At 71.9% G+C, this 51,735-nt stretch carries 54 protein-coding genes and 1 pseudogene; 19 read left to right on the forward strand and 36 right to left on the reverse strand.

The features are described 5' to 3' along the window. A pseudogene (locus ABD224_RS17635) lies at window positions 1–474 on the forward strand (DEAD/DEAH box helicase); the annotation flags it as partial. 163 nt (window positions 475–637) lie between these two features. Continuing rightward, window positions 638–1,564, forward strand: a complete 927-nt coding sequence (locus ABD224_RS17640) for an alpha/beta fold hydrolase (protein WP_344050845.1) — start codon at window positions 638–640, stop codon at window positions 1,562–1,564. A 237-nt stretch (window positions 1,565–1,801) separates the two neighbouring features. Here the strand turns inward: ABD224_RS17640 and ABD224_RS17645 are convergent, their stop codons facing one another. After that, window positions 1,802–2,698 (reverse strand): NYN domain-containing protein, encoded by an 897-nt coding sequence (locus tag ABD224_RS17645; RefSeq protein ID WP_344050847.1) that lies wholly within the window; start codon window positions 2,696–2,698, stop codon window positions 1,802–1,804. Window positions 2,699–2,895: 197 nt separating this feature from the next. Between ABD224_RS17645 and ABD224_RS17650 the strand changes: the two genes are divergently transcribed. Beyond that, a complete protein-coding gene (locus ABD224_RS17650; RefSeq protein ID WP_344050994.1) occupies window positions 2,896–3,072 on the forward strand; it encodes a hypothetical protein in 177 nt (58 codons plus the stop codon). Window positions 3,073–3,263: 191 nt separating this feature from the next. Here ABD224_RS17650 and ABD224_RS17655 read toward each other — a convergent pair whose 3' ends face one another. The 4 genes from ABD224_RS17655 to ABD224_RS17670 all read right to left on the reverse strand — a co-directional run bounded on the left by ABD224_RS17655 (window position 3,264) and on the right by ABD224_RS17670 (window position 6,571). Continuing rightward, on the reverse strand, window positions 3,264–3,869 hold the full coding sequence (locus tag ABD224_RS17655; RefSeq protein WP_344050849.1) for a MarC family protein: 606 nt from the start codon (window positions 3,867–3,869) through the stop codon (window positions 3,264–3,266). Between the two features lie 123 nt (window positions 3,870–3,992). After that, window positions 3,993–4,850 (reverse strand): PHP domain-containing protein, encoded by an 858-nt coding sequence (locus ABD224_RS17660; RefSeq protein ID WP_344050851.1) that lies wholly within the window; start codon window positions 4,848–4,850, stop codon window positions 3,993–3,995. A 190-nt stretch (window positions 4,851–5,040) separates the two neighbouring features. Beyond that, window positions 5,041–5,682, reverse strand: coding sequence for a DUF6758 family protein (locus ABD224_RS17665; protein ID WP_344050853.1), 642 nt, complete (start codon window positions 5,680–5,682; stop codon window positions 5,041–5,043). A gap of 304 nt (window positions 5,683–5,986) precedes the next feature. Then, on the reverse strand, window positions 5,987–6,571 hold the full coding sequence (locus tag ABD224_RS17670) for a suppressor of fused domain protein (protein ID WP_344050855.1): 585 nt from the start codon (window positions 6,569–6,571) through the stop codon (window positions 5,987–5,989). 496 nt (window positions 6,572–7,067) lie between these two features. Here ABD224_RS17670 and ABD224_RS17675 point away from each other — a divergent pair, with 496 nt between their 5' ends. Then, window positions 7,068–8,183 carry a magnesium and cobalt transport protein CorA gene (locus tag ABD224_RS17675; protein ID WP_344050857.1) on the forward strand — a complete coding sequence of 372 codons (1,116 nt, stop codon included), beginning with the start codon at window positions 7,068–7,070 and terminating at the stop codon, window positions 8,181–8,183. A gap of 23 nt (window positions 8,184–8,206) precedes the next feature. Continuing rightward, a complete protein-coding gene (locus tag ABD224_RS17680) occupies window positions 8,207–8,731 on the forward strand; it encodes a hypothetical protein (RefSeq protein ID WP_344050859.1) in 525 nt (174 codons plus the stop codon). 46 nt (window positions 8,732–8,777) lie between these two features. Here the strand turns inward: ABD224_RS17680 and ABD224_RS17685 are convergent, their stop codons facing one another. Beyond that, window positions 8,778–9,524 carry a hypothetical protein gene (locus ABD224_RS17685; RefSeq protein WP_344050862.1) on the reverse strand — a complete coding sequence of 249 codons (747 nt, stop codon included), beginning with the start codon at window positions 9,522–9,524 and terminating at the stop codon, window positions 8,778–8,780. Between the two features lie 248 nt (window positions 9,525–9,772). Here ABD224_RS17685 and ABD224_RS17690 point away from each other — a divergent pair, with 248 nt between their 5' ends. The 3 genes from ABD224_RS17690 to ABD224_RS17700 are packed head-to-tail and all read left to right on the forward strand — an operon-like array spanning window position 9,773 to window position 12,835. Further along, window positions 9,773–11,062, forward strand: a complete 1,290-nt coding sequence (locus ABD224_RS17690; protein ID WP_344050864.1) for a magnesium transporter MgtE N-terminal domain-containing protein — start codon at window positions 9,773–9,775, stop codon at window positions 11,060–11,062. Beyond that, window positions 11,052–11,660 (forward strand): DUF1003 domain-containing protein, encoded by a 609-nt coding sequence (locus ABD224_RS17695; protein ID WP_344050866.1) that lies wholly within the window; start codon window positions 11,052–11,054, stop codon window positions 11,658–11,660. The genes ABD224_RS17690 and ABD224_RS17695 overlap by 11 nt, the downstream gene beginning before the upstream one ends. Before the next feature lie 41 nt (window positions 11,661–11,701). After that, a complete protein-coding gene (locus ABD224_RS17700; RefSeq protein ID WP_344050868.1) occupies window positions 11,702–12,835 on the forward strand; it encodes an Mrp/NBP35 family ATP-binding protein in 1,134 nt (377 codons plus the stop codon). Between the two features lie 220 nt (window positions 12,836–13,055). Here the strand turns inward: ABD224_RS17700 and ABD224_RS17705 are convergent, their stop codons facing one another. The 5 genes from ABD224_RS17705 to sigE all read right to left on the reverse strand — a co-directional run bounded on the left by ABD224_RS17705 (window position 13,056) and on the right by sigE (window position 18,302). Then, the gene (locus ABD224_RS17705; RefSeq protein ID WP_344050870.1) at window positions 13,056–13,721 is read right to left on the reverse strand and encodes a hypothetical protein; all 666 of its coding nucleotides are present in this window, start codon (window positions 13,719–13,721) and stop codon (window positions 13,056–13,058) included. Between the two features lie 158 nt (window positions 13,722–13,879). Further along, on the reverse strand, window positions 13,880–14,308 hold the full coding sequence (locus ABD224_RS17710) for a sec-independent translocase (RefSeq protein WP_344050872.1): 429 nt from the start codon (window positions 14,306–14,308) through the stop codon (window positions 13,880–13,882). A 186-nt stretch (window positions 14,309–14,494) separates the two neighbouring features. Beyond that, window positions 14,495–16,456 carry a S1C family serine protease gene (locus tag ABD224_RS17715; protein ID WP_344050874.1) on the reverse strand — a complete coding sequence of 654 codons (1,962 nt, stop codon included), beginning with the start codon at window positions 16,454–16,456 and terminating at the stop codon, window positions 14,495–14,497. Between the two features lie 119 nt (window positions 16,457–16,575). Next, window positions 16,576–17,535 (reverse strand): anti-sigma factor family protein, encoded by a 960-nt coding sequence (locus ABD224_RS17720; RefSeq protein ID WP_425580998.1) that lies wholly within the window; start codon window positions 17,533–17,535, stop codon window positions 16,576–16,578. Between the two features lie 65 nt (window positions 17,536–17,600). Continuing rightward, the gene (gene sigE, locus ABD224_RS17725; RefSeq protein WP_344050986.1) at window positions 17,601–18,302 is read right to left on the reverse strand and encodes an RNA polymerase sigma factor SigE; all 702 of its coding nucleotides are present in this window, start codon (window positions 18,300–18,302) and stop codon (window positions 17,601–17,603) included. Window positions 18,303–18,632: 330 nt separating this feature from the next. Here sigE and ABD224_RS17730 point away from each other — a divergent pair, with 330 nt between their 5' ends. After that, a complete protein-coding gene (locus tag ABD224_RS17730; RefSeq protein WP_344050878.1) occupies window positions 18,633–19,283 on the forward strand; it encodes an O-methyltransferase in 651 nt (216 codons plus the stop codon). 144 nt (window positions 19,284–19,427) lie between these two features. Here the strand turns inward: ABD224_RS17730 and ABD224_RS17735 are convergent, their stop codons facing one another. Beyond that, a complete protein-coding gene (locus ABD224_RS17735) occupies window positions 19,428–19,595 on the reverse strand; it encodes a DUF3117 domain-containing protein (protein ID WP_018834979.1) in 168 nt (55 codons plus the stop codon). Window positions 19,596–20,052: 457 nt separating this feature from the next. On the opposite strand from ABD224_RS17735, the gene chcB reads away from it, so the two are divergent. After that, on the forward strand, window positions 20,053–20,856 hold the full coding sequence (gene chcB, locus ABD224_RS17740) for a 2-cyclohexenylcarbonyl CoA isomerase (protein ID WP_344050887.1): 804 nt from the start codon (window positions 20,053–20,055) through the stop codon (window positions 20,854–20,856). 32 nt (window positions 20,857–20,888) lie between these two features. On the opposite strand, the gene ABD224_RS17745 is transcribed toward chcB, so the two are convergent. Together ABD224_RS17745 and ABD224_RS17750 are read right to left on the reverse strand one after the other, a co-directional pair. After that, window positions 20,889–21,470 carry a DNA-3-methyladenine glycosylase I gene (locus ABD224_RS17745; RefSeq protein ID WP_344050988.1) on the reverse strand — a complete coding sequence of 194 codons (582 nt, stop codon included), beginning with the start codon at window positions 21,468–21,470 and terminating at the stop codon, window positions 20,889–20,891. A gap of 56 nt (window positions 21,471–21,526) precedes the next feature. Next, window positions 21,527–21,880 carry a DivIVA domain-containing protein gene (locus ABD224_RS17750; protein WP_344050889.1) on the reverse strand — a complete coding sequence of 118 codons (354 nt, stop codon included), beginning with the start codon at window positions 21,878–21,880 and terminating at the stop codon, window positions 21,527–21,529. A 126-nt stretch (window positions 21,881–22,006) separates the two neighbouring features. On the opposite strand from ABD224_RS17750, the gene folP reads away from it, so the two are divergent. Further along, window positions 22,007–22,867: a dihydropteroate synthase gene (gene folP / locus ABD224_RS17755; protein ID WP_067397612.1), complete on the forward strand. Its 861-nt coding sequence runs from the start codon at window positions 22,007–22,009 to the stop codon at window positions 22,865–22,867. Between the two features lie 148 nt (window positions 22,868–23,015). Here folP and ABD224_RS17760 read toward each other — a convergent pair whose 3' ends face one another. Together ABD224_RS17760 and dapE are read right to left on the reverse strand one after the other, a co-directional pair. Further along, window positions 23,016–23,774 carry an LOG family protein gene (locus ABD224_RS17760; RefSeq protein WP_344050892.1) on the reverse strand — a complete coding sequence of 253 codons (759 nt, stop codon included), beginning with the start codon at window positions 23,772–23,774 and terminating at the stop codon, window positions 23,016–23,018. Between the two features lie 117 nt (window positions 23,775–23,891). Next, window positions 23,892–24,971, reverse strand: a complete 1,080-nt coding sequence (dapE, locus tag ABD224_RS17765; protein ID WP_344050894.1) for a succinyl-diaminopimelate desuccinylase — start codon at window positions 24,969–24,971, stop codon at window positions 23,892–23,894. A gap of 107 nt (window positions 24,972–25,078) precedes the next feature. Here dapE and ABD224_RS17770 point away from each other — a divergent pair, with 107 nt between their 5' ends. Next, entirely contained in the window at window positions 25,079–26,053 is a 975-nt protein-coding gene (locus ABD224_RS17770; RefSeq protein ID WP_344050896.1) for a VldE C-terminal domain-containing protein, read from the forward strand. 173 nt (window positions 26,054–26,226) lie between these two features. On the opposite strand, the gene ABD224_RS17775 is transcribed toward ABD224_RS17770, so the two are convergent. Continuing rightward, window positions 26,227–27,321 (reverse strand): bifunctional succinyldiaminopimelate transaminase/glutamate-prephenate aminotransferase, encoded by a 1,095-nt coding sequence (locus ABD224_RS17775; protein ID WP_344050898.1) that lies wholly within the window; start codon window positions 27,319–27,321, stop codon window positions 26,227–26,229. Window positions 27,322–27,444: 123 nt separating this feature from the next. Beyond that, window positions 27,445–27,762 carry a ferredoxin gene (gene fdxA, locus ABD224_RS17780; protein ID WP_344050900.1) on the reverse strand — a complete coding sequence of 106 codons (318 nt, stop codon included), beginning with the start codon at window positions 27,760–27,762 and terminating at the stop codon, window positions 27,445–27,447. Between the two features lie 140 nt (window positions 27,763–27,902). On the opposite strand from fdxA, the gene ABD224_RS17785 reads away from it, so the two are divergent. Both ABD224_RS17785 and ABD224_RS17790 read left to right on the forward strand, forming a co-directional pair. After that, on the forward strand, window positions 27,903–28,994 hold the full coding sequence (locus ABD224_RS17785; RefSeq protein WP_425580996.1) for a GNAT family N-acetyltransferase: 1,092 nt from the start codon (window positions 27,903–27,905) through the stop codon (window positions 28,992–28,994). Between the two features lie 29 nt (window positions 28,995–29,023). Then, window positions 29,024–29,887: a transglutaminase family protein gene (locus ABD224_RS17790; protein WP_344050904.1), complete on the forward strand. Its 864-nt coding sequence runs from the start codon at window positions 29,024–29,026 to the stop codon at window positions 29,885–29,887. A 138-nt stretch (window positions 29,888–30,025) separates the two neighbouring features. Here ABD224_RS17790 and ABD224_RS17795 read toward each other — a convergent pair whose 3' ends face one another. The 8 genes from ABD224_RS17795 to ABD224_RS17830 all read right to left on the reverse strand — a co-directional run bounded on the left by ABD224_RS17795 (window position 30,026) and on the right by ABD224_RS17830 (window position 38,008). Further along, a complete protein-coding gene (locus tag ABD224_RS17795; protein ID WP_344050906.1) occupies window positions 30,026–30,640 on the reverse strand; it encodes a response regulator in 615 nt (204 codons plus the stop codon). Beyond that, window positions 30,637–31,875 (reverse strand): sensor histidine kinase, encoded by a 1,239-nt coding sequence (locus ABD224_RS17800; RefSeq protein WP_425580997.1) that lies wholly within the window; start codon window positions 31,873–31,875, stop codon window positions 30,637–30,639. Before ABD224_RS17800 ends, ABD224_RS17795 begins: the two co-directional genes overlap by 4 nt. After that, window positions 31,872–32,612: an ABC transporter permease gene (locus ABD224_RS17805; RefSeq protein WP_344050908.1), complete on the reverse strand. Its 741-nt coding sequence runs from the start codon at window positions 32,610–32,612 to the stop codon at window positions 31,872–31,874. Before ABD224_RS17805 ends, ABD224_RS17800 begins: the two co-directional genes overlap by 4 nt. Then, complete coding sequence (locus ABD224_RS17810; RefSeq protein WP_344050910.1) at window positions 32,609–33,538, reverse strand: ABC transporter ATP-binding protein; 930 nt, start codon at window positions 33,536–33,538, stop codon at window positions 32,609–32,611. Before ABD224_RS17810 ends, ABD224_RS17805 begins: the two co-directional genes overlap by 4 nt. Window positions 33,539–33,713: 175 nt before the next feature. Next, window positions 33,714–35,870 (reverse strand): peptidoglycan binding domain-containing protein, encoded by a 2,157-nt coding sequence (locus ABD224_RS17815; protein WP_344050912.1) that lies wholly within the window; start codon window positions 35,868–35,870, stop codon window positions 33,714–33,716. Window positions 35,871–36,026: 156 nt separating this feature from the next. Further along, a complete protein-coding gene (locus ABD224_RS17820) occupies window positions 36,027–36,443 on the reverse strand; it encodes a DUF6113 family protein (protein ID WP_344050914.1) in 417 nt (138 codons plus the stop codon). Beyond that, complete coding sequence (mshB, locus tag ABD224_RS17825; RefSeq protein ID WP_344050917.1) at window positions 36,440–37,342, reverse strand: N-acetyl-1-D-myo-inositol-2-amino-2-deoxy-alpha-D-glucopyranoside deacetylase; 903 nt, start codon at window positions 37,340–37,342, stop codon at window positions 36,440–36,442. Before mshB ends, ABD224_RS17820 begins: the two co-directional genes overlap by 4 nt. A gap of 159 nt (window positions 37,343–37,501) precedes the next feature. Further along, window positions 37,502–38,008, reverse strand: coding sequence for a MerR family transcriptional regulator (locus ABD224_RS17830; RefSeq protein WP_344050919.1), 507 nt, complete (start codon window positions 38,006–38,008; stop codon window positions 37,502–37,504). Window positions 38,009–38,053: 45 nt separating this feature from the next. Here ABD224_RS17830 and ABD224_RS17835 point away from each other — a divergent pair, with 45 nt between their 5' ends. Beyond that, window positions 38,054–38,665, forward strand: coding sequence for a class I SAM-dependent methyltransferase (locus ABD224_RS17835; protein WP_344050921.1), 612 nt, complete (start codon window positions 38,054–38,056; stop codon window positions 38,663–38,665). A 28-nt stretch (window positions 38,666–38,693) separates the two neighbouring features. On the opposite strand, the gene ABD224_RS17840 is transcribed toward ABD224_RS17835, so the two are convergent. Together ABD224_RS17840 and ABD224_RS17845 are read right to left on the reverse strand one after the other, a co-directional pair. Beyond that, on the reverse strand, window positions 38,694–39,659 hold the full coding sequence (locus tag ABD224_RS17840; RefSeq protein ID WP_344050923.1) for a helix-turn-helix domain-containing protein: 966 nt from the start codon (window positions 39,657–39,659) through the stop codon (window positions 38,694–38,696). A gap of 372 nt (window positions 39,660–40,031) precedes the next feature. After that, window positions 40,032–40,463 carry an ATP-binding protein gene (locus tag ABD224_RS17845; RefSeq protein ID WP_385882131.1) on the reverse strand — a complete coding sequence of 144 codons (432 nt, stop codon included), beginning with the start codon at window positions 40,461–40,463 and terminating at the stop codon, window positions 40,032–40,034. 141 nt (window positions 40,464–40,604) lie between these two features. Here ABD224_RS17845 and ABD224_RS17850 point away from each other — a divergent pair, with 141 nt between their 5' ends. Beyond that, a complete protein-coding gene (locus tag ABD224_RS17850; RefSeq protein WP_344050925.1) occupies window positions 40,605–41,489 on the forward strand; it encodes a helix-turn-helix domain-containing protein in 885 nt (294 codons plus the stop codon). Next, the gene (locus ABD224_RS17855) at window positions 41,486–41,821 is read left to right on the forward strand and encodes a DUF397 domain-containing protein (protein ID WP_344050927.1); all 336 of its coding nucleotides are present in this window, start codon (window positions 41,486–41,488) and stop codon (window positions 41,819–41,821) included. The genes ABD224_RS17850 and ABD224_RS17855 overlap by 4 nt, the downstream gene beginning before the upstream one ends. Window positions 41,822–41,836: 15 nt before the next feature. On the opposite strand, the gene ABD224_RS17860 is transcribed toward ABD224_RS17855, so the two are convergent. Beyond that, on the reverse strand, window positions 41,837–42,034 hold the full coding sequence (locus ABD224_RS17860) for a hypothetical protein (protein WP_344050930.1): 198 nt from the start codon (window positions 42,032–42,034) through the stop codon (window positions 41,837–41,839). Window positions 42,035–42,054: 20 nt separating this feature from the next. Between ABD224_RS17860 and ABD224_RS17865 the strand changes: the two genes are divergently transcribed. Next, on the forward strand, window positions 42,055–42,549 hold the full coding sequence (locus ABD224_RS17865) for a methyltransferase domain-containing protein (RefSeq protein WP_344050933.1): 495 nt from the start codon (window positions 42,055–42,057) through the stop codon (window positions 42,547–42,549). A gap of 169 nt (window positions 42,550–42,718) precedes the next feature. Here ABD224_RS17865 and ABD224_RS17870 read toward each other — a convergent pair whose 3' ends face one another. Beyond that, window positions 42,719–42,913, reverse strand: coding sequence for a hypothetical protein (locus ABD224_RS17870; protein WP_344050935.1), 195 nt, complete (start codon window positions 42,911–42,913; stop codon window positions 42,719–42,721). Between the two features lie 194 nt (window positions 42,914–43,107). On the opposite strand from ABD224_RS17870, the gene ABD224_RS17875 reads away from it, so the two are divergent. Continuing rightward, the gene (locus ABD224_RS17875; RefSeq protein WP_344050937.1) at window positions 43,108–45,225 is read left to right on the forward strand and encodes a S9 family peptidase; all 2,118 of its coding nucleotides are present in this window, start codon (window positions 43,108–43,110) and stop codon (window positions 45,223–45,225) included. Between the two features lie 8 nt (window positions 45,226–45,233). Here ABD224_RS17875 and ABD224_RS17880 read toward each other — a convergent pair whose 3' ends face one another. From ABD224_RS17880 to ABD224_RS17905, 6 genes are all read right to left on the reverse strand, one after another. Then, the gene (locus ABD224_RS17880) at window positions 45,234–46,301 is read right to left on the reverse strand and encodes an ABC transporter ATP-binding protein (protein ID WP_344050939.1); all 1,068 of its coding nucleotides are present in this window, start codon (window positions 46,299–46,301) and stop codon (window positions 45,234–45,236) included. Further along, window positions 46,282–47,268: an ABC transporter ATP-binding protein gene (locus tag ABD224_RS17885; protein WP_344050941.1), complete on the reverse strand. Its 987-nt coding sequence runs from the start codon at window positions 47,266–47,268 to the stop codon at window positions 46,282–46,284. Before ABD224_RS17885 ends, ABD224_RS17880 begins: the two co-directional genes overlap by 20 nt. Before the next feature lie 7 nt (window positions 47,269–47,275). Then, window positions 47,276–48,286, reverse strand: a complete 1,011-nt coding sequence (locus tag ABD224_RS17890) for an ABC transporter permease (protein WP_344050943.1) — start codon at window positions 48,284–48,286, stop codon at window positions 47,276–47,278. Further along, entirely contained in the window at window positions 48,279–49,202 is a 924-nt protein-coding gene (locus ABD224_RS17895; protein WP_344050945.1) for an ABC transporter permease, read from the reverse strand. Before ABD224_RS17895 ends, ABD224_RS17890 begins: the two co-directional genes overlap by 8 nt. A 6-nt stretch (window positions 49,203–49,208) precedes the next feature. Beyond that, window positions 49,209–50,828, reverse strand: a complete 1,620-nt coding sequence (locus tag ABD224_RS17900; RefSeq protein WP_344050947.1) for a peptide ABC transporter substrate-binding protein — start codon at window positions 50,826–50,828, stop codon at window positions 49,209–49,211. A 313-nt stretch (window positions 50,829–51,141) separates the two neighbouring features. Further along, window positions 51,142–51,735: oligopeptide/dipeptide ABC transporter ATP-binding protein (locus ABD224_RS17905; protein ID WP_344050949.1), on the reverse strand; the 594-nt coding region annotated here is incomplete at its 5' end.

Raw genomic sequence — 51,735 nt, forward strand, 5'->3', positions numbered from 1 at the left:
GCCACGGAGGCCACGGACTCCGTGGAGCCCGCGGCGCCCGCGAAGCCCGCGGACGCCGCGGTGACCACGGCCGAGGGCCCGGCCCCCGAGACCGCGGAGCCTCCCGCGAAGCCGCGCCGCCGCCGCACCCGCAGGACGTCCGGGACCGCCGGATCCACGGCTGCCCCGGACACGCCGGAGCCCGCCGGGGCGACCACGGAGACGGCCGTGACGACGGCACCGGACACGACGGCCGAGCCGGAGCCGAAGCCCCGCCGCCGCACCCGTACAGCGGCTGCCGCCGCCGAGGCTGGCGAGGAGGCCGGGGTCAGGCCCCGCCGCCGTACGCGCAAGGCCGCTGCCGACGCCGGGACCGGCGCCGCCGGGATTCCCGCACAGGCCGACGGTGAGGCACAGGCCGGCGAGCCCCGCCGCCGCACCCGCAAGACCGCCGCGGCGAAGACCGCTGCCGTGACGGAGTCCGCGGAGGCCTGACGGTCCGGCACCGCACACCCCGGTGCCCCGGTGAACCCGGCAGGCCGGACGGTCCAGTCCCACCCCGGTGGGGCCGGGCCGTCTCGTCCGCGTACGCCCGGCCGGTTCCCCCGACTGCCGGCTCCGTGTCCCTCGTGGGCCTTCTCCTCGGTAACCTCGGCGCATGAGCAGGCCCCCGACGTTCGTTCCGCCGCCCGGAGCGCGCGCGTACCGGTTGCGTACCGCGCGCGGTGAGTTCGCCGTGGTCGACGCGCCTGTCGCCGAGGGGGTCGAGCCGCGGGGCACCGCCCTGCTGCTGCCGGGGTTCACCGGGAGCAAGGAGGACTTCAACCCGCTGCACGAGCCGCTCGCGGCGCGCGGGTACCGGACGGTGGCCGTGGACGGGCGCGGGCAGTTCGAGACGGACGGGCCCGCAAACGACGAGTCCGCGTACGCCCAGAGGGAACTCGCCCTGGACGTCCTCGCGCAGGCGGAGGCGCTCGGCACCCCGCTGCATCTGCTCGGGCACTCCCTCGGCGGCCAGATCGCCCGCGCGGCCGTGCTGCTCGACCACTCCCCCTTTCTCTCGCTCACCCTGATGTCCTCCGGTCCGGCGCAGATCTCCCCCTCGCAGCAGCAGCGCGTGAAGCTGCTGCGGGACGCGCTCGGGGTGATGACGATGGCCGAGGTGTGGGAGGCCATGCGGGCCGTGGAGACGACCGCGCTGGAGACGCCCGAGGAGACCGACACCGGCGCCGAACTCGACGCGGGCCTCGACGACCGCGACGACCTGCGCCGCCGCTGGCTGGCCACCAAGCCCGCCCAGCTCCTCGCCACCGGCCGTCAGCTGTGCACCGAGCCGGACCGCGTCGCCGAACTCGCCGCCGTACCGCTGCCGTTCCATGTGCTGTCGGGCGCGGCGGACGACACCTGGCCGGTGACGCTCCTGGACGACATGGCCGTACGGCTCGGCGCCCGGCGCACGGTCGTCGAGGGCGCCGAGCACTCCCCCAACTGCGACCGGCCGCTCGCCACTGCCACCGCCCTCGCCGACTTCTGGGACTCCACCCTCACAAAGCGGGACACCCCCCGTACCGGGCGGGCCGGCTAGAACCAGCCGGGCCGGAACCTAGGGGGTGTCGTTTGGATCATGCCGCAGGTCGCGGGGTTCGGCACGCGCTCCCCCACTGCCCTGGACGGGCGTGGGGGCACCCCCAGCGGCGTTGTCGTCACTCGCCGACGCTCCGCGTCGGCTCCCTCCTCCGCCTTGCATCCGCACGCACCGAACCCCGCTCACCTCGGTCACAAGCACCGCCCATCGGAGCCGGCCTGATCCAAACGACACCCCCTAGAACTGCGCCTGCAGGTGCTCCCAGAAGCCGTCCCGCAGCGCACGCCGCAGATCCGCCTGGCCGCGCAGGGAGTACTGGAGGATGCACTCGGCCTCGACCAGCAGGTCCTGGTCCACCGAGCCCGGCAGATAGGGATGCCCCGGCAGCAGCTCCCCCACGGTTTCGCGGCCGCGCTCCACGAGCCACCTCGCGGCGATCTGGGCGCCCACGAAGCGCACGTTCTCGCGGTTCGGGCGCATCGTCGCGGTGGAGTCGTACGCGGGTGTGGTGCGCCGGGAGACGTACGGCTTGAAGAAGTCGAGGTCGAGCGTGCGCTGGCTGTCGACCTCCCAGAGCAGCGGCTCGGCCTGGTTGCGTCCCTCGGGGGCCTCGATGCCCCACAGATGGACCCGGGCGCCGTAGCCCTGGGCCGCCTCCACCGCCGACACCAGGTCCTCGTCGCCGCCGAGCAGTGCCGCGTCGCTGATGGCGCGATGCCGGGCCAGTGACTCCAGGTCCGAGCGGATGAGGGAGTCCACGCCCTTCTGCTGGTTGTTGGCGTTGAGGTTGCCCAGGCGGACCTTGACGTCCGGGAGCTCGGCGATCGACTGCTGCTCGGCGGTGTGGATACGGCGTCTGGCGCCGTCGTACCAGTAGACGCGCAGCAGCCGGCTGTCGGCGAAGACGGTGCGGGCCCGGTCGATGAGTGCCTCGATCAGTCCCTCGGCGTCCAGGTCGAAGGCCCGGCGGTCCTCCGTCCCGGCCACCAGCCGCCCCGCCGCCGCATAGAGATACCCGGCATCGACGAAGATCGCGTGGGTCGAGGGCCTTCTCGCCACCTCGGTGAGCACACGCTCCAGCAGCTCGTTCGTGCGGTCGATGCGGGCGGACAGCGCCTCGAGGTCGTCGTTCATCATTTCCATTGTTCCGGCGGTCACGCTACGAACACAACCGGTCCCGTTCAGTCGACTGACGCTCCTTTGCGCATCAGTGGTTAGTCACTCTAAAATTTTCTTTAGCATAGGGAATGTTTGCGGAGTACCGTTCGTTGTACCCGTCGGACCACGGAGCACCCCGCCCGTGCCCCCCACGAGCAATTCTCCTCAGGAGGATGACCGGACGAAGGGAGGAGCCCGTGCACTTCGAGATCGTGCGACTCGACGAGGTCGACGGCACCGCCGTGGACAGCATCGTCGTGGACGCCGCCTCCGTCGACGGGATCGTTCAGCAGGCCGCCGCGACCGGCCAGAGACTGTGGATCCGCCCGTCCGAGGCCCCGGTCCCGTGACGACGAGCCCGCTCCCGGACCGCACAGCCCCCGTACCGCGCCGCGACGCGTTCCGTACGGGGGCTGTGCCGTGGCGCACGCAGGAGCCGCGGCGCGGCACAGGGACCGTGCGCGGAAAGGCGGAAAGACCATGCGCGCGGGGGCCGCGCGCAGGAAGACCGGCGCGCACAGGGTCGTGCGTGCACGAAGCCTCAGGTGCCCTGGATCACCTGGGTGACGCCGTTGATGATCTGCTGTACGGCGATCGCGGAGAGCATCATGCCCGCCAGCCGCGTCACCAGCACCACCCCGCCGTCCTTGATGACCCGGATGATCAGCAGCGAGTAGCGCATGACCAGCCACAGCACGACGTGGATGGCGAGGATGGCCGACCACACCGAGACCTGGGCGGCCACGGTGTCTGCCTTCTGCACGGCGAGGATGACCGACACGATCGCACCGGGTCCGGCCAGCAGCGGCATGCCCAGCGGGACCAGCGCGACATTGACGTCCTTGGTCTGCTGGGGCTCGTCCGACTTGCCGGTGAGCAGGTCGAGGGCGATCAGCAGCAGAAGCAGCCCGCCCGCGATCATCAGCGCCGGGACGGACACATGCAGATAGTTCAGGATCTCGTGGCCGAGCAGGCCGAACACGGTGATGACCCCGCCCGCCACGCACACGGCCTGAAGGGCCATCCGCTTCTGCACCTTGCCGGGCCGGCCGGCGGTCAGCGCGAGGAAGATCGGAGTGATCCCGGGGGGATCCATGATGACAAAAAGGGTGAGGAAGAGAGAGCCGAAGAGGGCAGCGTCGAACATCGGTGAACAGGCCTTGCTGAAGACGTGCGAAGGACTCACGGAAGACCGCGGGAGAACCGCGGAGCACCGCGGGAGAACGGACTACGGGACTGCGGGAATCGGGAGCCGGGACACGGCCCGGTCTCAGGCGCCGCCGGTCCCCGGCACCGGGAACGCCCCGGTCGCCCGCCGTGTGATCTCCCCGTACACCTCGGGATCCGTCGTGTGCGCACCGAGCGCGACGGTCTTCCGGCTGCCGTGGTAGTCGCTGGAGCCGGTCACGAGCAGCCCCAGCTCCCGGGCCAGGCCGCGCAGCCGGGCACGGGTGCCGGGGTCGTGGTCCATGTGGTCGACCTCGATGCCGTCGAGCCCGGCGGCGGCCAGCTCGGCGATCATGGTCTCCGGCACCGTACGGCCCCGCTTGGCGGCGGCCGGATGGGCGAGGACGCAGACCCCGCCGGCGGCCTTGACCAGCCGGATCGCCTCGAACGGGTCCGTCTCGTGCTTCTCGACCCAGGCCCGGCCCCCGTCGGCCAGCCACTGTGCGGTGAAGGCGTCGCTCACGGTCGGTACGACGCCGAGTTCGACCAGCGCCGAGGCGATGTGCGGCCGTCCGACCGAACCGTTGCCCGCGATCCGCGCAACCTGCTCCCAGGTGACCGGCACGCCCAGCGCGTTCAGCTTGGCGATCATCGCCTTGGCCCGCGGCACCCGGTCGTCGCGCACCAGTTCCCGCTCGGCGAGCAGCGCGGGCTCCTCGGGGTCGAAGAGGTAGGCCAGCATGTGCATGCTGACGCCGTCGGCGCGGCAGGAAAGCTCGGCGCCGGTGACGAGGGTCAGCCCCTCGGGCAGCGCGGCGATCGCCTCGGCGTGTCCGCGGGTGGTGTCGTGATCGGTCAGCGCGACGACGTCCAGACCGGCCGCGGCGGCATGGCGCACCAGCTCGGCCGGGGTGTCCGTACCGTCGGACGCGGTGGAGTGGGTGTGCAGATCGATGCGCACGGCACGGACTCCAGGCGACGACGGGACGGAAGGGGACACCTCAGGATAACGGGAACCCGGAGGTGCCCTGTCACACCCGCACAGCCCCGGCGCCCCCTACGCCCCGGTGCCCTCTACGCCCCGGCGCCACCGCGTCCCTGAGCCCCGGTGTCCCCGCTCCCTGCGCCCCGGTGTCCCTCGCCGAGCGCTCCTACGGCTGCAGCAGCCGCGGCGACAGCGCCCCGCACGGCACCAGTTCCAGCTCGGCGCCCGCGTCCCGCAGATCGGCCAGCACCAGTTCGTCGTACATCAGCAGCCCCGACTTCTCGGGCCACACCACCGCCCACAGCCACAGCCCGCACGCCTCGCCCGCGAAGACGGCACGGTCGTCCGGGGCCCCGGAGACATGCCACAGCGGCGCGGCGTGGCCACCGGCCAGGACCTTGGCGTCGGGCGGCTTCTCGACATTCAGATGCGTACCGGGGTCCGGGCCGTCGATGCCGGCATAGCGCGCACCGAGGCCGACGCCGAGTTCCTCGGCCACCAGGATGAGTTCTCCCATGCCGCCGAGCGGGCCGGGCCCGGAGCAGGCCACGGCCGCGGCACGGCCGCCGCTGCGGTCGTCCCCGGCATAGGTCACGCCCGTGAACAGCCAGCCGACCGGCAAGGGCCACGGCATCCACACCGGTACCTGCGTGCGGCGCACCACGGCCTCGAGAGCCTCGACGCTGGGCGGTATCACGGGGTGCTGCGGATACACCGGCCCGTGGACATCGCACTGCCAGGAGTCGTTGAAGAGCCCGGGAGCCCTGACCCGGCCACCGCACTTCGGGCAACTGGGTTCGCCCCTCATAGAGCCCCACGGTCCTACCCCGACCGCGCCACGTCAAGGACGATCACCCGTCCGGCCGGAACACGCCCCGGCAAAAACGTATGCGTGCTCCCTCAACAAGCCGCTCCGGGCCGCCGCACGTGGAGGACCGCGAAAAAACGTGAAGGACCCCGAAGAGTCATGAAGGACCACAAAAGCCATGAAGAGCGGTGAAGGGCCGTGGAGAGCCGTGGAGCACTCGGCACGCCCGCCCCGGCGCCCTCCCGGGAACGGCGTCGCGCTGTCCGTCATGTGCCGCCCCGGGCCGTCCTGTTGGTGAGATCGGTCACTCCAGCGGGACGGACCGGCGGGTGGGGTCCCGCAGATCCGTCCCGTGCGCCAGCCAGCGCTCCCGCAGGGCCTGCGCGCCGTGCACCCGCTTCCAGGCGGCCTCGTTCGGCGTCATCGGCAGCAGCGGCAGGAACCGCACGGGATCCATCGGCTCGTCGAGTTCCAGGTCCTCCACCAGGCCGCCCGGTTCGGCCACCAGCACCGAGGTGAAGGGCGCGCCGGGCCACAGCGGCTCGCCCACGTCCAGCGAGGCGCCCGGCATCACCACCACTCCCTCGACCTGCGGAGACGCACCGAGGACGGCCAGCGGGCGGAGCACCTTGTCGGTGTCGGCGCGGCCGGCCCGCACCGAGAGGACCAGTTCGGCGCGCGGTCCCCTGACCGGGTCGGCGAGCACCGCCGTGGGGTCGGTCATGGGGTGGGCGGACATGCCGAGGGTGGCGTAGCGGACGACGTCCCCCTCGCGGAAGCGCAGCACCTCGATGCGGTCCGTGCCGAGGAAGGTGACCGCGGCGCGCGCGTCCGGCTCGCCCAGCGCGGAACGCAGCCGGGCCTCGACCAGAGGAAGGACATCAGCCATGCGGCGAGCATAGGACTCGTCGGTACCGGGCGAAGCAGCGCCTTGACGCACCGGGCTGCTGATACGCTTGGTCGGTCGTCCGGGACCGCATGCAGAAGCATCGCGTTCGAGTCCCGGCACCGAAGGACTCCCTTACGAGGGACCGGCCGGAGGAGGTGGGGCTGTTCATGGACCGAAGTCGACCGTGCAGTAGCACCCGCTCTTCCCGGCCACTGATGTAGTTGTCCCGGCTTCGGCCGACGGCCACCTCTCATTCTCGTGCCCTGGTCGCCTCCGTGCCGTGGCGCGTGTTGTCCGGAAGAGCGCTCGTTTCGTCTGCCTGATCCGAACGGCCTGTCCGATTCCGAATCGGCAACGAAGTCCGCGCCACCGCGACGGTGCGGTGCTCCCCGCTTTGTGGACGTGCCAAACATCCTCTCCACAAGAACGTCCCCATTCCGGGCAGTTCCAGCCGTCGCCGGCGGCCCTTCGTTGCTCGCTGCGAAGGAGCCTTTCCATGTCGATGATCCGTGACCTGCGTGCCGTGGTCCGTCCCTCCCGTGCGTCCGTGCGCAAGGACGAGTGCGCGTATTCCGCCCCGCAGACCCCCGCGGCCCTCTCCGCCGTCGTCGACTGCGCCGTCTACCGCGACGGCATCCGCGTCGAGACGCAGCGTGCGCTCACCCCGCAGGAGGCGATGCGCCTGGTGCGGCGCGACGGCGGCTTCGCGTGGATCGGTCTGCACGAGCCGACCGAAGCCGAATTCGCCGGTATCGCCAGGGAGTTCGGACTGCACCCGCTGGCCGTGGAGGACGCGGTCACCGCCCACCAGCGGCCCAAGCTGGAACGTTACGACGACACCCTCTTCACCGTCTTCAAGACCATCCACTACCTCGAGCACGACAAGCTCACCGCCAACAGCGAGATCCTCGAGACCGGCGAGGTCATGTGCTTCACCGGGCGGGACTTCATCGTCACCGTCCGGCACGGCAACAAGGGGTCGCTGCGCGCGCTGCGGCACCGGCTGCAGAGGGACTCCGCGCTGCTGGCCAAGGGTCCCTCGGCGGTGCTGCACGCCATCGCCGACCATGTCGTCGACGGCTACATCGCGGTCGCGGACGCCCTGCAGGGGGACATCGACGAGGTGGAGACGGAGGTGTTCTCGCCGGGCCGGAGCAGCACCGCGCGCGGCACCGACGCCGGCCGGATCTACCAGCTCAAGCGTGAGGTCCTGGCGTTCAAGCGGGCGGTGTCGCCGCTGCTGCGGCCCATGCAGCTGCTGAGCGAGCGGCCGATGCGGCTGATCGACCCGGACATCCAGAAGTACTTCCGGGACGTGGCCGACCACGTGGCCCGGGTGCAGGAGCAGGTCATCGGCTTCGACGAGCTGCTCAACTCCATCCTCCAGGCCAACCTCGCGCAGGCCTCCGTGGCGCAGAACGAGGACATGCGGAAGATCACGTCCTGGGCCGCGATCATCGCCGTGCCGACGATGGTGTGCGGGGTGTACGGCATGAACTTCGATCACATGCCCGAGCTGCACTGGAAGTACGGCTACCCGCTGGTCCTGATCATCATGGCCGGGATCTGCCTGGGCATCCACCGCACGCTCAAGCGCAACGGCTGGCTGTGAGCGGGCTCGTTACCCTTGCTGCCATGACATCCGCCAGGACGAACGAGCTGCTCGACCGGGCCCTGGTCGAGGAGGCCACCAAGAAGTCCGGCCTCGTCTGGGTCGGGGCTCCCGGCGCTCCGGCGCGCGCCCTGTGGCATGTGTGGCACGAGGGTGCGGCGTGCCTGGTCGGCGACGGACCCGGCGAACAGCCGCTGCCGGGGCTGACCGCCGGGGCGGAGGTCGAGGTGACGGTGCGGAGCAAGGACAAGGGCGGCCGTCTGGTCACCTGGGCCGCGAAGGTCGTGGAGCTCGCGCCGGACTCGGAGGCGTGGCAGGCGGCGGTGGCCGAGTTGAAGGGCAAACGGCTCAACGCGCCCGACGGCGAGGCCATGACCCAGCGGTGGGCCCGGGAGTGCCGGGTGCTGCGGCTGGAGCCGACGGGGGCGACGGCGCCGCTGCCGGAGGGCTCGCTGGCCCGGGCGCCGCTGCCGACACCGGCGACGACCCGGCGGCCGGCCCCGGCGGGGCTGCCGCGGCTGTTGTCGAGGAAGCGGCGGGGAAAGTAGCGGCCCGGTGGGACTCGGTGGGAGCGAGGGACCGGTGGGAGCGGAGTCAGGACGTCGGCAGCTGCTTGCCGTAGTCGACCGTCTCGCTCTTCTCCGGCTGCTCCAGCGGGAATTCCTTGCCCCAGTCCGAGAAGATCAGGGTCCCCGCGCCTCCCGCACGCACCAGGCGCAGGGGGTAGGGCCTGCCCTCCAGGGAGACGTCCAGGGTGCCGCCGGTGCCCTTGCCGCCGGTGATGCGGATCGTGCGGACGCCGGACTGCTTGTGGTGGCCGTCCTTGGTCAGCGTGCCGTGCAGGGTCAGCAGCCCGTCGAGGAGGACGTCCTTGTCCGTGAAGCCGCTGAACCGCTTGTACGCGGGGTCGCCCTGCGGCACCTTCACGTACTTGCCGTCGAGCTTCTCGGCGGCCCCGGTGGCCTTGCCGTTCTCGTCGACCTGGCCCCAGAACTCGGCGTCCGCCTTCAGATACAGCTGCTCCCCGATCCGCAGCAGTCCGAAGGTCACTCCCCCGGAGGTGACCGAGCCGGTGGCGCCGTCGGTCTTCAGCCGCATGTCGAGCCGGTAGGTACGGCCGTCGCTGACCACGTTCCCGGACAGGTGCACGGCGTCCGCGGACTCGGCCGCCGTCCGCGTCCTGGCCTGGATCTGCTCGGCCGGCAGCCGGCCCACCCCGTTGGTGCCGGCGTCCGGATCCTCCTGGGAGCACCCTGTCAGTCCCGTGCCCGCGACGACCACAGCGCACAGCACGCCCGTCAGCGTGGTCCGGCGAGTACGGCCCTGGGGAATCACGGTCACGGACGGCGCTGCCTTTCTGCGGAGGTCCTGATGTCCGCGGGGTTCCTGAAACGGCGTACGGCAGCGTACCGGGGCCGCGCACGGCGGACGGAACCAGACCGTCCAGCGCGCTCACCAGCGCATATCCAACAGGGGCAAGCTAGCCTGAAGCCCGTCTGAGCGGGCATTGGGGAGAAGGAAACCCAGCACGTACGCATCACGTCCCACAGAGCCACGAACGCACAGAGCCACGCAAAGGAGGCGCAGCCATGGCAGCGGGCGCCCCCCGGATCTTTCTGTCGCACCTGTCCGGCGTCGCCGTCTTCGATCCGACGGGCGACCAGGTGGGACGCGTACGGGATCTGGTCGTCATGCTGCGCGTCGGGCGCCGGCCGCCCCGTCTGCTCGGGCTGGTCGTCGAGCTCCCCACCCGGCGCCGCATCTTCCTGCCCATGACCCGGGTGACGAGCATCGAGTCCGGCCAGGTCATCACCACCGGTGTGCTCAACGTCCGGCGCTTCGAGCAGCGGCCCACCGAACGGCTCGTCTTCGGTGAGCTGCTCGACCGGCGGGTGACGCTCGTGGAGACGGGCGAGGAGGTCACCGTCCTGGACGTGTCGGTGCGGCAGCTGCCCGCCCGCCGGGACTGGGAGGTCGACCGGGTCTTCGTGCGCAAGGGGCGCAAGGGCGGCGCGTTCCGGCGCAAGCGGGGAGAGACGCTGACGGTGGAGTGGTCCGCGGTCACCGGTTTCTCGCTGGAGGAGCACGGGCAGGGCGCGGAGAGTCTGCTCGCCACCTTCGAGCAGCTGCGCGCCGCCGACCTCGCCAATGTGCTGCACCATCTGTCGCCCAAACGGCGCGCGGAGGTCGCCGCCGCCCTGGACGACGACCGTCTCGCCGACGTCCTCGAGGAGCTCCCGGAGGACGACCAGATCGAGATCCTCGGCAAGCTGAAGGGCGAGCGCGCGGCCGATGTGCTGGAGGCGATGGACCCGGACGACGCCGCCGACCTGCTCGCCGAGCTCCCCACCGAGGAGCAGGAGCGGCTGCTGGGCCTGATGCAGCCCGCCGACGCGGCCGACATGCGCCGGCTGCTGTCGTACGAGGAGCGCACGGCGGGCGGTCTGATGAACTCCGAGCCGATCATCCTGCGCCCGGACGCCACCGTCGCCGACGCCCTGGCCCGGGTCCGCAACCCCGACCTCTCCCCCGCACTGGCCGCCCAGGTCTATGTGTGCCGCCCGCCCGAGGAGACGCCGACCGGCAAGTACCTGGGCACGGTGCACTTCCAGCGGCTGCTGCGCGAGCCGCCCTACACCCTCGTCGGCTCGATGGTCGACGACGACCTGCAGCCCCTCGCCCCCGACGCCGCGCTGCCGGTCGTCGCCGGGTTCTTCGCGACGTACGACATGGTGGCGGCGCCCGTCGTCGACGAGACCGGGGCGCTGCTGGGCGCGGTCACCGTGGACGACGTCCTGGACCACATGCTGCCGGAGGACTGGCGGGAGACGGAGTACCACCTGAACGAGAACAAGGAGGCGGCTGCCGATGCCGGCTGAGCGCGAGAGCACCCGCGAACGGCTTCCGGCGGGGGCCACCGCGGCGGGCCGGCCGCGGCCCGGCCGGCTGGACCAGCCGCGTCCGCCGCGGCGCCGGCTGATGCCGGAGTGGGACCCGGACGCCTTCGGGCGGCTGTCGGAGCGCATCGCGCGTTTCCTGGGCACCGGACGGTTCATCGTCTGGATGACCGTGGTGATCGTCATCTGGATCGTGTGGAACGTGGCCGCGCCCCGGCACCTGCGGTTCGACGAGTACCCGTTCATCTTCCTGACCCTGGCGCTGTCCCTGCAGGCCTCCTACGCCGCCCCGCTGATCCTGCTGGCGCAGAACCGGCAGGACGACCGGGACCGGGTCAATCTCGAACAGGACCGCAAGCAGAACGAGCGGTCGATCGCCGACACCGAGTACCTGACCCGGGAGGTCGCCGCGCTGCGCATGGGCCTGGGCGAGGTGGCGACCCGCGACTGGCTCCGGTCCGAGCTGCAGGACCTGGCCAAGGAGGTGGCCAGGGAACTGGAGGAGAAAAGCCTCAACGGGCACCGGCCCGGGGCATTGACGGCAGAACGCCCGAGCGGACGTGACAGGGACGACCGCTGACCGGTCTCAGCTCTCCGGGAGCGCGCCGTACCATCGTTCTTATGGTTACGGAAGACGCGGTGCGCGAAGCACTGGCGACGGTTGACGACCCCGAGATCCACCGGCCCATCACCGAACTCGGGATGGTCAAATCGGTGGAGATCGGCGCGGACGGTGCGGTCGCGGTCACCGTGTATCTGACGGTTTCCGGCTGCCCGATGCGCGAGACGATCACGCAGCGGGTGACCGACGCGGTCTCGCGCGTCGAGGGTGTCACCCGCGTCGACGTCTCGCTGGACGTGATGAGCGACGAACAGCGCCGTGAGCTGGCGGCGGCCCTGCGCGGCGGCCAGGCCGAGCGCGAGATCCCCTTCTCCAAGCCGGGCAACCTCACCCGGGTGTACGCGGTCGCCTCCGGCAAGGGCGGGGTCGGCAAGTCCTCGGTGACGGTGAACCTGGCGGCGGCGATGGCGGCCGACGGCCTGAAGGTGGGTGTCGTCGACGCCGACATCTACGGCCACAGCGTGCCGCGGATGCTGGGCGTGGACGGCCGTCCGACCCAGGTCGAGAACATGATCATGCCGCCGTCGGCGAACGGGGTGAAGGTCATCTCCATCGGCATGTTCACCCCGGGCAACGCGCCGGTGGTCTGGCGCGGCCCGATGCTGCACCGGGCGCTGCAGCAGTTCCTGGCGGATGTGTACTGGGGCGACCTGGACGTCCTCCTGCTGGACCTGCCGCCCGGCACCGGTGACATCGCGATCTCCGTGGCCCAGCTGATCCCGAACGCCGAGATCCTGGTCGTGACGACGCCTCAGCAGGCGGCGGCCGAGGTGGCCGAGCGGGCGGGCTCCATCGCCGTGCAGACCCACCAGAAGATCGTCGGCGTGGTCGAGAACATGTCCGGGCTGCCCTGCCCGCACTGCGGCGAGATGGTCGACGTCTTCGGCACGGGCGGGGGCCAGCGGGTCGCCGACGGCCTGTCCCGCACCACGGGCACCTCGGTCCCGGTCCTCGGCTCCATCCCGATCGACGTCCGTCTGCGGGAGGGCGGCGACGAGGGCAAGCCGGTCGTCCTGAGCGATCCGGACTCCCCGGCGGGCTCGGCCCTGCGGGCGATCGCCGGCAAGCTGGGGGGCCGCCGGCGGGGTCTGGCGGGGATGTCGCTGGGCATCACCCCGAAGAACAAGTTCTGATCCTCATCCTCTTCACCCCCTCTTCGCCCCCTCCGCGCCCCTCGGGCCCGGAGGGGGTTTTCGTCGGCCTGCGACGCCCGGTGCGGGCCTGCCGGCCGCCCGGCGCGCCCTCACGACAACGGGGCGCCGCTCAGGGGGCGCCCCTTCTTCTCTGTTCGGTCTTCTCTCTTGGGTTCTCTTCGGTTCTTTTCGGCCCCGCCGGCCGGGCGTACGCGTTGTCTCAGGCGTACGCGTTGATGTCCTCGATCACGGCGAAGCCGAGTCCGTACGCGCTCATGCCCCTGCCGTACGCGCCCACGTGGACGCCCTTCTGGGTCGAGCCGGCGAGCACCCACCCGAACTCCGACTCACGGTAGTAGAAGGGCGTCGGCACACCGTCCACGGGCAGGGAGAGCATCGACCAGTCCGGGCTCGTCAGGTCGTCGGCGAGCGCCCAGGCGGTCTCCGTCTGCTGCTCCAGCCAGTCGTCCCGCAGGGAGTGGTCCATCTGGGTGGGCCAGGTGACGGACAGCAGCCCGACCCCGGCCAGCCAGGCCGCGGAGGAGACCGAGGTGGCCTCCAGGTGGCCCGTGCCGTCGGAGAGACGCCGTACGGGGTGGGAGGCGACGGTGACGACGACCGCGAACTTCTCCTTGGGCTCCTCCCCGGACGTCTGCTCGTTGCGTACGGAGGGCTCGTCGCCGTGCCCGATGGAACCGTGTTCCACACTGCCGTCGGCCGAGACGCCGACCCTCATCAGCCAGCGCGGCCCCGTGAAGGCCTCGTCGAGGCCGTACCACGGAAAGGGCGCCAGCAGGTAGCCGTCGACCGTGCGCCGGGCGAAGGGGAACCGTGGTCCACCCTCCGCGGCCGACGCCTGCGCGTCTGCCCGACTCGTCGTCTCCATGTGCCCGGACGCCTCCTCGCTCTCGTCGGACCGGCTCCGGCCCGCCCCCCTTCGGGCGACTCGTCCGGTCCGCACAACAACTCGGCAGCATATCGACCCCGCTCCGGGCAGCTGGGAAACCACCCGGCTCGTGGTCGTGGGTGTGCGGGGGAGTACGCTCAGGTGGCGTCCACGTCGAAGGGCGGACGCTCGTCGCGGCCCAGGACCTCGGACTTCTTGGTCAAGTCGATCCGGCCGCCGGCCGAGCCCGAGGAGGACCCGGACTCGCGGCCGTGCACCGCGTCCGTGAGCTCGGCCATCTCCTTCTTCAGGTCGAAACCGTTGCGGATCTCCTTCAGTCCCAGGTCGTCGTTCTCCAGCTGCTTGCGGATGAATGTCCTGGGGTTGAGGTCCTCGAACTCGAAGTCCTTGAACTCGGGACCGAGCTCGTTCCGGATGTCCTGCTTGGCGCTCTCGGAGAAGTCACGGATCTTCCGAATCGTGCGCGCCACGTCCTGAACGACCTTCGGGAGCTTGTCCGGACCGAACACGAGCACGGCCACGATGATGATCGTCACCAGCTCGAGCGGTCCTATGTCGTTGAACACCTGAAGCTCCTTGCGATGTCCTCGGTCCTCGGCCCTCGGGTGGTCCGGTCTGTGCGGGTCTTTCCGTGGTCCGGGCCGGAACCACGGTACCGGGCACGGCCGCCCGACCGGTACTGCCCCGAGGTGTCGACCGCGTGCACACGGTGCGCACGGCAAAGGCGCCGTGCGCCGTCCGCCCCGATCCGGTCAGCTGCTGTGCGAGGACCCGAGCACGACGGAGACCGTCCGCTCCCTTCCGCCACGGACGAGGGTCAGCTCCAGGCGGTCGCCGGGACGGTGGGCACGTATCTTGATGATCAACTCCTCGCCCGAGTGGACCCGGCGGCCGTTCACCGCGGTGATGACGTCACCGGCCCTGATGCCGGCCTTGGCCCCGGGGCCGCCGGGGACGACCGGGGAGCCGCCGTCATGGCCCCTGGTGCTCACCCGCGCGCCGTCCCCGGTGTAGTCCATGTCGAGGGTCACCCCGATCACCGGGTGGCTGGCCCTGCCCGTGTTGATCAGCTCCTCGGCGACCCGCTTGGCCTGGTTCACGGGGATGGCGAAGCCGAGGCCGATGGAACCGGCCTGACCGGTCCGCAGGTCGGAGCCGGTGCCGGCGGAGCGGATGGCGGAATTGATGCCGATCACCCGGCCCTGGGCGTCGAGGAGGGGGCCACCGGAGTTGCCGGGGTTGATCGGGGCGTCGGTCTGCAGGGCGTCGACGTACGACACGTCGCTGCCGTCGCCCCTCCCGCCGCCGGCCGTGATGGGGCGCTCCTTGGCGCTGATGATGCCGGAGGTGACGGTGTTGGCGAGGTTGAAGGGGGCGCCGATGGCCACGACCGGGTCGCCCACCTGCACATTGTCGGAGTTGCCGAGGGGTATGGGAGTCAGGCCGCGCACCCCGCGGACCCGGACGACGGCGAGGTCGTAGCCGGCGTCCCGGCCGACGATCCTGGCCTTGGTGGTCTGGCCGCTGCTGAAGGTCACCGATATGTCCCCGCCGGAGGCGGCCTTCTCCACGACGTGGTTGTTGGTGAGGATGTGGCCGAGCCGGTCGAGGACGAACCCGGTGCCGGTGCCCTGCTCGCCGGAGCCGCTGACGTGCAGCGTCACCACGCTGGGCAGGGCCCGGGCGGCGATCCCGGCGACGCTGTCCGGGGCACGCCCGGCGGGCTCCTTCCCGGCCTGCGGCAGCTCCACGGTCCCCACGCCGCCGTAGCGCTCGAAGTACGCCCCGGCCAGTCCGCCGAGTCCGCCGGACACCAGCGCGAGCACCACGGCTCCGCCCACCAGTGCCCGGGTCACCCGCCGGTGCCGCTGTTCCGCGCTGATCACCCCGGCTCCGCTCTGCTGCAGCGGCGCGGCGATCCGTCCCCCGGCCCAGGGGTCGTAACGCGCCCAGGGGTCGGTGCCGGCGACGGGCCCGCCGGGGGTGCCGGGCGGCGCGGGCGGCCCGGTGAGGTGCCCGGTCTGCGGGACCGGGCCGCAGTGGGGGTCGGCGGCGGCCTGGGGCGACGAGCCGTACAGCGGGACGTCCGCCGCGGCCGGTGCCTGCGGCACGGGCTCCGTCACCGGTGCCGGTGCGCCCGGGTACGGGACGGCCGCGGCGGGGGCGGGCCCGAGCGCCGGGTGCTGCACCGGTGGGGCGGGGGCCCAGGGGCCCGGTTCGCCGTACGGCGGGGTGCTGTAGGGGTCGGGGTCGTGCAGGGGCTTGGGGCGCTCGGCGGAGGGGTCCTCAAAGGCACCCGTGGGGGCGGGTGCCGCGGGTTCCTCCGGGGTGCGCAGCTCCGCGTGGCCCCCCTGCGCACCGCCGGCCGCCGGGGCGAGCTCATAGTCGCCGCCGTCGCCGCCGGTACCGCTGGTGCGGCTGTTGTCGCTGTTGTCGCGGTTGTTGCTGTCGCCGCCGCTGCCCGGGCCTGAGAGGGGCTTTTCCAGCTCGTAGTCGCCGTCGGCGGAGGTGGCCCGGGGCGCGGTGGCCTGTGCGGGGACGGTGCCCTCGGCCGCACCGCCGGTGGCGGCCCCGGCCGCGGCGCCGGGCGTTCCGCCGGCCGCTTCCCCGTCCGAAGCCGTGTCCTTCGGTCCGGCCGTATCCGGCCGCTCCTCCGAAGAGACGCGGTTCCACCATTTCGGGCGGGCGGACTTCGCGGGCTTCCGCTCGTTCATCTTCTCCCCACAGCGGATCACGGCACGGCTCCGCGCCCGGACCGGTGTCACGGGCGCGACCTGTGGTGGATTCAACCAGGTTCACGGCCCTCTGCGCAGAGACCGGCCGCGGAGGCCGGTCAGTGCGCGGCGCGGGAAGAGGCCGGGGGAAGGGCCGAGGAAGGCTCCGGAGAGGAAGCCGACAGGTGCTCCGGGGAAGAGGCCGAAGGGGAGGCCGAGGAGGCACCGATCGGGCCGGGCACCCTGAGCCCCGGGGTCGTGGGCCAGGAGGTCAGGGAGACCGGCGGTGTCGTGGTGAACGGACGTATCAGCGGGGACATCGCGGCCGCACCGGCGACCACCGGCGTGGTCAGCGTGTGCGTCACGTCCTGCGGATGCCCGGGGCCGGGCGGTACGACGCCCGGCAGCAGCGGCGCGGACAGCGAGGCCGGTGCCTTCGGTGCCCCGTCGGACGCCCGCTGCTCCTGGGCCGGCGGCACGGCCGGCTGACGGCGGCGCGCGTTCTCGGAGCCCGGCACCACCGCCGCGCTCCCCGTACGCACCGGGGTCACGTTGCTGCCCTTGCCCGAGCCGCCGCGCGCCTCCGCGCCGCTCATGCCGCCCGTCATGCCGGTGGTCAGCCCGCCGAGCGCGACCGCGGCCAGCGACACCGCCCCGGCGGCGACGAAGGCGAACCGCAGTCCGCGCGAGGCGGACCGCTCGCCGTCGCCACGGCCGACCGGATGGATGCGGAAGCCGCGCTCCTCGGCGGCACCGGCCGGCGCGGCGGCATGCGGCCGGACCGGCACATAACCGAACTCGAACCGCTCGCCGCGCTTCACGCCGAACACCCCGGGGCGTCCGGAGAGCCCGCCGGGCAGTCCTCCCCCGCCCAGCGGCGAGCCGTCGCCGTCGACGGCACCCCCGGGAAGGCCCTGCAGACGGGCCAGGAAGCTCTCGGAGGGAGGCGGTGGGGCCGCCTGCGCGAAGACGCTCTTCAGACGGCGCTGGGCGTCGACCTCCGCCTTGCACTTCGGGCAGGTGGCCACATGCGCCAGGACACGCTCACGCGTGTCATGACCGAGCTCTCCGTCGACCAGGGCGGCGAGACGGTCTCCCAGGTGCTGTTCCGCGAGGTGCCCCGCGGGATCGGGTCGTGAGCCACTCACGCGGTCGCGCCCCCTCCCCCCAGTGCGGGCACCCGGGGCACGAAGCTGCGGCGCTCGGCCCGTGCCTGGGGCGAACGGTGCGCGAGAGCCTTGCGCAGCTGGGAGCGTCCGCGGTGGATGCGGGAGCGGACCGTGCCGAGCTTGACGCCGAGGGTCGCGGCGATCTCCTCGTACGACAGTCCTTCGATGTCGCACAGGACGACCGCGGCGCGGAACTCGGGCGCGAGGGTGTCGAGGGCCTGCTGGACGTCCGCGTCGAAGTGCGCGTCGTTGAACAGCTGCTGCGGCGTCGGTTCCTTGCTGGCCAGCCGCTCGGCCGCGTCGTCGCCGAGCGCGTCGAAGCGGATGCGCTGCTTGCGGCGGACCATGTCCAGGAACAGGTTCGTGGTGATGCGGTGCAGCCAGCCCTCGAACGTCCCCGGTGTGTAGGTCGACAGGGAGCGGAAGACGCGGACGAAGACCTCCTGGGTGAGGTCCTCGGCGTCGTGCTGGTTGCCGGTGAGGCGGTAGGCGAGGCGGTAGACACGGCCGCTGTGGGTGCTGACGATCTCCTCCCAGGTGGGCGGAGCCCACGCCTGCCCGTTCGCGTCGGTGGAGAAGGTCGCGGTCTGGACGGTTTCGGCGGCGTGGTGCGGGTCAGCAGCGGTGTCGGTCACAGATTTCGGCCTGCCCGCCGACCCGAGGAAGCGTCGCAGCACTCCTCCGCGATCCACAGGCGCAGCCGCACCTCCCCTGTCGGCTCTGGTGGTGTCCAGTGGAGCCCCTACCATACCCACCTCGTCCGTTAGCTCCGGATAAGCGGTTTTGCGGGACATTGACACGCGCTCGCCCGGCTCGTGCGGCCGTACCGGCGCGTATTCGGCGTCCTGATTCATCCCCTGTCCCCCGTCCGTGCCGTCATCGTCCCCCGCACCGCTTCCCCACTGCTCGCCCGTTGCCTTCGCGGCCGTTCCTCCCCTCTCTTGAAACGGCCGGTCCCATCTGCGGGTTCCCGGCCCCAACGGCTACAGTCACGCCACAGGTATCCCATGGGACAGGAGAGGGTCATTACCGGCAACCGGCAGACGAACTGGGCGTTCGCCGACGCCTATGTCGCCGAGGACGACACGCTGCTCTGGGCCCGCGAGCGGGCCCGCGAGGCAGGGCTGCGCACGGTGTCTCCCAGTGCGGGTGCCGCACTGCGGCTGCTGGCTGCTTCCGTGGACGCGAAGGCGGTCGCGGAGATCGGCACCGGCACGGGGGTCTCCGGGATCCACCTGCTGCACGGGATGCGGCCGGACGGGGTGCTGACCACCGTCGACACCGAGCCGGAGCACCAGCAGTTCGCCCGTCAGGCGTTCCGCGCCGCCGGGTTCGCCGCCAACCGTGCCCGTTTCATCCCCGGCCGCGCTCTCGACGTGCTGCCCCGGCTCGCGGACGCGGGGTACGACCTCGTCTTCTGCGACGGCGACCGGCTGGAGTACCCCGAGTACCTCGCTGAATCGTTGCGTCTGCTGCGCCCGGGAGGTCTCGTCGCCTTCGAAGGCGTCTTCGCGCACGGGCGGACCGTGGGATCGGGGCCGCAGCCGACGGAGGTCCTGCGCCTGCGGGAGCTGCTGCGCACGGTGCGCGAGAGTCCCGATCTGGTGTCGTCGCTGCTGCCGGTGGGCGACGGCCTGCTGTGCGCGGTCAAGCGCTGAGCCTGTGCGCGGTCGCGCGCCGGGCGCCGGCGTCCGGGCCGTGTGCCCGTGCCGCCGGCCCTGCGTCCCGCTCACGACGAGCAGCCGCCCCGGCACCGTGCGCGGGTGCCGGGGCGGCCGAAAAAGGCTGTGATCGCCTGCGCGTCAGCTGACGACCTTCTTGAGGGCGTCGCCGAGCGCGTCGGCCTCGTCAGGAGTCAGCTCGACGACGAGCCGACCGCCGCCTTCGAGCGGAACGCGCATGACGATGCCCCGCCCCTCCTTGGTCACCTCGAGCGGGCCATCGCCCGTCCGCGGCTTCATGGCCGCCATGCTCGTTCCCCTTCCTGAAACCCAGCTCAATCGTCAAAGCCGACGGCCCACCGTGTGGGCACGCGCGTGGTCCCCGTCCGGACCGGGCCAGGACACGCGCCACCGGCATCGAACACATTGCTTCCCAGCCATTATCCCGCATCACAGGACCCGATGACCAACATCGGTCGGCATCGCTTGGGCAACGAGCGCGAGCAAAACCACTCAATTCGGCGATGTGGCTGCGATACTGCGCGCTTGCGCGGGTTCCTGACGGCGGCGGATTCCCCGAATGTGTTTGACGCAGGTCACATCTCCACCCCGCGCCACAGCCGATGATCTCCGTCATGCTGTCCTTCGGACACAGGATGTACCGACCGGTACAACCATCAGTACAACAGTCCGTACGGAGCTCGCACCACCGTGCGGCGATCCGTGCAGCGGTACGTCACAGCGGCGACATCGAAGGGGATGCCCCATGACCGACACCGTGCTCTACGAGGTGAGCGACGGGCTTGCGACGATCACGCTGAACCGTCCCGAGGCGATGAACGCGCTGGACGTCGCCACCAAGGTCGCTCTCCGGGACGCGGCCCGGTCCGCGGCGGACGACGACACCGTCCGCGCGGTGCTGCTGACCGCCGCCGGTGACCGCGCGTTCTGCGTGGGCCAGGACCTCAAGGAGCACATCAAGCTGCTGACCGCCGACCGGGAGACCGGGTCGGGGCAGGTGATGAGCACCGTGCGGGAGCACTACAACCCGATCGTGCGGGCGCTGGCGGGCGCGCCGAAGCCGGTGGTCGCCGCGGTGAACGGGGTCGCGGCCGGGGCGGGCTTCGGCTTCGCGCTCGCCGCCGACTACCGGATCGTGGCGGACACGGCGTCCTTCAACACGTCCTTCGCGGGGGTCGCGCTCACCGCCGACTCCGGCATCTCCTGGACCCTGCCGCGGGTGGTCGGCCCCTCCCGGGCCACCGACCTGCTGCTCTTCCCGCGCACCATCACCGCGCAGAACGCCCTGGAGCTGGGCATCGCCAACCGGGTCGTGCCGGCCGCCGAACTGCGGGCCGAGGCCGAGAAGGTGGCGCGGGCGCTGGCCGAGGGCCCGACGCTGGCGTACGCGGCGCTGAAGGAGTCGGTGGCGTACGGCCTGACGCACTCCCTGGAGGAGACCCTCCAGAAGGAGGACGAGCTCCAGACCCGGGCGGGGCTGTCCGAGGACCACGCCATCGCCGTGCAGGCGTTCGTCAACAAGGAGAAGCCGAAGTACCTGGGCCGCTGACCCGGCCGCATCCGGCGCCGCCCCGGCCGGGGTCAGGGGCGGCGCGCCACGCAGTCCGCGAGGTGGTCGTCGACCAGGCCGCACGCCTGCATCAGGGCGTACGCCGTCGTCGGGCCGACGAAGCGCAGCCCGCGTTTCTTCAGGGCCTTGGCCAGGGCCGTGGACTCGGGGGTGACCGCCGGGACGTCGGCGAGGGTCCTCGGGGCCGGGCGGCCGGCCGGGTCGGGGGCGTAGGACCAGATCAGGGCGTCCAGCTCGCCGGGGGACCACTCGGCGAGCACGCGCGCGTTGGCGAGCGTCGCGTCGATCTTGGCGCGGTTGCGGATGATGCCCGGGTCGGCGAGCAGGCGCTCACGGTCGGCCTCCGTGAACGCCGCGACCGCCGCGATCCTGAAGCCGGCGAAGGCGGCGCGGAAGCCGGGGCGGCGGCGCAGGATGGTGATCCAGGACAGGCCGGACTGGAACGCCTCCAGCGCGAGCCGTTCGAAGAGCGCGTCGTCGCCGTGGACCGGGCGGCCCCACTCCTCGTCGTGGTACGTCACGTACTCCGCCGCGGACAGCGCCCAGGGGCAGCGGAGGGCTCCGTCCGGGCCGGCGACCGCGGCTCCGGCCACCGTGCCGTCCCGTACCGCGTCGTCCTGGACCGCGCCTTCCTGCACCGCGCTGTCCGTCACCGCTGCTCCTCCGGCTCGGACCCGGCCGAGCGGGCGTGGGCGGCGGCCCGGGCGCCGGCCAGTGCGGACTCCAGATCGGCGATCCGCGCGTCGCGCTCGGCGAGTTCGGCGCCGAGGCGGCTGAGGGCGTCGTCCACGTCGGCCATGCGGTACCCCCTCAGGGCGAGCGGGAAGCGCAGCCCCTCCACGTCCGCGCGGTTCACCGGACGGTCCGGCGGCAGCGGGTCCTGGAACCGCTCCGGCGCCACCTCGGGCAGCGGACCGGAGCCCTCGCCGCCGCCCACCACCGCGAGGGTCACCGCAGCGACCACGACGGCGAGCGCGACGACCAGGAACAAGAACATAACCATCGCTGGGGTCCCCACGGAGTCTGTCGTATGTGTGTGGGTCCGATCGTGCCATGCGACGCTGACGGTTAGGGTCGCAGACGGTCGAAGAGCCGTAAGACACCGGGACGTACGAGGAGGCCACAGGGGATGCTCAGACTGGGCGGGCGTGAATTCGGCGCGCACGAACCGGTGATCATGGCGATCGTGAACCGGACCCCGGACTCCTTCTACGACCAGGGGGCGACGTTCCGCGACGAGCCGGCCCTCGCGCGCGTGGAACAGGCGGTCGCCGAGGGTGCGGAGATCATCGACATCGGCGGGGTGAAGGCCGGGCCGGGCGCGGAGGTGACCGTCGAGGAGGAGGTGCGGCGGACGGCCGGCTTCGTCGCCGAGGTGCGGCGGCGGTTCCCCGACGTGATCATCAGCGTCGACACCTGGCGGGCCGAGGTCGGCGAGGCGGTCTGCGAGGCGGGAGCCGATCTGCTGAACGACGCGTGGGGCGGGGCGGATCCGCGGCTCGCCGAGGTCGCGGCGCGGTACAAGGTCGGGCTGGTGTGCGTGCACACGGGGGGCGCGCAGCCCCGGACCCGGCCGCACCGGGTGGCGTACGACGACGTCATGGCCGACATCCTGCGGGCGACCGTGGGGCTGGCCGAGCGGGCGGTGGCGCTGGGCGTGCCCCGGGAGTCGGTGCTGATCGACCCGGGACACGACTTCGGGAAGAACACGCGGCACAGCCTGGAGGCCACCCGGCGGCTGGGAGAGATGGTCGCCACCGGGTGGCCCGTGCTGGTGTCCTTGTCCAACAAGGACTTCGTGGGCGAGACGCTGGACAAGCCGGTGAAGGAGCGGCTGGTGGGGACGCTCGCGACCACCGCTGTCTCGGCGTGGCTGGGAGCGCAGGTGTACCGGGTGCACGAGGTTGCCGAGACCCGGCAGGTGGTGGACATGGTGGCGTCCATCGCGGGGCACCGGCCTCCGGCGGTCGCCCGTCGGGGGCTCGCGTAGTCCCGGTGCCGTGACCCGTGGTCCCCGTGCCGTGCCGGGGGATCCCCGGGCCGTGGGGCCCGTGCCCGTCGGCCCCCGTCCCAAAGGCCCAAGGGCTCAAGGGCCCAAGGGCTCAAGGGCTCGGGAAAGCGAGGAGACGAACGGCGGGTTACTTGCCCGCCTCCTTCGACATCAGGGCCACCGCCTCCTCCACGTCGTCCGTCAGGTGGAACAGGGAGAGGTCCTCCTTCGCCGCCTTGCCCTCGGCGACGAGGGTGTTGGCGAGCCAGTCGACCAGGCCGCCCCAGTAGGCGGTGCCGAACAGGACGATCGGGAAGCGGGTGACCTTCTGGGTCTGGACGAGGGTGAGGGCCTCGAAAAGTTCGTCCAGGGTGCCGAGGCCGCCGGGCAGGACCACGAAGCCCTGCGCGTACTTGACGAACATCAGCTTGCGGACGAAGAAGTAGCGGAAGTTGAGGCCGATGTCGACGTAGGGGTTCAGCCCCTGCTCGAAGGGCAGCTCGATGCCCAGCCCCACCGAGAGGCCCCCGGCCTCCAGTGCGCCCTTGTTGGCCGCCTCCATGGCGCCCGGGCCACCGCCCGTGATCACCGCGAAGCCCGCCTCGGCCAGACCGCGGCCCAGCCGGACCCCGATCTCGTACTCCGGTGTGCCCTCCGCGGTCCGGGCCGAGCCGAACACGCTGATCGCGGGCGGGAGTTCGGCCAGCGTGCCGAACCCCTCGATGAACTCCGACTGGATGCGCAGAACGCGCCAGGGATCCGTGTGAACCCAGTCGGCGGGAGCGCGCTCGTCCAGCAGCCGCTGGTCCGTGGTGCTCTTCTGGACCTGATCCCGGCGCCGCAGAACGGGGCCCAGGCGCCGCTCGTCCGGTGGCTGCTTCTTGCCCTCGGGATTGCCGGTTGGCATGTGCACTCCCTTCTCTTGCCGAACGTTCCAGCCCAGCGTAGATCTGCGCGGGTTACCGGCGAAGGAAGCGAACCTGTCCGCCGTGAAACGTCCTGGGTCCGCCTCCCGGGGTGCCGGTCAGCTCGTCAACCAGGCCCGCAGCCGCTCCTCGCCCTCAAGGATCCTGGCCGTGTCCACCCGCTCGTCCCGCTTGTGCGCCAGGTGCGGATTGCCGGGACCGTAGTTGACCGCGGGGATGCCCAGGGCCGAGAAGCGCGAAACGTCCGTCCAGCCGTACTTGGGCCGCGGGGTGCCGCCGACCGCCTCGATGAACGCCGCCGCGGCCGGGTGGTTCAGGCCCGGCAGGGCGCCGCCGCTGTGGTCCTCGACCACGAACTCCTCGACCCCGCAGTCCGCGAAGACCTCGCGGACGTGGGCGACGGCCTCCTCCTCACTGCGGTCCGGGGCGTAGCGGAAGTTGACCGAAACCACGCACTCGTCGGGGATGACGTTGCCCGCCACCCCGCCAAAGATCCCGACCGCGTTCAGGCCCTCCCGGTACTCCAGGCCGTCGATCACCGGGTGGCGCGGCGTGTACTCCGCGAGGCGCCTGAGGATCGGTGCGGCCGCGTGGATGGCGTTGGAGCCCATCCAGCCGCGTGCCGAGTGGGCCCGCTCGCCCTTGGTCTTCAGCAGCATCCGCAGGGTGCCCTGGCAGCCGCCCTCCACCTCGCCGTCGGTGGGCTCCAGCAGCACCGCGAAGTCGCCGCGGAGCCATTCCGGGTGCGCCTCGGCGATGTGCTTGAGGCCGTTCAGCTCGGCGGCGACCTCCTCGTTGTCGTAGAAGACGAAGGTCAGGTCGCGGTTGGGGGCCGGAACCGTGGCCGCGATGCGCAGCTGCACCGCCACACCGGACTTCATGTCGCAGGTGCCGCAGCCCCACAGCACTCCGTCCTCGTCCAGCCGGGACGGCACATTGCCGGCGATCGGGACGGTGTCGATGTGGCCGGCCAGGATCACCCGCTCGGAGCGGCCCAGGTCCGTCCGGGCCACGACGTTGTTGCCGAAGCGGTCCACCGTCAGGTGCGGCAGCTCACGCAGGGCGTCCTCGATCGCGTCGGCCAGCGGCTTCTCCGTGCCGCTCTCCGAGGGGAGGTCGACGAGCCGCGCGGTCAGCCGAGCGGCGTCCAACGTGAGGTCAAGTGTGGTATCGGCCATGCGGTTGACCCTAACCCGCGCATCGTTTCCGCGCCGCCGCCGTGTGCCCTCACCGGTTCTCCGCACCCGGCTCAGCAGCCCCCGCGATCTCAAGTACCTTGTAGACCGTGCGTGCCCCGTCCCTGTCATCCAAGCCCCGTGGCCGTCTCCTTCGGTTCGGGTCGGCCTTCGCCGTCATGCTCGCACTCGTGGGTTACATCTCGTTGCAGTACATCACCGGGCGCGCCGGAGGCCCGGCCTGCGAGGTCGTCTCCGGCAAGGGCGACGGCGCCTCGTACCGGCTCACCCCGGAGCAGGCGAGGAACGCGGCGACGATCGCGGCCGTCGGCACCGGACGCGGTATGCCCGAGCGCGCGGTGACCATCGCACTGGCCACCGCGATCCAGGAGTCGTCCCTGCGCAACATCGACTACGGCGACCGGGACTCCCTCGGCCTGTTCCAGCAGCGTCCCTCGCAGGGCTGGGGCACGCCGGAGGAGATCATGGACCCGACGTACTCGGCGGGGATCTTCTACGACCACCTGGCCAAGGTCCCCGGCTACACGAGGCTGCCGCTCACCGTGGCCGCCCAGCGGGTGCAGCGCAGCGGTTTTCCGCAGGCGTACGCCAAGCACGAGCCGGGCGCGACGCTGCTCGCCGCCGCGCTCACCGGGCGCTCCACGGCCACGCTGACCTGCCGGGGCACCCCCAGCGTCACCCGGTCCGGCGGCGGCCCCGACGCGGTGCGCGCCGCACTGGTACGGGACTTCGGACAGGACGTGATGCAGGAGGTCGGCGCGGAGGTGGACTCCGGCCCGTCGCCCGCGCCCCGCCGGCCCGCGGACGCCAAGGGGCGGACCGTGACGCTGCCCGTGCCGGACGGCACGGCCGCCGCCGGGCGCAGTGCCCGGCAGCGGGGATGGCAGTTCGCGCACTGGGCGGTGGCCAACGCCTCCGCGCTGCACATCGAGCGGGTCTCGTACGCCGGCCACGAGTGGCGGGCGGGAACGGCCGACGGCCGGTGGCGGATGGTGAGGACGCGGGGAGCCGCGGGAGCGGAGCGGGGCGCGGGCGTGGTCCGCATCACCACGGTCAGGCATTGAGGGACGGCCCCGCGGCGCCGGGTGCGTGCTCCCGGCGTGCCGGGCGGTGTCCGCACAGTCCGTGCGGTTCTCGTAGTCCGCGTATTCCGGATACTCCGTATTCCGGGTACTCCGCGTACTCCGCGTACGTCTGCGGGCGCACCCCGCACGTCCGCCCGAGGAGGTGCGCGCCGTCAGCCCAGCCGTGCCGCTGCCGCCGCCACCCGCTCGTCCGTGGCCGTCAGGGCCACGCGGACGAAGGAGGCGCCCGCCGGGCCGTAGAAGTCGCCGGGGGCCACCAGGATGCCCAGGCCGGCCAGGTGGGCGACCGTGTCCCAGCAGGGCTCGTCCCGTGTGGCCCAGAGGTAGAGGCTCGCCTCGCTGTGCTCGATGCGGAAGCCGTGGGAGAGCAGGGCCCGGCGCAGGACGGCGCGACGGGCGGCGTAGCGTTCGCGCTGCTCGTGGACGTGGGTGTCGTCGTTCAGGGCGGCCACCGCCGCCGCCTGGGTGGGCGCCGGGGTCATCATGCCGCCGTGCTTGCGGATCTGGAGCAGCGGGCCGAGGACGGCCGGGTCGCCGACCAGGAAGGCGGCGCGGTAGCCGGCCAGGTTGGAACGCTTGGAGAGGGAGTGGACGGCGACTATGCCGTCGTACGAGCCGCCGTTCACGTCCGGGTGGAGCACCGAGACGGGGTCCGCCTCCCAGCCCAGCTCCAGGTAGCACTCGTCGGACAGGACGAGGACGCCGTGCTCACGGGCCCAGGCGACGATCCGGGTGAGCTCCTCCTTGCTCAGGACCTTGCCCGTGGGGTTGGAGGGCGAGTTCAGCCACAGCAGCTTCAGGTGCGCCGGGTCCAGCTCCGTCGGATCGTCGTAGGTCTCGTGGTCCGCGCGGGCCAGGCGGGCGCCGACCTCGTAGGTGGGGTAGGCCAGCCGCGGGTACGCCACCTTGTCGCCGGGGCCCAGGCCCAGCTGGGTGGGGAGCCAGGCGACCAGCTCCTTGGAACCGACGACGGGCAGGACGTGCCGGTGGGTGAGCCCGCGCGCGCCGAGGCGGCGCTCGGCCCAGCCGGTGATCGCATCGCGCAGTCCGGGCGTGCCCCATACGGTCGGGTAGCCCGGGGAGTCCGCCGCTCCGACCAGTGCCTTCTGGATCAGTTCGGGGACCGGGTCCACCGGGGTGCCGACCGACAGGTCGACGATGCCGTCCGGATGGGCCGCGGCCGTTTTCTTGTACGGCTCCAGCTTGTCCCAGGGAAACACGGGAAGCCGGTCGGAGAGTGCGGACACGGGTTCAGGCTCACTTTCGGTTGCGGCAAACGCCTCGGTCCCGTGCGGCGGTCGGAACGCTCGGGGCGGTCAAGGCCGTACGGGACCGAGGCGGCGCGGTGTGCGGGCCGCTGAGGACTGGATTTACGCCTGCGGCGGCAGGGCGGCGACGATCGGGTGGTCGCGCTCGATCAGCCCGAGCTTGCTGGCACCGCCGGGAGAGCCGAGCTCGTCGAAGAACTCGACATTGGCCTTGTAGTAGTCCTTCCACTCCTCCGGCACGTCGTCCTCGTAGAAGATTGCCTCGACCGGGCAGACCGGCTCACAGGCTCCGCAGTCGACGCATTCGTCCGGGTGGATGTACAAGGACCGCTGGCCCTCGTAGATGCAGTCGACCGGGCACTCCTCGATGCACGCCTTGTCCTTGACGTCAACACAAGGCTGCGCGATGACGTAGGTCACGCTGTCGTTCCTCCTCAATAGGGCGCTGGCGGGCCTCGGCAGGCTCCGCCGCCTGGCGCGCGGGAGCGCGGCGTCGTCGATGCCCGCCCCTAGTATCTCCGTTCCGGTGCATGATCCGAACAGGAGGGGTGGACAGACCCGTGGAAATATCCTCTTCAGGGCACCTCGAGGTCCGTATCACCGCTGCTGACGTGGGTAAACGGGTCTCCGTACGGCGTGTGGCCGACCCCGGCACGCCGGGCGCGAGGTTCACCGACACGGTCGGTGTTCTCACCTCCTGGGACGACGGTGTGCTGGTGATCACACGAAGGAACGGCGAGACCGTCCACATCCTGGAATCCTCCCTGGTCGCGGGCAAGGTCGTCCCGGCCGCGCCGGCCAGGCGCCGGGGTCCGGCCGCCACGTTCGAGGAGCTCGCCCGGGCCGCGGCGCGGGCCTGGCAGCCGCTGGAGAGCGAACGGCTGGGCGACTGGGAGCTGCGGGCCGCGGCCGAGAAGGAGCCGCGCGAGGCCGCTTCGCAGGAGGCGGTGGCCGGGCGGCGGACGGGCTTCACCCGCCGGGCCAACTCCGTCCTGCCGCTCGGCGACCCCGGTCTTCCGCTCGACGAAGCACTGGCCCTCGTACGACGCTGGTACGGCAGGCGCGGCCTGCCCGCGTACATCCAGGCCGCCACCGGAGCCGAGGGCACGCAGGAGATGCTGTGCGCGGAGCTGGAGCGGCGGGGCTGGGTGCGCGAGGTGAGTGCCGAGCTGTGGGTCGGGGCGCTCGCGCCGGTCGCGGACCGGGCCGAGGGCTCCGGGGTCGTGCTGTCCCGTACGGCCGACGAGGCGTGGCTTGCGCGGTACCGGCGCAAGGGGGTGAGCGAGGTGGCCCTGAGGGTGCTGGGCAGCGGCCCGTCGGTGTGGTTCGCGAGCGTGCCCGGCGAGGGTGAGGTGCCCGCGGCGATCGGACGGTGTGTCGTCGACGGGCGGTGGGCGTCCTTCTCCGCCGTCGAGGTGGATCCGGCGCTGCGACGACGGGGGCTCGCCACCACCGTGCTCGCCGCACTCGCCCGCCGGGCCCTCGACGAGGGTGCGTCGGCGGCCTGGTTGCAGGTCGAGACCGACAACACGGCGGCGCGTGCGCTGTACGGCGCGCTGGGTTTCTCCGCGCACCACGCGTACCACCACTACCGCGAGCCGGACCCCGGTCCGGGCACGGTGCCCCAGGACGCTGGTTCCGTCCGGTCGTAGCGATCGTCGTGGAAGAGCACGAGGCTGCCATGCGTTCCCTTGATCCCCCGCCGCCCGAGCGCTCGGCCGAGCTGCGCCGCCGGTTCGCCGAGGAGGTGCGGTCCGAGCGCCCCGATCTGACGACGCTGTGTCTGCTGGTGGGCGCGGAGGGCGACGGCGCGCTGGACGAGGCGGGCATGGACGCGGTGCAGATCGAGCTGGACCGGCTCGCGGGGCTGCTGCCGTACCGGCCGGGCGGGCCGCGGGCCTGGGCCCGGGCGCTGGGCGAGCTGCTGGGCGAGCGGTGCGGCTTCCACGGCTGCGCCGCGGACTACCAGCGTCTGGAGTCCTCGCTGCTGCACAAGGTGCTGGTGCGGCGGCGCGGGCTGCCGATCCTGCTGTCGGTGGTGTGGATGGAGGTCGCGCGGCGGGCGGGCGCGCCGGTGTACGGGGTCGCGCTGCCGGGGCATTTCGTGGTCGGGTTCGGGACTCCGGAGCGGCAGGAGCACGAGCGGGTGCTCGCGGATCCGTTCGACGGGGGACGGGTGCTGACCGGGGCGGACGCGGAGCTGCTGGTGCTGGGGGCCACGGGGGCGCCGCTGCACCCCTCGATGCTGACGCCGGCGACGCCCCTGGAGGTCGTGGCGCGGATCCTGAACAACATCCGGGCCTGGGCGGCCGTGCGGCCCGAGCGGTCGGACGTGGCGCTGTGGGCGGTGGAGCTGTCGCTGCTGCTGCCGTCGCACCCCGCGCGGCTGCGGTACGAGCGGGCGCAGTTGCTGGTGCAGCGGGGGGACTTCCTGCGGGGGGCGGAGGAACTCGACGCCTACGCCGATGTCGTGGCCGCGGTGGACCGGCCCGCGGCCGAGCGGGTGCGGGAGCAGGCGCGCTCCGCGCGGGCGATGCTGAACTGAGGTCCGCGGCCCGCCGCCCGGGCGCCGCGGGGGTTCACCGGCCGGCGAGCGCGGGTTCGCCGCGGCCGGACGCGCCCGCACGGCGGAGCCGCGTGCCGCGGGAGCCCCGCGCCCCTGGCGGGCCGCCCTGCCCGGCGTTCACAGCCAGCCCTTCTCCCGTGCCGTGCGTATCGCCTCGGTTCTGTTGCGGGCCGCCAGTTTCTGGATCGCCGTGGAGAGGTGGTTGCGGACCGTGCCCTGGGAGAGGTGGAAGGCGGCGGCCAGTTCCGCGTTGGTGGAGCCGTCGGCGGCGGCCCGGAGGAGTTCGCGTTCGCGGTCGGTCAGGGGGTTGGCGCCCTCGGCCAGGGCGGCCGCGGCCAGGGTGGGGTCGATGACCCGCTCGCCGGCCAGGACCTTGCGGATCGCCTCCGCGAGCTGGGCGGCCGGGGCGTCCTTGACCAGGAACGCGTCGGCGCCCGCCTCCATGGCGCTGCGCAGATAGCCGGGGCGGCCGAAGGTGGTGAGCACGACCAGTTTCAGCGCGGGGAGCTCCTGGTGGAGCCGGGCGGCGGCCTCGATGCCGGTGCAGCCGGGCATCTCGATGTCGAGCAGGGCCACGTCGACGTCGTGGGCGTGCGCCGCCGCCACGACCTCGTCCCCGCGCGAGACCTGGGCGACGACCTCGATGTCGTCCTCGAGGCCGAGCAGGGCGGCCAGCGCCTCGCGGACCATCGACTGGTCCTCGGCCAGGAGAACCTTGATCGTGCTGCTCATGCCGGGGATCCTACGTCCGCGGCGGGCGTGAGCGGCACGCGGGCGACGAGCCGGAAGCCGTGCTTGACGCGGCCCGCCTCCAGCTGTCCGCCCGCCTTCTGGAGGCGCTCGGTCAGACCCGTCAGGCCGTTGCCGTGCCCCCTCCCGGCACCGCTCGGGCCTCCCGAGCCGTTGTCCTCGACGGAGAGTTCGAGGATCGGGCCGTCCAGGGTCTGGCGGCGGACCACGTTCACCGTGCAGCGGCTCGCGCCGCTGTGCCGTACGACGTTGGTGACCGCCTCGCGCAGCGCCCAGGCGAGGGCGGACTCGCTCTCCTCGGGGACGCCGGTGAGGTCGGGTTCGGCGGGTATGTCCGCGACGACGTCGGCGGCCGTGAGGGCCACCCGGGCGCCCGCCAGTTCGGCGGACAGGCGGGGGCGGCGGTAGCCGCTGACGGCCTCGCGGACGTCCACCAGCGCCTGGCGGCTGACCCGCTCGATGTCGGCGACCTGCTGGGCGGCCTTGTCGGGGTGGTCGGGCAGCATGCGCCCGGCCAGCTCGCTCTTCAGCGTGATCAGGGAGAGGGAGTGCCCGAGCAGGTCGTGCAGGTCGCGGGCGAGGCGCAGGCGTTCCTCGTTGGCGGCGAGCTGGGCGACGGTGGCGCGGGCCTGGCGCAGCTCGACCGTGGTGCGCACGAGTTGCCGTACGCCGGCCATGGAGAAGCCGATGAGGAGGACGAGCATGAGCAGTTGCCAGAAGTCCCTGTCGCCCAGGTGCAGGGCGGTCAGCACCATCACGGCGCCGGTCAGCGGGACCGTCCAGTACACCGCGCCCGAGGGGAGCGCCGCCCCGCAGCAGACCGAGACGTAGACGAACAGGCCGAGCCAGTGCGTGCCGAGCGTGAGGCTCAGCACGAGGGCGAGCATGCCCAGTCCGGCGATCAGTCCGCCGGCGTACCGCTGGTCCATGAGCCGGCCGGTGGGGCGGCCCATGTGGCGGAAGACCAGTGTCAGGTAGACGGTGACGAAGACCGCCAGGCCCGCCCCGCCGGCCACGATGCAGGCGGGGCTGTGGCGGCCGGAGGCCAGGTCGTGCACCGGTGAGCTGAGGAACAGCAGCCAGGTGCCGATCCACAGACCTTTCCGCAGTGTCTCGCGGATGTCGCGCGGGGGCTCCCCCACGCGTACCGGCCGCTCCGCACGGGCCTCTTCCCGCACCCGGTCCTCCCCCCTCCGGTCCTCCGTCCCGACGCTCACGCCTTCAGCGTGTCCTTCCGGTACAGCCACGCCGCGCCGCCCGTGAAGAGGACGAAGGAGACGGCGAGGACGGCGATGTCCTGGGTGTGCGGGGCCCGGCTCTGCTCGATGGCCTGCCCCAGTGCGGCGTACGCGTGGGTGGGCAGCCACTCGGCGATGTCCTGCAGCCACTGCGGGAAGGTGGTCGCCGGCATCCACAGGCCGCCGAGCATCGACAGGCCGAAGTAGACGATCATGGTGATCGGCCGGACCGCGTCACCGGTGGCGAGGTAGCCGATGGCGACCCCGAGGGCGGCGAAGACCAGGCTGCCGGCCCAGATCGCGCCGGTGAGGGCGAGCCACTGCCAGGCGTCGAGGCGTACGTCCTTGGCGGCCGCGGCGACCACGAAGACGACGACGATGGACGGCAGGCTCACCACGGCGGCACCGGCGGTCTTGGCGAGGACGTAGCCGTGCCCGGGCAGGGAGGTCAGCCGCAGCTGCCGCACCCAGCCGCTCTCGCGCTCCTTGGCGATGCGCTCGCTGTTGCCCATGAGCACGGCGGTCAGGGCGCCGAAGGAGGCCATCGAGACCATCATGTACGCCGGCAGGGTCAGGCCGCTGTCGCCGACCTCGGACACGCCGTCCACGCTGCTGGAGGTGATCAGGAACAGGATCGAGGGGTAGAGCACGGAGAAGAACAGGAACTTGCGGTTGCGCAGGGCGCGGACGAGTTCCAGCCTGATGAGATCGTTCACGACTGCCTGGCCTCCTCCGCCTCGGTGAGGGCGACGAATGCCTGTTCGAGCCCGAGCCCGGTGACTTCGAGGTTGCGGGGGTGGACGCCGAGCCCGTACAGGGCGTGGACGGTCGCGTCGGCGTCGGCGGACTGGATGCGAACGGTCTGGCCGGATATGTCGATGGAGGTGATGAAGGGCAGGCCGCGCAGGGCGGTCTCGTCCACCGGGCCCTCGAGGTCGAAGGAGACGCGGCGCACACCCGCCTTGGCCTTGATCTCGGCGGCGGTGCCGTCGGTCAGCAGCCGGCCCCGGTGCAGGACGAGCACCCGGTCGGCGACGGCGTCGGCCTCCTCCAGGTAGTGGGTGGCGAACAGGACCGTGCGGCCCTGGTCGGCCTGCTCGCGCATGGTCGCCCAGAAGGCCTGGCGGGCGGAGACGTCCATGCCGGTGGTCGGCTCGTCCAGGACGATCAGGTCGCTGTCGCCGGCGGTGGCGAGGGCGAAGCGGACGCGCTGGGCCTGGCCGCCGGAGAGCTTGTTGACCTTGCGGTCGGCGATCTTGGAGATACCGGCCCGGGCCAGCACGTCGTCGACCTCGTACCGCCTGGGGTGCAGGGCGCAGGCGAGCCGCACCAGTTCGGCGACGGTGACCTCCTCCATCAGCCCGCCGCTCTGCAGCATGGCGCCCACCCGGCCGGCGACGATCGCCTCGCGCGGGCTGGTGCCGAACACCCTGACCGTGCCGCTGTCGGGGCGCTTCAGCCCGAGCAGCAGGTCGAGGGTGGTCGACTTGCCCGCGCCGTTCGGGCCGAGCAGGGCCACGGTCTCGCCCGGGTGCAGGGTGAGGGTCAGCCCGTCCACGGCCCGTACGTCGCCGTAGCTCTTGGTCACCTGGTCGAACCCCACCACCGGGGTCGTGGTGACGGTCTTCGCTGTCGTCGTCATGGCCGTCATGCTGGCCGAGGGGCGGAAACGCCCGCCAGTGTCGGCGGTCCTGACTGCCGGATGACAAATGTCATGCGTACGGGGTGACACGACGCGAGGGCACCCTCGTCCGTGCGGACCGGGTGCCCTCGCGCGGCGCGGGCGGCGGCTCCGTGCGTCCGGGCCGGCCCGGGGGTCAGCTCGGGTCCGTCTCGATGACGACGTCCCGGTCGGTCTTGCTCACCAGGGCCTTGCGCAGAGCGCCGTACACGTCCTGGGGGGTGACGGGGGTCTTCTCCCCGGTGCCCCGGGTGATCAGCACGCCGTCGAAGGCCTTCCCGTAGAGCTCCTCGAGCACCTTCAGGTCGGGGCTGTCGACGAGCTTGCCGTTCACGGCCTTCACCCTGAGGAACTTCCACAGGGACTTCTGCGGGCTGAACTCGATGAAGTGGGTCGCGTCCGTCCGCGCGATGACGTTGGCCGACATCGCGGGCTCCGCGAACTCCTCCATCATCCGGTCGACCTCGGCGTCGGAGACCGTGGGCTGCTGGGTGGTGGTGGGCAGCCGGACCGGTGCGGCCGAGCCCGTCTCCACCTGGGTGCGGTACGCCTGCCGGATCGCCTCGGTCGAACGGGCCGCATCGATGCCCTTGCCCGGCTTGCCGTAGACGGGGACGGCCTTGCCGGACTCGAACTTGATGCCGCCCTCGACCACCGAGCCGGCACCGCCCGAGACGTCCTTCAGGGCGGCCTGCAGCTTCTCCTCGTCGACCGGCATGCGCGGCTCGACCTCGCGCTGGTTGCCGAACAGGGAGCCGATCACGGAGACGGGGTTGTAGTCGCTCTTCGCCGCCGCGCTGGCCGTGGCCTGGGTGTCGAACTGGAGGCCGGCCTGGTCCGGCTTGAGGGTGACCGTCTTGCCGTCGACCGACAGCTTCAGCGGCTGGTTCATCCGCTCGCCGAAGGCCCTGTCGAGCTTCTTCACCGCCTCGTCGCGGGTGCCGCCGCCGATGTCGACGCCGAGCACGGTGGTGCCCTTGGGCACGTCGGAGCGGTTCATCAGCAGCCCGGCGCCGTAGGCGACCCCGGCCACGAGGACCACGCCGCCGACGAGCAGGGGCAGCTTGCCGCGGCCCTTCTTCCGGGCGGCCGTGGAGGCGGCGGTGTCGTCCTGGTCCTCCCCGGGCGCCCCCGGCGGGGTGTGCCCGAAGGAGCCGGGGCCGTCGTCGAACGGCTCGCCCACGCCGGGGGTGATGACCGGCATGTCACGGGTGGTGTCCGCCTGGGCGCCGTGCCTCCGCGCACCGGGACGCGGTGCGGGCTTCTGCGGGGTGAGGACCGCGGTGTCGTCGCTCAGCCCGCCTCCCGGACGTGCGTACGGGCCGGGAGCGCCCGGGGCGCCGGGAGCACCGCCCGGGTGTCCCGCGGGTCCGCCGGCGGTGTTCGGCCGCAGCCGGCCGTCGCCGGTGACCGGGCCGCCGGTCGGGCCCGCGGGTCCCTGGGGACCGCCCGGCCCGCCGGGGCCGTCGAAGCCGCCGGGAGCGCTCTGTCCGGCATGTCCCCTCTGCCCGGTCTGCCCGGCCTGTCCGGTCTGCCCGCTCTGCTCGTCCTGGAACTCCTGGAAGTCCTGGAAGTCGGGGCGCAGCACCGGCAGTGACTCGGTCACGTCGAGGGAGTCGGTGCCGCCGCCGTGGCCGGGGGCGACGGGGCCGCCGGTGGCGCTGGGCAGCCCGGTGCTCTTGGCGGAGCCGGCTCCGGGGCGGGCTCCGGGGCGGGCGCCGGAGGAACCCGCGCCCAGGGGTCCGCTCCCCGTGCCGGAAGGACCCGTACGGGAAGGACCGGTACCGGACGTGCCCGTACCGGAGGGACCCGTGCCGGGCCCGCCCGCCGTGGACGAACCGGCGGACGATCCGGTTGTGTTGGCCGCATCCCCGCTCTGACCGCTCTTTTTCACCGGGAACTTGCGAGGCGCGAACCAGTCGCTGACCGTCTTCTCCTCGGGCTGCGCCGGGGGTTCGGCGGCCGGCTCCGCGGGGGACGTGGTCTCCGGTGCGGCCGGCGTCTGCTGCGTCTCGCTGGCGGTGCCCGCCTCGGCGGTGTCCTCGGCCTTGGCCTCGGAGACGGGCTTGCGCACGACCACCGGAGGAATCGGCCTGGAGCCGGGGATGTTGATCCGGATCCGGGTCGTCAGCGTGGTCTCGGTCTTGCGCTCCTCCGGCCGCGCGGCCGAACGCCCCGCGTCCGCACGGTCGTCGGACACCGCCGGGATGCCGTACGGCGGGGTTCCCGATGGGTAGGCGGGTCCGCCGCGCCCGTTGGGCCCGGAGGACGAGGTGTCAGTTTCACGACTCAAGTCAGGTTCTCCCGGTTGGCTCCGCCGCCCGTCATGACCTCACTGCGGGCGGCTCGGCGGCGCGCACCACCATACTGGCCACTTCCGGCCTGTTTCCCGGGACCGCCGGGGAAACGGGCACCGGCCCTCAGGGGTGGTGCAGGAGGAAGTGGTACGTCACTTGCCGCGTCGGACGCCACCGCCGTCGGGCTGCCGCCCGAGTCCCACGGTGGCGCATATCACAGCAAGAGCCATGCCGCCGAGCAGGAAGACATAGGAACCGCCGCCGGCCGCGAACATGAAGTCCCCTTCCGGACGGCTGGTGGTGAGCAGGACGATCATGACAACCCAGCCCGCGGCACCCGCCACCGCCCCGCCCTTGCTGCCCATGGCCCTCGCCCCGCCCAGGAAGAGCCCGGCGGCACCGGCGAGTGCGAGCAGCAGCCCACCGGGGAACCAGGCGGACTGCACGAGCGCCCCCGCGGCCCCGGTCACGGCACCGAGCAGGACGAGCCCCAGGTAGGCGAGGATCCGTCCGGCGGAGGGAGGCTTGAGAGGCTGCGCGAGCGGGGATCCCGGTCCGGCCGAACTCACGACGCCACCTCCTCGGTCCCCTCGATCCCGGCGATCCCGGCGAACAGATCGGTCTCCACCTCACCAGCCCGTTCCCCGCGCACCAGCTCGTAGTACTCGGTGGTGAAAACGGGCTGGGCAAGCTTATTGGACAGCGCGAAGTACGGTTCGGCCACCTCGATCTGGGTGGCGTGCGCCCGCATGGCGGCGGCCTTGGCGGCGGCGTACGCGGTCCCGTCGATCCGTGTGGTGACGCGCTCGTCGTCGACGACACCGGGAACGTCGCCGACGGTGGCGGGCGTGTCGAACGGCAGCCCGGGCAGCTCGTCCTTGAGCCGGGCGAAGGCGGCCTCGGCCACGGAGCGCGGCACCCGGTTCCAGTAGACCTTGGCGATCCGCCAGGGCTCCCCGAGGCCGGGCCGTACGGCGGGGTCGGCGGCCAGGTCGACGGCGCGCATGGCGATGCGGTGGGCCTGGATGTGGTCGGGGTGGCCGTAGCCGCCGTTGTCGTCGTAGGTGACGAGGACCTGGGGCCGCACCTCGCGGATCACGGCGACGAGGTGCTCGGCGGCCTGGTCGACGTCGGCCTGCCAGAGACAGCCGGGGTCGTCGTTGTCGGGCAGTCCCATCATCCCGGAGTCCTGGTACCGCCCGGCCCCGCCGAGCAGCCGGACGTCCTCCACCCCGAGCTCCCGCATGGCCGCGGCCAGCTCCTGCCGCCGGTGGGCCCCGAGAGCGGCCCCGTTCAGATGCCACAGCTCGGCCGGGATGACCTCGCCCCGCTCCCCCAGCGTGCAGGTCACCAGGGTCACCTGGGCGCCCTCGGCGGCGTACCGCGCCATGGTCGCCCCGTTGTTGATCGACTCGTCGTCGGGATGCGCGTGCACCAGCATCAGCCGTCGAGGGGCCCGTTCCGTCATGGGACCACCCTACGAGGAGCCGGGCCCTGCCCGGCACGGACATCGGCGACGGCCTCCGAGAGATGAGCCACGTCCGGCCTCGGCGGACCGGCTCCGGCCGTGGCCCGCGGTCACGCGTCCGGAGCCGCCCGGACGGCGGTCCCGCACCTCCCGGACGCCTCACGCCCCGCGCGGTACGGCCTCCGGCTCCTCCGGCCGCAGGTCACGATCCTGCCGGCCCAAGTCCGTGTGCCGCCGGCCGGAGTCCGTGTGCTCGGCCGCGAGCTGTTCGAAGGTGGTGCCCGCGAGCAGCCGGTCGAGTGCCTCCACCAGGTGGGGGCACTCCCGGGCCGGGTGCTCGGCCGGGCACCTGAGCGCATGGGTGAGGAAGTCCTTGGCCCCCTGAGCCCGGGAGATCAGCTCCTCCAGCTCCGCGATCTGCTCGCCGACCGTCGCGCGCCACCGCCCGCTCGCGTCGTCCAGCACGGCGGCGGCCGTGTGCAGACGGATGCCCAGCCGCTGGGCGATCCGGAGGAACGCCAGGCGGCGCATCTCCCGCAGACCGTAGACCCGCTTTCCGTTCACTCGTGCCGCCGGTCGCACGAGGCCACGCTCCTCGTAGTAGCGCAGGGCCGAGGTCCGCATGCCGAGTCGCCTGGCGGCCTCACCGATGGGAATCAGGTCCATGCCCTCATGTGACTTCAAGCCGGCTTGAAGCGGGAGCCTGGGCGCATGGAGAGCACGACGCCCTGGACCCTGGGGAAACCGACCCGTTCGCCGTTCGCGGTGCCGAACGGGCTGTCCGGCCGGCTCGCCGGCCGCATCATGCTGTGGACGAACAGGCAACGGGAGCTGCTCGACCTGCTCGACGTCCAGGCGGGAGAGCAGGTCCTGGAAATCGGCTACGGCCCCGGCGGATTGATCCGTCTGCTGCGGCAAACGCCCGCACGGCGGATCTGCGGTGTCGACCCCTCTCCGCAGATGCGCGACCTGGCCGCACGGCCGCACAGGGCGGAGATCGCCGCGGGACGGATCGACCTGCGGCTGGGCACGGCCGAGCGCACGGGCTTCGCCGACGCGGAGTTCGACTGCGTGGTCTCGGTGAACAATGTGGCGATCTGGCCGGATCTCCGGGCAGGACTGAGCGAGATGCACCGGGTGACCCGCACCGGAGGGCGGGTACTGATCGCCTGGCACGGCGGAACGCGGCCCTCCCGCATCGCCCGCGGCCTCGTCCTGCCGCCGGACCAGGCCGCCCGGATCGAGCAGGAGCTGCGCGACCTCTTCTCCACTGTCACACGCCACGAGACGACCACCCTCACCGTCTGGTCCGCCGTCCGCTGACCGGGCGCTGCCACCGCTCCGGCCAAGCTCACCCTTGCCGGACGTCCTCCTGGAGCTCGGTCCGGCAGTCACGGCAGCGGCCGGGTTCGGGAGCGCGGAAGGCGCGGTCGCAGCCGGGGCACTCCTGGAGCGGATGGCGTACCGGCGGCGGAGTGGCCGGGGTGCGGAGCGGAGGCAGGGGCGGAAGCTGGGCCGTGAGGCGGTGGGCCAGGAAGGCCGCGGGACGGCGCAGGCCCTCGGGCGGGAGGTCGGCGGTCAGGGCGTGGCGTACGGCCGCCGGGCTCACCTCGCGCTCCAGCCAGGCGGCGACACCCGGGGCCAGGTGCGCGGTGTCGCAAGAGGAGAGAAGCAGCCGGGGGTCGTGGCGGCGCAGGCCCGCGAGAAGATCGGTGGCCGCCTGGAGAAGCGCGGGAGCGGGGTACGCGGGGCGGGGAACGGCGGGGAGCGGCTTGCGGGACGCCCGCTTCTCGCGTGCCCTGCCCGTCCTGCCCGTCTCGCACGTCGCCTGCTGTTCACGCTTCTCGTGCCGCGGCGGCGCCTCTGCCGGGTGGGCCGGTCGGACCGGTCGGTCGGGAGCGGCGTCGGGCACGGCGGCGTGGTGGCGGCGGGCCGCGGCCGGCTGGTTGCAGGAGATCGTCCGCGTGACGATACGGCCGCCGGACACGCGCTCGCGGACGCGGCGCAGATAGCCGTGGGCCTCCAGCTCACGCAGCGCGGCGGCGATACGGGTGGCTCCCTCGGGGAAACGCGCGGCGAGGCTCTTGATGTCGACGCGGGCGCCCTGCTGGAGCGACTGGAGATGCACGGCGAGGCCGATCGCGAGCAGCGACAGCTCGGGATGCTGGGCCAGGTGGTTGCCGATCACCGTGAAGCGGCTGGTGTGACGGATGTTGTCGTGCACCAGGCCGCCGGTGTGGTGACCCCGGTTCGGGCGTTTGTCGTCCGCAGTACGGGACTGGGCGTGCGGGAGCACGCTAGGGTTCTGGGTACCCATCAGGAAGGTCCTTTCTTCCTTGGTGGTCAGGCCCTCGCCCCGGGATGGCAGTCCCAGCGGGGGCCGTCGCATGTGTACGGTCGCGTTGCTTGTTGCGCCGAGCGTAGGGCTGCCAGGGGCTGCGAAAGCCAGCCGATCCAGGCAGGTTCACCCGCCCGAGTGAGCGCGCTCCCTGGGAGGACGGGTGGGGCTTGGTGGGGTTCTTTCTCCCCTGTCGTTCCTTTTGTTTTCAGTCGCCGACGGCACCGGAGCGCGTGGAAGCGAGTTCCGGTGCCGTTGCCACGGCTGATGGACGAGCGGCCGGCGGGCGGGAAGGCCCGCCCCTCGGCTGGAGCCCCGTGCGCGCACGCCGCGCCCTCACCCGGCCTGCCGTCAGGACGGGAGCCGCAGTTCGGCCCAGACCGTCTTGCGCGGGAAGCGTTCCTCGGCGACGCCCCAGCGGTCGGCGAGGGCCTCCACGAGCAGCAGACCACGGCCCGACTCGGCGTCCGTGCCCGGCTCCCGGGGCTCCGGGCGGCGGTCACTGCGGGTGTCGGTGACCTCGATGCGGAGGGTGCCGCCGACCACATAGAGCGTCAGGCGGAAGCTGCGGCCGGGAACCCGGCCGTGGGTGACCGCGTTCGCCGCCAGCTCCGCCACGATGTGGCTCGCCGTCTCGACCGGGAGCTCCCACGCGCGGAGCTGGTCGGCGGCGAGCAGCCGGGCCAGGCGGGCGCCTCGCGGGGTGGACGACAGAAGCACGCTGAAGTGGGGAACGTCGGTGTCGACGAGTGGGGCTGTGGTCTCGGCAGTTTCCTGATTCACGTCACTCAGCGTGGCCATGCGCCCCTACCGTGATGAGTAATCAATCCACCACGTAGAGCGACTGTCCATGGCTTGTCCGGTGCTGTCCAAGCTGTCGCCGGCGTTTCTACGGGTACGGCACAGCACGACGAAGGAGCACACATGTCGGTGGACGGCGAGGTGGTACGGCCCCGGATCGACGCGGAGACGACGGACGAGCCGGGGTGGGAGGTGGACCCGGAGGACCACTGGGCACTCGCCGTCGTGGCCACCGTGGGACGGCAGTTGAGGCTGCGACGGGAAGCGGTCGGAATGCGCGTCGCGGAGTTCAGCGCGGCCATCGGCTACGGCGACGACCTGGTCTACAAGATCGAGAGCGGAAAGCGGATCCCCCGGCCCGAGTATCTGGACGCGGCAGACAGGATCCTGAACGCCGACGGGCTCGTCTCAGCGATGAAAGAGGACGTGGAGAAGGTCCGGTACCCGAAAAAGGTTCGGGCCCTCGCACAGTTGGAGGCGCGGGCGGTTGAGCTTCAGCTCTACGACCCCCTGAACATCCACGGGTTGTTGCAGACACCGGAGTACGCGCAAGCGCTGTTTCAAATGCGGCGGCCTGTCCATGCCGCAGAAGATGTGGAACGAGGCGTGGCCGCACGCATGGCCCGCAAAGCCGTATTCGAGCGAGATCCCGCACCTGAACTCAGCTTCGTTCAGGACGAGTGGACGCTTCGGCGGCCTCTCGGAGGCAGAGCGGTGATGCGCCGACAGCTCGAACACCTGCTGGAAGTGGGGAAACTGCGGAACGTCGAGATCCAAGTGATGCCAATGGACCGCGAAGAGCACGCCGGAGTGGACGGAGGGATCGAAGTGCTGAAGTTCGAGGACGGCACAGGGGTGGGTCGCTCGCCCGGAATCGCCAACGGCCGACCGGTCAGCGATCTGCGGCAGCTTCGTATCCTGGAGTTGCGGTATGGCATCATCCGGGCGCAGGCTCTCACACCCCGTGAGTCGACTGCCTTGATCGAGCAACTGCTGGGGGAGACATGAGCCGCACGACCTCATCCAGGGACACCTCTGATCTGACGTGGTTCAAGAGCAGCTACAGCAGCGGGGCAGAAATCGACTCCTGCGTGGAAGTAGCGCTGGACTGGTTCAAAAGCAGCTACAGCGACGGCAATGAAGGTGACTCTTGCGTGGAAGTGGCTGGGAGTTGGTTCAAGAGCAGCCACAGCAGCAGCAGTGAGGGTGACTCCTGCGTGGAGATCGCCACCGAGCCCCGCACGGTCCATGTCCGCGACTCCAAGAACATCGACGGCCCCCGGCTCACACTGACGCCGGAGGCCTGGACCCACTTCGTGGCGTACGCCTCCCAGAGCTGATCGCAGAACTGACGTCTACTCGGCCGGGGCACGGGCGACAGCGGCGTCCCGGCCGACGCGCTCCCTCACGGCCTGCTGGAAATGGGCGCACTGGGTGACGTCCTCGTGCTCGCAGCCCAGGGCGCACTCGACAAGGGCCAGGGATGCCTGCGCGGCCGCGATGCGGGAGCGCAGCGCCTCGGTCTCCTCGCGCAGGACGCTCCGCCGCTCCACGGCATCGGCGGCCCCGATCAGTGAACAGACGGCATCGAGGGAGAGCCCTGCCCGGCGCCTCCGTGCACGGCTACCGGGCCGACAAGGTGTTCCACGAGCCGGCCGAGCCGGAGCGGGCGTTGGAGGAGGCCCGCAGGGTTCTCGTGCCCGGAGGGCGGATCCTGCTGGTCGGCCCGGACTGGGACACCCTCGTCATCGACTCCGACGATCCGGCCCTCACCCGCACCCTCGTGCACGCCCGCGCCGACCCGATCACCAACCCACGTGCTGCCCGCCGCTGTCGCACCCTGCTGCTGAACGGCCGCTTCCGCGACGTGACGGTCGAGGTGCACACAAGCGTGTACACCGGACCGGAGATGATGCCCCTGCTTGCCGGTCTGGCCGGAGCAGCCTGCTCCACCGGTGCCGTCACCCGCGAGCAGGCGGACGGCTGGAGCGCCGAGCAGCGTACACGTGTCAACGCCGACCGCTTCTTCCTGGCGCTGCCGGTGTTCACGGCAGCGGCGACCCGGTGAGGCGACGCTCATCCGGCCCGGGCACGGACCGGAGCCCCGTGTCCACGCGTCGCCGTCCCTTGATGCCGACCCGTTGTCACTCCGCCGGGCCGGCGGTGCCGGACGCCCGGGTCAGGCGTGTTGAAGGGCGAGGGTGAAGCCCGCCCTTCGGGGCGTCCGGGCCGGCGGGTCAGAACTTGATACTGCCGATCATCCCCGCGATGTTCGAGGTCACTTCGCTGATCGTCGGTGCGACCGTGGAGGAGGCGAGATAAAAGCCCAGGAGCATGCACACGACCGCGTGACCGGCTTTGAGGCCGGACTTCTTGATCAGTAGGAAGACGATGATCGCCAGCAGCACCACCACCGAAATCGAGAGTGCCACGGCGGCTCACCTCCAAAGGTCCCCAGGACTCGGGGTGTCGGGGGTAACGGGGGTCGGACTATGAGGGGCAGATAAATCCACACAGGGGGCAGCAGGTTCATACCCACTATGCGCTAACGATCATAACTATCCGCACGTGCGCATCGGGTGGCGCACGGCCGCACAAGGGGGCGCATGGCCAATATGGTCTTGGCATGACGACAGAGCCTGTCTCCTTCCCCCGACGGCATGCCCGCACCCAGCGATTCACCCTCGGCGCGCCGCGTGCGTTCACCGTGGCGCCCGACGCCTCCCGCGTGGTGTTCCTGCGGTCCGGGTCCGGCACGGACCGGGCCAACGCGCTGTGGGTGCTCGACCTGGCGAACGGTCAGGAGCGTGTGGCCGCCGACCCCCGTGCCCTTCTCGGCGGCGCCTCCGAGCACCTGTCCCCCGAGGAACGGGCACGCCGGGAGCGAACGCGCGAGGGCGGCGCCGGCATCGTCGGCTATGCCACCGACACAGCCGTGGAGTTGGCGTCTTTCACCTTGTCAGGTCGGCTTTTCACCGCCGAGCTGCGGGCGGGCACCACACGTGAACTGACCGTTCCCGGGCCGGTGATCGACCCCCGTCCCGCCCCCGACGGGCGGCATGTCGCCTATGTCTCCGGCGGCGCTCTGCGGGTCGTGGGCGCCGAGGGGGAGGGCGACCGGGCGCTCGCCGAGCCGGAGAAGGAGGGTGTCACCTACGGTCTCGCGGAGTTCATCGCGGCCGAGGAGATGCACCGTCACCGGGGCTTCTGGTGGGCGCCGGAGTCGGACCGGCTGCTCGTGGCGCGGGTGGACGACACACCGGTGCGGCAGTGGTGGATCTCCGATCCGGCGCACCCCGAACGGGAGCCGAGCCGGGTCCGCTACCCGGCCGCCGGTACCGCCAACGCGGAGGTACGGCTGTTCGTCCTTGACGTGAAAGGGAGCCGTACGGAGGTCGTCTGGGACCGGGACCGCTACCCGTATCTGGCTCATGTGCACTGGTCAGAGGCCGGGGCGCCGCTGTTGCTCGTACAGGCGCGCGATCAACGCAGTCAGCTGTATCTGGCCGTGGACCCCGACACCGGGGCCACGCGCATGGTGCACGCCGACGAGGATCCAACTTGGCTTGATCTTTTCCCCGGGGTTCCGTGCTGGTCCCCCTCCGGACAGCTCGTCCGGATCGAGGACGAGGGCGGTGCGCGGGTGCTGGCGGTCGGCGAACGTCCGCTCACCGGAGCGCAGTTGCATGTGCGGGCCGTGCTGGACGTGTCGGACGACGACGTGCTGGTCTCCGCCTCGGCCGGGGAGGAGGCCGCCACGCCCGAGATCGGCGAGGTGCATGTCTACCGGGTCAACGAACTCGGCGTGGAGCGGGTGAGCCAGGAGCCCGGTGTGCACTCCGCCGTCCGCGCCGGGGGTGTGACCGTGCTCGTCTCCGCGACGCCCGACCGGCCCGGCGCCCGGGTGCGGGTGCTGCGCGAGGGCCGGACGGTGGCCACCGTCCGGTCCCACGCGGAGGATCCCGGGCTGTCTCCCCGCGTGACCCTCACTCAGGGGGGCGCACGCCGAATTCCGTGCGCCGTGCTCATGCCTACGGACTACTCCGGCGATACGCCTCTCCCCGTGCTCATGGATCCGTACGGCGGTCCGCACGGCCCCCGGGTGCTCGCCTCGCACAACGCGTATCTCACCTCCCAGTGGTTCGCCGACCAGGGCTTCGCGGTGATCGTCGCCGACGGCCGGGGCACCCCGGGCCGCTCCCCCGCCTGGGAGAAGGCCGTCCACCACGACTTCACGGTCACCCTCGACGACCAGATCGAGGCCCTGCACGACCTCGCGAAGACCCATCCGCTCGACCTCGGCCGGGTGGCGATCCGGGGCTGGTCCTACGGCGGCTACCTGGCGGCCCTGGCCGTGCTGCGCCGCCCGGACGTCTTCCACGCGGGCATCGCGGGCGCCCCGGTCACCGACTGGCGGCTGTACGACACCCACTACACCGAGCGGTACCTGGGCGACCCGGCCGCGCACCCGGAGGTGTACGCCCGCAGCTCCCTGGTCACCGACGACGGGCTGTCCGACCCTGCCGAGCCGCACCGGCCGCTGATGATCGTGCACGGTCTGGCCGACGACAACGTGGTGGTCGCCCATGCCCTGCGGCTGTCCTCCGCGCTGCTCGCGGCCGGCCGCCCGCACGAGGTGCTGCCGCTGTCCGGGGTCACCCATATGACTCCGCAGGAGCAGGTCGCCGAGAATCTGCTCCTGCTCCAGGTGGACTTCCTCAAGCGCTCCCTGGGACTTCGCTGAGCATCCGTTCAGTGCGTCTCCGAGCCGCCGTCCCCGTCGGCGTCCGGCTCCCCGGGCGGCACCACCCGCCGCTCCGCCGCGAAGTGGCACGCCGAGTCGTGCGCGGCCGGTCCGGCGCCGTGGCGGAACTGCGCGGGCACCGCCAGCGGCGGCACCTCCAGCGCGCAGCGCTCCCGCGCCTTGAAGCAGCGGGTGCGGAAGCGGCAGCCGGAGGGGATGTCCGCCGGGGACGGCACATCGCCCGAGAGGATGATCCGGTCCCGGCGGTCCCGGGCGTCCGGATCGGGCACGGGGACGGCGGACAGCAGCGCCTGGGTGTAGGGGTGCGTGGGATGCTCGTAGATCTGCTCGTCCGTGCCGATCTCGACGATCCTGCCGAGGTACATCACCCCCACCCGGTCGGAGATGTGCCGCACGACCGACAGGTCGTGCGCGATGAAGACGTAGGACAGGCCGAACTCGTCCTGCAGCCGCTCCATCAGGTTGATCACCTGCGCCTGCACGGACACGTCCAGGGCGGAGACCGGTTCATCGGCGACGACGATCTCCGGGCGCAGGGCCAGTGCCCGGGCGATGCCGATGCGCTGACGCTGCCCGCCGGAGAACTGGTGCGGATAGCGGTTGACGTAGTCCGGGTCGAGGCCGACCACGTCCAGCAGCTCCCGCACCTTCCGGCGCCGGTCGCCCTTCGGGGCCGCCTCGGGGTGGATCTCGAAGGGCTCGCCGATGATGTCGCCCACCGTCATCCGGGGGTTGAGCGAGGTGTACGGGTCCTGGAACACCATCTGGATGTTGCGGCGCACCGCCTTCAGGGCCCTGCCGGACAGCTGGGTGATGTCCTCGCCCCGGTAGCGGATCCCGCCCGCCGTGGGCCGCTCCAGGCTGCACAGCAGCCTGGCGACCGTCGACTTGCCGCAGCCGGACTCGCCCACGATGCCCAGGGTCTCGCCCCGGCCGAGGGTGAAGTCCACGCCGTCGACCGCCCTGACCGCGCCGATGCGCTTCTTGAACAGGACGCCCCGGGTCAGCGGGTAGTGCTTGACGAGCCCGCTCACCTCAAGGACCGGCTCGGCCATCCAGGCACTCCCTCCAGAAGTGGCAGGCGCTCGCGCGGGTTCCGGAGACCTCGTACAGGGGCGGTACGTCCGTCCGGCACACCTCCCGGGCCAGGGGGCAGCGGGGGTGGAAGGCGCAACCGGGCGGAAGGGACCGCGGGTTGGGCGGCATCCCCCTGACGACGCGGAGCCGCCGGCCCTTGTGGTCCAGGCGCGGGACCGAGTCCAGCAGTCCGCGGGTGTACGGGTGCGCGGGCGCCCGGTAGAGGTCGTGCACCGGCGCCGACTCCACGATCCGGCCCGCGTACATCACCGCGATCCTGTCGGCGACGTCGGCGACCACGCCCAGGTCGTGGGTGATGAGGATCAGGCCCATCCCGTGGGCGCGCCGGAGCTCGGCGAGCAGGTCCATCACCTGGGCCTGGACGGTGACGTCGAGCGCGGTGGTGGGCTCGTCGGCGATGATCAGGTCGGGCTCCAGGGCCAGCGCCATGGCGATCATGACGCGCTGGCGCATGCCGCCGGAGAACTGGTGCGGGTAGTCGCGCACCCGCCGGGCGGCGGCCGGGATGCGGACCCGGTCCATCAGCTCCACCGCCCTGGCGCGGGCGTCCTTGCGGGACATGCCCCGGTGCACGGTGAACAGCTCGCCGATCTGGTCGCCGACGGTCAGCACGGGGTTCAGGGCGGACAGCGCGTCCTGGAAGATCATCGCCATCCGGGCGCCCCGGAACCTCCGCCGCTGCTCCTCCTTCAGCGTCAGCAGGTCCGTGCCGCGGAAGAGGACCCGGCCGCCGCCGATCCGGCCGGGCGGGATGTCGAGGATGCCCATGATCGCCTGCGCGGTGACGGACTTGCCGGAGCCGGACTCCCCCAGCACCGCGAGCGTCTCGCCCGCGTCCACCGCGTACGTGACCCCGTTGACGGCGTGGGCGATCCCGTCCCGGGTGCGGAACTCCACGTGCAGATCGCGGACTTCGAGCAGCACGGTGCCGTCACCTCAGCCTCGGGTCGAGGGCGTCGCGCACCGCGTCGCCGAGCATGATGAAGGCCAGGACCGTGAGCGCGAGGGCTCCGGCGGGCCACAGCAGGGCATGCGGGGCGTTGCGGACATAGGGGGAGGCGGCGGAGATGTCGACGCCCCAGGAGACACTGGGCGGCTTCAGCCCGACGCCGAGGTAGGACAAGGTGGCCTCCAGCGCGATGTACGTGCCGAGCGCGATGGTGGCGACGACGATCACCGGGGCGACGGCGTTGGGCGCGATGTGCCGCAGCAGGACGCGGGCGGGGGAGGCGCCCAGGGCGCGGGCGGCCTGGACGTAGTCGTGCTGGGTGACGGTGATGACCGAGCCGCGGGCGATGCGGAAGACCTGCGGCCAGCCGAGCAGCACGATGAACCCGACGACCGGCCAGACGGTGTCGCTGGTGATGACGGACAGCAGGACGAGACCGCCGAGGACGACGGGGATGGCGAAGAAGACGTCGGTGATCCGGGACAGGACGGCGTCCCCGATCCCGCCGAAGAACCCGGCGAGCCCGCCCAGCACCGAGCCCAGGAGCGCGACCCCGAGCGTGGCGCACACGCCGACCGTGACGGAGGTGCGGGCGCCGTGGACGGTGCGGGTGTAGACGTCGCAGCCCTGGCCGTCGAAGCCGAAGGGGTGGCCGGGCGCCGGGCCGTCCTGGGCCCGGGCCAGGTCGCAGGCGAGGGGGTTGCCCGGGGCGATCAGGGACGGCCGGATCGCGATGACGACCAGGAAGCAGATCACCAGCGCGGAGACGAGGAAGACGGGGTTGCGGCGCAGGTCGCGCCAGGCGTCGGACCACAGGGAGCGGGGCCGTCCGCCCGGGGCGCCCGGGGGACGCGGTGCGGCGGGTCCGGTGCCCCCGGGGCCGTCCGGCGCCCGTTCCAGGCCGCGCGCCTCGCTCGCCGCGAGGTCCATCGCGCCGCCCGTGCCGGTCCCGGCGACGGCCTGCCCGGGCTCGTCGGGTCGCCGCTCAGGCATAGCGGATCCTCGGGTCGAGCACGGCGTACAGCAGGTCCACGAGCAGGTTGGCGGCCAGGAAGACCAGGACGAGGACGGTGACGAAGCCGACGACGGTCTGGGTGTTCTGGCGGAGGATGCCCTGGTAGAGCTGGTAGCCGACGCCGTGGATGTTGAAGATGCGCTCGGTGACGATGGCGCCGCCCATCAGGGCGCCGATGTCGGTGCCGATGAAGGTGACCACGGGGATGAGCGAGTTGCGCAGCAGGTGCCGCACGACGATCCGGCGGCGGGGCAGCCCCTTGGCGACGGCCGTGCGGATGTAGTCGGAGCGCCGGTTCTCGGCGAGGGAGGTACGGGTCAGCCGGGTGACGTAGGCGAGGGAGACGGAGGCGAGGACCAGGCCGGGCACGATCAGCTCGCCGAGGGCCGCGTCCGGGGAGACGGAGGGTGTGATCCAGCCCCACTGGACACCGAGCAGCAGTTGCAGCAGCAGGCCGGTGACGAAGGTGGGGACGGCGATGACGACGAGGGTGAGGACGAGGACCGAGGTGTCGACGGGCCGGCCGCGGCGCAGCCCGGTCACCACGCCGAGCGTGATGCCGACGACGATCTCGAAGAAGATCGCGACGGCGGTCAGCCGGAGGGTGACGGGGAACGCCGACGCCATCAGCTCGAGGACGGGCCGGCCGTTGAACGCCGTGCCGAAGTCACCGGTGAAGACGTTGCCCAGGTAGGTCGCGTACTGCCGCCACAGCGGCTTGTCGAGGCCGAACTCCCGCCTGAGCTGGGCGGCGGTGGCGGTGTCGCAGGCGCGTTCGCCGCACAGTCCGGCGATGGGGTCGCCCATGACGTTGACCATGAGGAAGATCAGCAGCGTGGCCCCGAAGAAGACGGGGACCATCTGGAGCAGCCGGCGCACGACGTACCGTCCCATGGCGGCTCAGCCGACCCTGATCCGGTCGTAGACGGGGACGCTGAAGGGGTTGAGCGCGACGTCGTGCAGCCGGGCGGAGTAGCCGGCGCTGCCGTTCTGGTACCAGAGCGGGATGGCGGCCATGTCGTCGCGTACGACCTCCTCGGCCTGCTGGAAGAGCCGGATCGCCTTCGCCGTGTCGCTCTCGGCGTTGGCCTGGTCGACGAGACGGTCGAACGTCTTGTTGGACCACTTGCCGTCGTTGGAGGAGGCGTTCGTGTAATAGAGCGGCTGGAGGAAGTTCTGGATGAGCGGGTAGTCCATCTGCCAGCCGGCCCGGAAGGGCCCGGTCATCCTGTGCCGGCCGATCCGGTCGCGGAAGTCGGCGAAGGTGCCGACCGGGTCGCCGACGCACGCCTTGTCGTTGCCGAGCGCGTTGTTGATGGAGTGGCACACGGCGTCCACCCACTGCCGGTGCGAGCCGCTGTCCGCGTTGTACGTGATCCTCACCTGGCCGCCGGGGAGCCCGCCGCCCTCCTGGATCAGCTTTCTGGCCGCCGCGGGGTCGTAGCGGCAGGCGCTGCCGCACAGGCCCGGCTTGTAGCCGCCGTCGGTGCCGAGGACCGGGGAGGTCCAGTCGGTGGCGGGGGTGCGGGTGCCCCGGAAGATGGTCCGGGTGATCTGCTCGCGGTTGATGGCCATGGACAGGCCGATGCGGACCTTCCTGGCCCCGCTGGTCCTCCACCGCGGGTCGTAGTGCGGGAAGACCAGGGTCTGGAGGATCCCGGCCGGGGTGTTGATGTAGCGGCCGTCCAGGTCGGTTCTGACGTTCTTGAGCTGGCCGGCGGGGATGTCGTCGACGAGGTCGAGGTTGCCGGCCAGGACGTCGGTGTACGCGGTGTTGTTGTCGGTGTAGACGATCAGGGTCACCCCGTCGTTCCGGGCCTTGTCGGGGCCGGGGTAGGCGTCCCACTTCCGCAGGGTCATCTGGGCGCCCTTGGTGTACGACTCGACGACGTACGGGCCGTTGCCGACGGGCTTGTCCAGCCAGGCCGAGCGGTGGGTGAAGAAGGCGCGGGGCAGCGGGGCGAAGGCGACGTAGCCGAGGGTGTCGGGGAAGGTGGAGAACTTCTGGCGGAGGGTGACGGTGAAGGTGCGCGGACCGGTGACCTTGAGCCCGGAGAGGGCGTCGGCGGTCTGGGGACCGGTTTCGGGGTGGACCTTGTCGTAGCCCTCGATGTAGCTGAAGAAGTACGCGTTCTTCTGGTTGTTCCTCAGGCTCGCGCCGTAGTTCCAGGCGTCGACGAAGGACCTGGCGGTGACCGGCTCGCCGTTGCTGAACGTCCATCCGTTTTTGACGGTGATGGTGAAGTGCCGGGAATCGGTGGTCTCGATCCGCTCGGCGAGCATGTTCTCGGCCTTGCCGGTCTTCGGGTCGTACCGCTTCAGCCCCCGAAAGATCATGTCGAGGACCTTGCCGCCCTGCACCTCGTTGGTGTTGGACGGCTCCAGCGGGTTCTGCGGATCTCCCCAGGAGGAGGTGAGCACCCTGCCGCCACGGTCGCTCGCCCCGCCTCCGCAGGCGGCGAGGGCGAGCAGGACCACCGCCGCGCCCGCGGCCCACCGGGCGCGTGCGACTCCACGCATGGGGTGTGCCTCCTCGGGGTGCGATGACCTGAGGACATATCAGCACATTACCCGCATATCTCATATTTGCCGCACCGCGAGGGCACCCGTCCGGCCGGGCGTCCATTCAGCCGGACGGCGGCCGTCCCCGGCCGCCCCTGATCATGGGCCGTCCCTGGTCAGCCGGTTTTCGTGATGTTCTTGCGGTTCCCTCGCGGTTCTCCCGCGGCTTCCCGGCGGCTTGCTCGCGCGGCTTCCTGGCGGTGTCCGCCCAGGACGCCGGTTCCCGGCGCCCCTGGGGGACGCCGGGAACCGGAACGGGCCGCAGAAGAGCTCACGCCGCGTGGACGACGTCCTTCTCCTCGGCGAAGTGGCAGGCCGACTCGTGGGCCGCCGGGGAGTCCGTGCCCTTGAAGCGCTCGGGGACGGCGAGGAGCGGGACCTCCTCGGCGCACTTGGCCTGGGCCTTCCAGCAGCGGGTGCGGAAGCGGCAGCCCGAGGGCGGGTTGGCCGGGGACGGCACATCGCCGGTGAGGATGATCCGCTCGCGGCTGCCGCGGGTCTCCGGGTCGGGCACGGGGACGGCGGACAGCAGCGCCTGGGTGTAGGGGTGCGTCGGGTGGTCGTAGATCTGCTCGTCCGTGCCGATCTCGGCGATCCTGCCGAGGTACATCACTCCCACCCGGTCGGAGATGTGCCGGACGACCGACAGGTCGTGCGCGATGAAGATGTAGGACAGGTTGAACTCGTCCTGCAGCCGCTCCATCAGGTTGATCACCTGCGCCTGCACGGACACGTCCAGCGCCGAGACCGGCTCGTCGCAGATGATGATCTCCGGGCGCAGGGCCAGTGCCCGGGCGATGCCGATGCGCTGACGCTGACCGCCGGAGAACTGGTGCGGGTAGCGGTTGATGTACTCCGGGTTGAG

It is taken from the genome of Streptomyces thermoalcalitolerans (assembly GCF_039525155.1).
In the GTDB taxonomy this organism is placed as follows: Bacteria; Actinomycetota; Actinomycetes; order Streptomycetales; family Streptomycetaceae; genus Streptomyces; species Streptomyces thermovulgaris.

Bases quoted from the DNA above. Each gene is read 5' to 3' on its own strand.
- ABD224_RS17850 (WP_344050925.1), top strand. From the start codon at position 40,605: ATGTCGGTGGACGGCGAGGTGGTACGGCCCCGGATCGACGCGGAGACG.
- ABD224_RS17690 (WP_344050864.1), top strand. From the start codon at position 9,773: ATGGCAGCGGGCGCCCCCCGGATCTTTCTGTCGCACCTGTCCGGCGTC.
- ABD224_RS17695 (WP_344050866.1), top strand. From the start codon at position 11,052: ATGCCGGCTGAGCGCGAGAGCACCCGCGAACGGCTTCCGGCGGGGGCC.
- ABD224_RS17665 (WP_344050853.1), bottom strand. From the start codon at position 5,682: ATGAGGGGCGAACCCAGTTGCCCGAAGTGCGGTGGCCGGGTCAGGGCT.
- ABD224_RS17890 (WP_344050943.1), bottom strand. From the start codon at position 48,286: ATGCCTGAGCGGCGACCCGACGAGCCCGGGCAGGCCGTCGCCGGGACC.
- ABD224_RS17640 (WP_344050845.1), top strand. From the start codon at position 638: ATGAGCAGGCCCCCGACGTTCGTTCCGCCGCCCGGAGCGCGCGCGTAC.
- ABD224_RS17760 (WP_344050892.1), bottom strand. From the start codon at position 23,774: ATGCCAACCGGCAATCCCGAGGGCAAGAAGCAGCCACCGGACGAGCGG.
- dapE (WP_344050894.1), bottom strand. From the start codon at position 24,971: ATGGCCGATACCACACTTGACCTCACGTTGGACGCCGCTCGGCTGACC.
- ABD224_RS17730 (WP_344050878.1), top strand. From the start codon at position 18,633: ATGGGACAGGAGAGGGTCATTACCGGCAACCGGCAGACGAACTGGGCG.
- ABD224_RS17790 (WP_344050904.1), top strand. From the start codon at position 29,024: ATGCGTTCCCTTGATCCCCCGCCGCCCGAGCGCTCGGCCGAGCTGCGC.
- chcB (WP_344050887.1), top strand. From the start codon at position 20,053: ATGACCGACACCGTGCTCTACGAGGTGAGCGACGGGCTTGCGACGATC.
- ABD224_RS17705 (WP_344050870.1), bottom strand. From the start codon at position 13,721: ATGGAGACGACGAGTCGGGCAGACGCGCAGGCGTCGGCCGCGGAGGGT.
- ABD224_RS17795 (WP_344050906.1), bottom strand. From the start codon at position 30,640: ATGAGCAGCACGATCAAGGTTCTCCTGGCCGAGGACCAGTCGATGGTC.
- ABD224_RS17900 (WP_344050947.1), bottom strand. From the start codon at position 50,828: ATGCGTGGAGTCGCACGCGCCCGGTGGGCCGCGGGCGCGGCGGTGGTC.
- ABD224_RS17645 (WP_344050847.1), bottom strand. From the start codon at position 2,698: ATGAACGACGACCTCGAGGCGCTGTCCGCCCGCATCGACCGCACGAAC.
- ABD224_RS17830 (WP_344050919.1), bottom strand. From the start codon at position 38,008: ATGGACCTGATTCCCATCGGTGAGGCCGCCAGGCGACTCGGCATGCGG.
- ABD224_RS17840 (WP_344050923.1), bottom strand. From the start codon at position 39,659: ATGGGTACCCAGAACCCTAGCGTGCTCCCGCACGCCCAGTCCCGTACT.
- ABD224_RS17810 (WP_344050910.1), bottom strand. From the start codon at position 33,538: ATGACGACGACAGCGAAGACCGTCACCACGACCCCGGTGGTGGGGTTC.
- ABD224_RS17650 (WP_344050994.1), top strand. From the start codon at position 2,896: ATGACCGGACGAAGGGAGGAGCCCGTGCACTTCGAGATCGTGCGACTC.
- ABD224_RS17880 (WP_344050939.1), bottom strand. From the start codon at position 46,301: ATGGCCGAGCCGGTCCTTGAGGTGAGCGGGCTCGTCAAGCACTACCCG.
- ABD224_RS17735 (WP_018834979.1), bottom strand. From the start codon at position 19,595: ATGGCGGCCATGAAGCCGCGGACGGGCGATGGCCCGCTCGAGGTGACC.
- ABD224_RS17895 (WP_344050945.1), bottom strand. From the start codon at position 49,202: ATGGGACGGTACGTCGTGCGCCGGCTGCTCCAGATGGTCCCCGTCTTC.
- mshB (WP_344050917.1), bottom strand. From the start codon at position 37,342: ATGACGGAACGGGCCCCTCGACGGCTGATGCTGGTGCACGCGCATCCC.
- ABD224_RS17675 (WP_344050857.1), top strand. From the start codon at position 7,068: ATGTCGATGATCCGTGACCTGCGTGCCGTGGTCCGTCCCTCCCGTGCG.
- ABD224_RS17680 (WP_344050859.1), top strand. From the start codon at position 8,207: ATGACATCCGCCAGGACGAACGAGCTGCTCGACCGGGCCCTGGTCGAG.
- ABD224_RS17855 (WP_344050927.1), top strand. From the start codon at position 41,486: ATGAGCCGCACGACCTCATCCAGGGACACCTCTGATCTGACGTGGTTC.
- ABD224_RS17875 (WP_344050937.1), top strand. From the start codon at position 43,108: ATGACGACAGAGCCTGTCTCCTTCCCCCGACGGCATGCCCGCACCCAG.
- ABD224_RS17700 (WP_344050868.1), top strand. From the start codon at position 11,702: ATGGTTACGGAAGACGCGGTGCGCGAAGCACTGGCGACGGTTGACGAC.
- ABD224_RS17835 (WP_344050921.1), top strand. From the start codon at position 38,054: ATGGAGAGCACGACGCCCTGGACCCTGGGGAAACCGACCCGTTCGCCG.
- ABD224_RS17715 (WP_344050874.1), bottom strand. From the start codon at position 16,456: ATGAACGAGCGGAAGCCCGCGAAGTCCGCCCGCCCGAAATGGTGGAAC.
- ABD224_RS17670 (WP_344050855.1), bottom strand. From the start codon at position 6,571: ATGGCTGATGTCCTTCCTCTGGTCGAGGCCCGGCTGCGTTCCGCGCTG.
- ABD224_RS17750 (WP_344050889.1), bottom strand. From the start codon at position 21,880: ATGGTTATGTTCTTGTTCCTGGTCGTCGCGCTCGCCGTCGTGGTCGCT.
- ABD224_RS17655 (WP_344050849.1), bottom strand. From the start codon at position 3,869: ATGTTCGACGCTGCCCTCTTCGGCTCTCTCTTCCTCACCCTTTTTGTC.
- folP (WP_067397612.1), top strand. From the start codon at position 22,007: ATGCTCAGACTGGGCGGGCGTGAATTCGGCGCGCACGAACCGGTGATC.